Source organism: Pseudomonas sp. Y24-6 (genome assembly GCF_020295325.1).
In the GTDB taxonomy this organism is placed as follows: domain Bacteria; phylum Pseudomonadota; class Gammaproteobacteria; order Pseudomonadales; family Pseudomonadaceae; genus Aquipseudomonas; species Aquipseudomonas gregormendelii.
Map to the genome: position 1 here is coordinate 454161 of NZ_JACBXG010000002.1, position 56554 is coordinate 510714.

The window sequence follows — 56554 nt, forward strand, 5'->3', positions numbered from 1 at the left end:
ACCATGCTCAAGTTGCTTACGGGTCGCTTCGTCCAGGTCAGAAGCGAACTGGGCGAATGCCGCCAGTTCACGGTACTGAGCCAGAGCGGTACGGATACCACCGGAGAGCTTCTTGATGATCTTGGTCTGAGCGGCACCACCCACACGGGATACCGAAACACCGGCGTTCACAGCAGGACGGATCCCGGAGTTGAACATGGCCGATTCCAGGAAGATCTGACCGTCGGTGATGGAAATCACGTTGGTCGGAACGAACGCGGAAACGTCGCCAGCCTGGGTTTCGATGATCGGCAGTGCGGTCAGGGAACCGGTTTTGCCGGTCACTGCGCCGTTGGTGAACTTCTCTACGTATTCTTCCGAAACGCGGGATGCGCGCTCCAGCAGACGGGAGTGGAGATAGAACACGTCGCCTGGGTAAGCTTCACGGCCTGGTGGACGGCGCAGCAGCAGGGAAATCTGGCGGTAAGCCACTGCTTGCTTGGAAAGATCGTCATAAACGATCAGCGCGTCTTCACCGCGGTCGCGGAAGAATTCACCCATGGTGCAACCGGAGTACGGAGCCAGGAACTGCAGTGCTGCAGATTCCGAAGCGCTCGCGGCAACGACGATGGTGTTAGCCAGTGCGCCGTTTTCTTCCAGCTTGCGAACCACGTTGGCGATGGTCGATTGCTTCTGACCGATCGCTACGTAGACGCAGAAAATGCCGCTGTTTTTCTGGTTGATGATCGCGTCGATGGCCAGAGCGGTTTTACCGATCTGACGGTCACCGATGATCAGCTCACGCTGGCCACGGCCGACAGGGATCATGGCATCGACAGCCTTGTAGCCAGTCTGTACAGGCTGGTCTACCGACTTACGCCAGATCACGCCTGGAGCAACTTTCTCGACCGCGTCGGTCTCGGTGTTGCCCAGTGGACCTTTGCCGTCAACAGGGTTACCCAGTGCGTCGACTACGCGACCCAGCAGTTCCTTACCAACCGGAACTTCGAGGATGCGGCCAGTGCACTTGGCGCTCATGCCTTCAGCCAGAGACTGGTAGGAGCCCAAAACTACGGCACCTACGGAGTCCTGCTCCAGGTTGAGAGCCATACCGAAGACGCCGCCCGGAAACTCGATCATCTCGCCGTACATTACGTCGGCCAGACCGTGAATCCGCACGATACCGTCAGATACGCTGACGACAGTGCCTTCGTTACGGGCTTGGGAGGTCACATCGAGCTTGTCGATGCGGCCCTTGATAATTTCACTTATTTCGGAAGGATTGAGTTGCTGCATTGCTCTGCTGCCCCTTCAAACTCAAGATTTCAATGCTTCGGCTAGGCTCGCGAGTTTGCCGCGAACCGAGCCATCGATAACCAGGTCGCCGGCGCGGATGACAATGCCCCCAATAAGGGATTTGTCTTCCTCGACTTGCAGGCGCACTTCCCGGTTGAGTCGTGCACTGAGAACCTTGGCGAGTTTGTCTTGCTGTTCTTGGTTCAATGCAAAAGCACTGGTCACTTCAACGTCTACCGACTTCTCTTGTTCAGCCTTGTACAGGTCGAACAGAGCGGATATCTCCGGCAAAAGCGGGAGACGGTCGTTTTCGGCAACGACGTTGATGAAGTTCTGTGCCTTGGCATCAAACTTGTCGCCGCACACGTCAATAAACGTGGCGGCCTTGTCTGCGCTCGTCAGTCGCGGGGCCTTGAGCACGCGCTGCATGGTGTCGTCTTGCGACACTGCTGCAGCCAGGCCGAGCATGGCTGACCAAGAGGCCAGTTGCTGGTGGGCCTGGGCGTGCTCGAAGGCTGCCTTAGCGTAAGGTCGGGCCAACGTGGTCAATTCTGCCATGATCGCCCTCGCTTAAATTTCAGCAGCCAGTTTGTTTACCAGCTCCGCGTGCGCGTTTTGATCGATTGTGGCACCCAGGATCTTCTCGGCGCCGCCGACAGCCAGAGCACCCAGTTGGGCACGCAGAGCGTCTTTGACACTGTTCAGTTCCTGTTCGATCTCGGCCTGAGCCTGAACCTTCACACGGTCAGCGTCGATACGGGCCTTTTCAACGGCCTCTTCAACAATCTGGTTACCGCGTTTCTTGGCTTGCTCAATGATTTCGGCTGCCTGAGCTTTTGCTTCGCGCAGTTGCTGACCCGCTTTATCTTGGGCCAGCTCCAGGTCGCGAGCTGCTCGGGCGGCAGCGTCCAGTCCATCCGCGATCTTCTTCTGACGTTCGTGCAAAGCCGCGATGACCGGAGGCCACACGAACTTCATGCAAAACAGTACAAAAATGAAGAACGCAACGGACTGGCCAATCAGGGTTGCATTAATGTTCACGCCAACACCTCGCTCGTTCGTTGCACATCACACCAATTACTCGAAGGCGAGTAATTAGCCAGCGAGTTGACCAACGAATGGGTTCGCGAAAGTGAAGAACAGAGCGATACCAACACCGATCATGGTTACGGCGTCGAGCAGACCGGCAACGATGAACATTTTAACTTGCAGCATTGGAACCATCTCTGGCTGACGCGCTGCGCCTTCCAGGAACTTGCCACCCAACAGGCCGAAACCAATTGCGGTACCCAGTGCGCCCAGGCCGATCAACAGTGCAACAGCGATAGCGGTTAGACCAACTACAGTTTCCATCTTTCCTCCCGACTTTTACGTCGTATGGTTTAGGTTTTTTAGATTTTAAAGCGGTAAAACAAATCGTTTCATAGCCCTGTTAGGGCACCCACCCGTTTGACCGGGTGGGACATCAGACCAGTCGAGACTGGTCTTAATGGTTCTCTTCGTGCGCCATCGACAGGTAGACGATGGTCAGCATCATGAAGATAAACGCCTGCAGGGTGATGATCAGGATGTGGAACACAGCCCACGCCCACTGCAGAACTACGCCCAGGCCGCTAAGCCAGAGCAGACCGCTGCCGAACATCACAGCAATCAGAATGAAGACCAGCTCGCCGGCGTACATGTTGCCGAACAGACGCAGTGCCAGGGAGATAGGCTTGGCGATCAGCGTCACGAACTCCAGCAGGAAGTTCACCGGAATCAGCAGGGCTTGAACGAAGATGTTCTTGCTGCCGAAAGGGTGCAGGGTCAGTTCGCCGATGAAGCCGCCGATGCCCTTGACCTTGATGCTGTAGAAAATGATCAACGCGAACACCGACAGGGCCATGCCCAAGGTAGCGTTCGGGTCAGTGGTGGATACGGCACGGAAAGGAATGTGCGCATCACCCGTGATCAGGATGGCCAGCTGAGGAATCCAGTCAACCGGGATCAGGTCGACGGCGTTCATCAGGAAGACCCAGACGAAGATGGTCAGTGCCAGCGGTGCGATCACCGGGCTACGGCCATGGAAGCTGTCTTTCACGCTGCCATCGACGAATTCGACCAATACTTCAACGAAGTTCTGCAAAGCACCAGGCTGACCGGATGTCGCTTTCTTTGCCGCCATGCGGAAAAGAAGAACGAAAATCAGACCCAAAGCGACCGACCAGCCGAGAGTATCGACGTGGAAAGCCCAGAAGCCCATTTCTTTGGCCTCTGCTGCGGTGTGGGCAAAACCCCACCCGCCTGTTGGGTGCTGACCGAAGGTCAGGTTCTGCAAGTGGTGCTGGATATAGCCCGAAGCGGTTGTCTCTGCCATGGTTGCCTCAAACGCCCTAAGGTCTCGAAAGTCTTGTTCTCATCAGCAGGGGCGCGAACCAGCTGACCAGTTGGGTCAACACGAAGACGCCAAATACAGCTAGCGGCGCCAATGGCTTCACACCTGCAAACGTCAATGCAAAGAGCACTGCCGTCAAAATCAGTTTGCCCGCCTCACCGGCATAAAAAGACCGGACGATGGCTTGGGCTGCTCGGGCGCCGGAAAACCGAAATGCCCTGTGAGCGAAATAAACATTGGGCAGCAAGGCTATCAGGCCTCCGCAAAGTCCCGAGTACCCGGCAACGACTCCGTGCCATTGCCAGAGCGCCAAAGCGGCGATCAGCAAAACGACAAATTGAGCCATTAACACCGGAAAAACTGCCAGGCGATGGAACGGCAAGCGGTTTGGCGTGCGGCTTTCCATCACTTTTGCTCTCCAATGGTCGGCTGCCAGAATTCAATAACTTGGCATAATTTGTGCCGACAAAATGCGCGCAGAGTATAGGGGCGGTTCAGCCCCTATTCAACTGTCAGGTAGTGATTTCCGACTGCTCGCTACATGAGGAAATGTTTCAGCGAATGTGTGCAAGGACACCCTGGAGCTCATCCAGAGAGTTGTAGCCAATCACCAACTGGCCCTTGCCCTTCTTTCCGTGCCTGATCTGCACCGCAGAGCCCAGGCGCTCGGCCAGGCGCTGCTCGAGCCTGGCGATATCCGGGTCTGGTTTAGCCGGTTCAACAGGCTCCGGTTTGCCGTTCAACCACTGCCGAACCAGTGCCTCGGTTTGGCGCACGGTCAGCCCCCGTGCGACAACATGTCGCGCCCCTTCAACCTGCTGATTCTCCGGTAAACCGAGCAACGCACGAGCGTGGCCCATTTCCAGATCCCCATGGGACAGCATGGTCTTGATTACTTCGGGCAACGCGATCAAGCGTAGCAGGTTGGCTACGGTCACGCGGGATTTACCCACCGCTTCTGCCACCTGCTGCTGGGTCAGCTGGAATTCATGCTGCAAACGCTGCAGGGCCACCGCCTCCTCGACAGGATTCAGGTCTTCGCGCTGGATGTTCTCGATCAGCGCCATGGCGATCGCAGTCTCGTCCGGCACGTCACGCACCATTGCGGGGATCGTTTCCTGGCCAGCCTGCTGGCTCGCACGCCAACGACGCTCGCCGGCAATGATTTCAAAACGCCCGCCGCCGATTGGACGAACCACAATCGGTTGCATCACGCCCTGGGCCTTGATGGACTGCGCCAGCTCCTCCAGCGCCTGGGGATCCATGTCCCGGCGCGGCTGATACTTGCCCCGCTGGATCAGGTCCAGCGGCAGGTGCTGCAGTTCGCGCTGATCAGCCTGGACCGCCTGCTCTTCCAGCGAACTGACGGTAGGACCGCTCAGCAGTGCATCCAGTCCACGTCCGAGACCTCGTTTCTTGACGGCCATGGGGATTCCTTAAGTTGCCTGAGCAGCGGCTGTACGTGAATTTTTGCGTTGGCGACGAACCATCTCGCCCGCCAAAGCCAGGTAGGCAATGGCGCCCCGCGATGATTTGTCGTACGCCAGCGCCGGCATGCCGTAACTCGGCGCTTCAGCCAAGCGGATGTTGCGCGGAATGACGGTGTCGTAGAGCTGATCGCCAAAATGCTCCTTGAGCTGCGCCGACACGTCGTTCATCAGGCTCAGTCGCGGGTCGTACATGGTCCGCAGCAGGCCTTCGACCTTCAGGTTCGGATTAAGCAGCTCGGCGATGCGCTTGATGTTATCCACAAGGTCGCTCAGGCCTTCGAGTGCGAAATATTCACACTGCATGGGGATAATTACCCCGTCAGCGGCAACCAGGGCGTTGAGCGTGAGCATCGACAGCGAAGGTGGGCAGTCGATCAAAATGTAATCGTAGTTCTCGCGGATAGGCGCCAGCGCGCTGCGCAGACGACTCTCCTTCATCTGCATTTCCAGCAGAACCACTTCGGCCGCAGTCAGGTCACGGTTGGCCGGCAGCAGTTGGTAACCACCGTGCTCGGAGTAGTGCATGGCCTGAGCCAGGTCACACTCACCGATCAACAGGTCGTAGACCGAATTTTCCAGGCCGTGCTTGTCCACACCGCTACCCATGGTGGCGTTGCCCTGTGGATCTAGATCGATCAACAGCACCCGACGCTTGGTAGCGACCAGGGATGCTGCGAGGTTGATGCAGGTGGTGGTTTTACCCACACCACCTTTCTGGTTCGCAATCGCGAATACCTTAGCCATTCTTGCTTTTGTTCCCAATCATGCCGTGCGGCGCAGTATCAGCAGATGGCGTTGGCCTTGGCAACCAGGTACGGCCAGGGCGTGTTCGCTATCGAGGTGGAAGTCTGCCGGCAATGCTACCAGCTCATCGGCCGGATGAACGCCCTTCATTGCCAGCCAACGTGTGTTGCTGTTGCCGAGGTGGCGAGTCCAGTTGCTGAAGTTTTCCATGCTGCTGAAAGCCCGGGAGATGATCCCGTTGAATGGCTCGGCAGGCTGGAAGGCTTCGACGCGACTGTGGATAACTTGCAGGTTGTCCAGTTTCAGCTCGAGTTTGACCTGGGTCAGGAACCGGGTTTTCTTGCCGTTGCTGTCGAGGCAGGTCACTTGCGACTGCGGAAACAGGATGGCCAACGGGATGCCGGGCATCCCGCCGCCGCTGCCGACGTCGAGCCAGCGACCGTCTTGGACGAAAGACATCACGCTCAAACTGTCGAGCAGGTGGCGGGAAACCATTTCATCCGGATCTCGGACGGCGGTCAGGTTGTAGGCCTTGTTCCATTTGATCAACAGGGCGAGATAACCCAGCAGCTGTGCGTGCTGGGTCTCGGTCAGTGTGACACCGAGCTGGCGCGCACCTGTGGATAACTCTTCGGCATGTTGCGAGGTGACCAACGAACTCAAGCGCTTTGCTCCAACTGACGGCCCGCGCCGCGTTTTTTCAAATGAATCATCAACAGCGAAATGGCTGCCGGGGTAACGCCGGGAATACGTGAAGCCTGGCCAAGTGTCTCAGGACGGGTCGCACCGAGTTTGCTCTGGATCTCCTTGGAGAGACCGGAGATATTCGTGTAATCGATATCCACAGGCAATTTGGTGTCTTCGCTGGCCCGCAGACGAGCAATTTCGTCCTGCTGCCGGTCGATGTAGCCGGCGTACTTGGTCTTGATCTCGACCTGCTCGGCAACCTGCGGATCTTCTGCACCCCCACCGGTCACGGCGATCAGGCCAGCGTAGTCGATTTCCGGACGGCTCAGCAGGTTGAGCAAATTGTATTCGTGAGTCAGCGGGGTGCCGAATTTCTCGGAAATGGCATCGCCCTGCTCGGTACCCGGGCGCACCCAGGTACTTTTCAAACGTTGTTCTTCCAGCGCAATGCTTTCGCGTTTGGTGCAGAACGCCGCCCAGCGGGCGTCGTCCACCAGTCCCAGCTCGCGACCTTTTTCGGTCAGGCGCAGGTCGGCGTTGTCTTCGCGCAGGATCAGGCGGTACTCCGCACGGGAGGTAAACATCCGGTACGGTTCCTGAGTACCCAGGGTAATCAGGTCGTCGACCAGTACTCCAATGTACGCCTCGTCGCGGCGCGGGCACCAGGCATCTTTGCCTTGTGCACGCAGTGCAGCGTTGGCTCCGGCCAGCAAACCCTGGGCGCCGGCTTCTTCGTAACCGGTGGTGCCGTTGATTTGCCCGGCAAAAAACAGGCCGGCGATTACTTTGGTTTCCAGGCTGTACTTCAGGTCGCGGGGATCGAAATAGTCGTATTCGATCGCATAACCCGGGCGAACAATGTGCGCGTTTTCCATGCCGCGGATCGACTGCACGATTTGTAATTGCACGTCGAACGGCAACGAAGTGGAAATCCCGTTGGGATACAGCTCGTTGGTGGTCAAACCTTCAGGTTCGATGAATACCTGATGGCTTTCCTTGTCGGCAAAGCGATGGATCTTGTCTTCGATCGATGGGCAATAACGCGGCCCGATGCCCTCGATCATCCCGGCAGCCGAGTACATCGGCGACCGATCAAGGTTGGCGGCAATGATTTCGTGGGTGCGGGCGTTGGTATGGGTAATCCAGCAGCTCACCTGCCGCGGGTGCTGCTCCTTGGAGCCCATGAACGACATCACCGGAATCGGGGTATCGCCGGCTTGCTCGGTCATCTTCGAAAAATCGACTGAGCGGCTGTCGATGCGCGGCGGCGTTCCGGTTTTCAGGCGTCCCACCCGCAGCGGCAACTCACGCAGACGTTGAGCCAGGGCGATTGAGGGCGGATCACCGGCACGACCGCCGGAAAAATTCTGCATGCCGATGTGGATAAGTCCACCCAGGAAGGTGCCGGTGGTCAGTACCACCGAATCTGCCAGAAAGCGCAGGCCCATTTGGGTAACGACACCACGCACCTGATCCTGCTCGACGATGACGTCATCGGCCGCTTGTTGAAATATCCACAGGTTCGGCTGGTTTTCCAGGATTTCGCGGACAGCTGCCTTGTACAGAACCCGATCGGCTTGAGCGCGAGTTGCACGCACGGCCGGGCCTTTGCGGCTGTTCAACACGCGAAACTGAATGCCGCCTTTGTCAGTAGCCATGGCCATCGCGCCGCCCAGGGCGTCAATTTCCTTGACCAGGTGACTTTTGCCAATGCCGCCAATAGCGGGATTGCAGCTCATGGCACCGAGGGTTTCCACGTTATGCGTCAGCAACAGGGTTTTTGCCCCCATACGTGCTGAGGCCAGTGCTGCCTCGGTACCGGCATGACCGCCGCCGATGACGATCACTTCAAAACGGGAAGGGAAATCCACCACGCACCTCGTGCCTGCTTTCAGTTGGGTAATCAGGAATAGTTTGAGCTCAGGTTTCTGGACCTGGTCGACAAGTATAGGGACTTCGCCGTTCCTAAAGAACCCTTTGCACAAAATTTAACCAGCTGTGGAGAAGTCAGGGTTATAGAAATTAAAAAGAGAGAAATTTATTAAATCTTTGTTTTTATGTTTATTTCTACTGAGGCACCTTTCTGTGGACAGATCTCTACAGGCCTTTATATTCAATATGTACAGAGATTCAAAACCCTGTGTTCATGTGCCAATGAGTCCTTGGGATAACCGCTTTAAGCCTGTGGATTAAAGTGGTTGTTATCCACAGGGGCGGTTATGTTCAGTTTTCGAGCCCTGTTATCAACTGCCCTTAGTGGCAGTTATTCACAGGGCTTAATCCACAGTTTTTCCGGATTTACAAAAAAAGCAGGCGCAGAAATTCCTCCCGCGAAACTTTTGGTCTAGCGCAGGAATGGAGATCAGCAAATCCTAGGGGAAGAGTTTAGCTTCGCAGGCTTCAAGGATCTGGCTGGACGCTCTGACTCCTGGCCCAAGTCGTCGGCAGATGCTCAAGCTCTCGCTGTGAGTCGCCGCAATAGTCGCTTCGGCTTCAGTCCGGCTGGCAAGGGAGTAGCGGCTAGTCTGGACTGGTTGCAACTGAACCTGCCTCGCAGGAAGCCGGAGGATGATGCGCCGCAGGAGATCGTGGCCAAGGCTGGGCAGAGGCACATCACCCGCGAAGATGGCTCCCTCGACATGGGCGCCTATGTATCCTGCACGCTCGATGCCGTGGCCGAACTGATGCCGCGTGTCGATCTGCCGGAAATTTTATTGGAAATCGCTGCCCGTACAGGATTCTCCGTAGCCTTCACTCACGTGTCCGAACGCAATGCACGAGGTGATAACTTGGTGACAAGCCTGTGTGCGGTGCTTTTTGGGGGGGCCTGCAACATCGGCCTGGAGCCATTGATCCGCAACAACAACCAAGCGCTGCGCCGTGACCGGCTGTCCTGGGTGAGCCAGAACTATCTCCGTGACGACACCCTGTCAGCAGCCAATGCCATTTTGGTGGCTGCGCAGAGCCAACTGGTTTACTTTCGTGAAAACCAGCGTCTTGGATTGTCTTTAGTCGGGAGACAAAACGTTTGAAGCAGGGCACTTATAAAAGCGATCCATCGAATTATATAATCACTTCCAAAAACATCTTTGGATGGTAGATATAAAAAAATATAACCATAGCGAGCTACGCTGAGTTGATTTGCCCCCCAAAGTATAAGCAATGTAAAAAAAAACCAAAACCTCCCATGCGTAAGGCTGTCCCCTGAAATTCTTCTTGAGATCGAGTAGAAAGCCAAGAAGGCTGCCAGAGATGTAAGTGAATATAATGCCGCTATAAGTAATGGGTTAATTGTCACGGCTTTTGGCCTCCAGATACATGGAGCTTACTGTTGCAGTATCGGAAACAACTTCAAGTGTTAATGCAGCCTTGGTTGAATTTTCATATCCGCGAACATAATCAGTGCGCACATATCTAAATAAACGCCACGCATCTGGTTTTAATATCAGTCTGCCAACACCGTATGCGGAAAGCCCCAAGTCAACGGATCCATAAGCCATATCCCCTTCAAAGGCTCCTCCGCCCATCATTTTTGCAGCCTCTTGGTAACCCTTCCTAACAGGCCCCTGTATATCTGAGCGACCTTCCCACAAGTTTCGCCCGTTTTCATACGCATTGTTGGCCCCATGAGCCATCAGAGGGGCCCCAGCGAAAAGGCACAGCGTACCGGCTGATCCGTAGCATATCCCAGCACCTGCTGCGAATTGAAGGGCTCCGGCGATTGCTCCCACGCCTTTTTGAGCCACCTCTAGTGACTGGCTCAGCAGGCTGTTCTGTTCGTTCCTGAGGTCGTTTAGACCCTGCTCAGGACTTTTTTTACCCTGCTCGACATCATTAACAATGCTTCTCGCGTAATAAGCAACTTCGCGGTTGAATTGCAAGCGCAGCGTGCCGTCTCTGATGTGTCTAGCCCCTAATGTGCTGGCTTGACTTCCGAGTTTTCTAGCGGCGTCACTGACCATCCAGTAGTCACAGCTACCAGGCATGCAACTTTCGCTTGTTGGTTTCATTCGTTATTTCCCCACGTACTATATCCGCTGGTGCCAGCAGAGTGGTGGGTCCAAGTGATATCTCGGTAACGGATGGCGACATGTTCTTGCGGTTCGGCGTCGTGCTGCAAAATAGCGTGAGGCATCTCGAGTGTCAGGTCAGCAATAATTCCACCATTGATCGAGATAGAATAGAATTTCTCCTGCATGCCAAAGGAAGACACGCGGTAAAAACTGATGGTGCAGTTTATTTCTTCTCTACTTGAGAGCGCTTGAGCCAGGAGCGGCGAGGATTTATCAACGTTTTTGGTTATGATAACTGGATGATGTGTTGGTTTATTAATATTTCCGACATTGGCCATATTGTGGCTGTAAGACAGCACCATGATTTCGTCGGTACGCGCTGTCTGACACTTGTTTCCAATAGAGTCTTGGGTTGAACAACCCGCTGAAATCAGTCCTTGAGCCTTGCCGGTGATCGTCATGTAACCGTGGTTAGCCATACGTGACACTCCTTTTAGTCAGCCGGACATCGTATTAGAAGGGTTTCAGGCAGGATGTAGGGCATTTCTGAAAAGACATACGAAATATGTCGCGATTAGGTCCGGCGACTCGATAAAAGACCTGGACAGGTAAGCATGCGGGCAGGTAGCGAAACCAGAATATCCGAGCTTAAGTGCTCCTTTCTGTTCCGCTGCTCCCCCATTAATCGATCCCGCCCCATTTGGCCCCAACGCGATCGATATGGGGCAAAGCCTCTAAGTATTGCCTGGATTTCGCAGTGGCGGCCCTAGCTTCGCGATGCGAAATTGTACCGCGGCAATATATTAGAGCGCTCGAATCAGCGGCGATAAACGAGCCAGATCTCAGTCTAGCACTGGGTAGCCGTGCGGTTTTAACCGTTCCACGGCTGCCGCTATGTAGAGAGTGTTCCACAGCATAATGTTGTTCGCCATCAAGCATATGGCATCGGCTTGATACTCCTGGCGTTCGCTGTCCCATTCGCGATGGGAGGAAGGCTTTAAACGAATCTCATGGAGCTGTGTCCGCACGAAGCGATCCAAATTCGAACCGGTAAATAATTTTTTCAAAAAAGTGGCTGTGGATAAGTTATCCGCAGCCCTTTTTTTATTTGCCGATACAAAAACTCGAAAATATCCGCCCCAGTAAATCATCGGAGCTGAACGCACCGGTGATTTCTCCCAGGGAATGCTGCGCCTGTCGCAGATCCTCGGCCAGCAACTCCCCGGCACCTGCCAGTGTCAGTTGCGCGCGGCCGTGCTCGAGGGATGCGCTGGCATGGCGTAACGCCTCAAGGTGGCGTCGACGGGCACTGAAGCTGCTTTCAGAAGTTTGCTCGTAGCCCATGCACGCCTTGAGGTGATCTCGCAGCAGTTCCAGGCCGGCGCCGGCGGACTTTGCACTCAGGCTGATAGTGACATGGCCATCCTCGCTGACTTCCAGTGCAATGGCTTCGCCTGTCAGGTCAGCCTTGTTGCGGATCAATGTGACCTTGGCCGGGTCCGGGCGCACTTCGAGGAATTCGGGCCATAAGGCAAACGGATCAAGCGCTTCCGGTGCGGTGGCATCGACTACCAGCAGCACCCGATCCGCTTCGCTAATGGCCTTCAACGCCCTTTCCACTCCGATTTTCTCCACATGATCATCGGTATCCCGCAGACCGGCCGTATCGACTACATGAAGCGGCATGCCATCGATGTGGATATGTTCGCGAAGAATGTCCCGGGTAGTACCGGCAATCTCGGTGACAATCGCAGCCTCGCGACCCGCCAGGGCATTCAGCAGGCTGGATTTACCGGCATTCGGTCGACCGGCAATGACTACGGTCATGCCGTCGCGCAGCAAGGCACCCTGCCCGGCCTCACGCAGTACTGTGGATAACTCGTCTCGCACTTTGTCGAGCATGCTCAGGACATGGCCATCGGCGAGGAAGTCGATTTCCTCCTCCGGGAAGTCGATGGCCGCTTCAACGTAGATCCGCAGGCCAATCAACTGCTCGGTTAGGTTATGCACCCGCTGGGAAAAAGCTCCCTGCAGGGAACGCAGCGCATTTCGCGCTGCCTGTGCGGAACTGGCTTCGATCAGGTCAGCGATAGCTTCGGCCTGGGCCAGATCGAGTTTGTCGTTGAGGAATGCCCGTTCGCTGAACTCGCCCGGGCGAGCCAGACGACACCCCAGTTCCAGGCAGCGCTTGAGCAACATGTCCAGGACGACCGGGCCGCCGTGGCCCTGAAGTTCCAGCACATCCTCGCCGGTGAACGAATTCGGGCCCGGGAAATACAGGGCCAGTCCCTGGTCCAGCACCTCTTCGTTGCCGTCGAGGAAAGGTCCGTAGTGGGCATATCGGGGTTTCAGTTCGCGGCCGCTGAAGGCTTTGGCAGCAACATTGGCCAGTGGCCCCGAAATGCGCACGATGCCCACGCCACCGCGACCTTGTGCAGTTGCGACAGCGGCGATGGTTTCACGAGGAACGCTCATAAACCGATATCCAGACAAAAATGACAGATAGCAAAACGCCCCACTAGGGGGCGTTCTGAGTGGTTATCCACAGTGTAAATCAGGCAGCTGCTTTAGTAGCCGCTTCGACTTTACGCGTGATGTACCACTGTTGGGCGATGGACAGGCAGTTGTTGACTACCCAATACAGCACCAGACCAGCCGGGAACCACAGGAAGAAGAAGGTGAAGATGATTGGCATCAGCTTCATCACCTTGGCCTGCATCGGATCCGGTGGAGTCGGGTTCAACTGCTGCTGGATGAACATGGTTGCGCCCATGATGATCGGCAGAATGAAGAACGGATCCTTGATGGACAGGTCAGTAATCCACAGCATGAACGGCGCCTGGCGCATTTCCACGCTTTCCAGCAGAACCCAGTACAGGGAAAGGAAAACCGGCATCTGCACGAGGATTGGCAAGCAACCACCCAGCGGATTGATCTTCTCTTTCTTGTACAGCTCCATCATGGCTTGCGACATTTTCTGCCGGTCGTCGCCATGTTGCTCTTTCAGCGCGGCCAGTTTCGGTGCCACTGCACGCATACGTGCCATGGATTTGTAGCTGGCAGCCGAAAGTGGAAAGAAGATCCCCTTGATCAGCATGGTCAGGAAGATAATCGACCAACCCCAGTTACCGACCAACGCGTGGATATGTTGCAACAGCCAGAAAATTGGCTGGGCAATGAACCACAGGATGCCGTAGTCGACGGTCAGTTCCAGGCCTGGGGACAACTCTTTCAGCACAGCCTGGCTTTTCGGACCTGCGTAGAGAACCGCACTGGTTTCAGCTTTGGCACCTGGCGCAACAGTAATTGCCGGACCGGTGAAGCCGATGATGTAGTTGCCTTTGCTGTCTTTACGGGTCTGAACGACGTTGTTTTCGCCTTTCGCCGGAATCCAAGCTGTTACGAAGTAATGCTGCAACCAGGCAACCCAACCACCACTGACTGTTTCCTTCAGCTGGGCCTTGTCCATGTCTTTCATGGACACTTTCTTGTACGGCTCGTTACTTGTCCACAGGGCAGCGCCCAGATAAGTGGCAGTACCGGTGGCCGTAGTCGAGGATGGGTCACCGCTGGCGTCACGCTTGAGTTGGGCAAACATCGCGCCAGACCAGGGTTGAGCGCTCTCGTTGTCGATCAGATACGAAACGGTTACGTCATACAGGCCACGTTTCACGGTGAAACGCTTGATGTAATTGACGCCGTCCTTGCTGAACTTCAGGTCCACGACCATTTGGTCCTGGCCATCAGCCAGCTGGTAAACCTTCTTCTCCGAGGAGTAAACCGGACGACCGGCCGGGTTCGCGTCCGGACCGTTGGTGCCGATCAAACCACTTTGAGCCAGATAAGTGCGCTCATTGCCGTTGTCGAACAACTGGAACGGAATTTCCGGATGGTCCTGGCGACGTGGATACAGCGGCAGTGTCAGTTGGGCAACGTCACCACCCTGTGGATCGACTGCCAGGTCGAGCACATCCGTTTTGATGCGGATGAGGTCTTTGCTTGCCGCTACCGGAGTTTCAGCAGGAGCAGTTGCACTGGTATCGCTTGGGGCGCGCGGAATGTCGTCACTGACAGAAGCATTATTGCCAGTCGCCGTATCCGGTAGGCCCGGTGCGGTAGTACTGGAAGCAACATTCTGAGTCGGCAGGGCAGTTTGACCGTAGTCCTGGTTCCATTTAAGGACCATAACGTAGGCCACGATTGCCAGGGCGACGATCAGGATCGTGCGTTTGATATCCATGATTACTCGGCCATCGAAGAAGAACGGGAGGTAGGGATAGATGGAACCGGGTCATAACCACCGGGATTCCACGGATGACAGCGACCTAAACGACGAAAGGTCAGCCAGCCACCGCGCAGAAGGCCATGATTTTCTATGGCTTCATACGCGTAGCAGGAACAACTGGGGTAGAAGCGACAGTGACTGGCCATCAGAGGACTAATGGCATAGCGATAAAACTGGATCGGAACGAGTGCCAGTTTACGCATCGGGACTGTCTACCCCTACAGTTTCGGTTTTGACTGCTGGTACTGGCGTGCTGCGTGCCAGACGCTTCCAGAGTTTGCCGAAATGCTGAATCAATTCGGGGTTTTCTACGTCACCCAAACCTTTGCGCGCGACGATAACAATGTCCCAACCGACCAGTGATTCCTGGTGCAGACGGAACGATTCGCGCATCAGACGTTTGAGGCGATTGCGCTCGACGGAGAGCTTTACGCTCTTTTTCCCGATAACCAGCCCGAGACGGGGGTGATCAAGATCGTTATTGCGCGCAAGGAGCAGGAGATTTTTCCCCGGAACCTTGCCGGTAGGGGAGTCAAAGACTGCCTTGAAATGCCGGGGGGTAAGCAAACGCTTCTCCCGACTGAAGTCCTGACTCACCTCCAGTGCCGGATTATCAAACTGCCAGACGCGCACGACCTTTGGCGCGACGACGCGACAGGACGGCGCGACCGTTTTTGGTAGCCATGCGAGCACGGAAACCGTGGGTACGAGCGCGTTTGATAGTGCTTGGTTGGAAAGTACGTTTCATTGTCGTGTTACCTGGTTCGTCCACAACGGGCCGGAATGGCCCCCGTTTTAAGAGACCGGGGATTCTAGAGAAAGCAAGCCTCTAGGTCAATTTCCAACCAGCGTTTCCTTATAAATAGATCTGCTGGCGATTCCCGGTGCCTGACCAACCTGTAGATATAGAAATAAAGAAGGAAAGTATTTAAAGCTTTTTTGTAAAGCTTATAAAAGCTAGGCAGGCACTTTTCTGTGGATAACTGCCTTGGGGCCAGGTAAAACGCGGTGTACAGAGAATGACAACTACCGTGGTAAACGGTGGTCAGCCTGTGCTGCGCTGTCGGATAAGCTGTGGGTGAAAGGCATGTTTATCCACAGGTAGGTTATCCACCGAGTTTCCCCCCTACTTGTGCAATGACCTTAACCCCGGTTATCCACAGAGCTTATGCACAGACCATTGGTCGCCTTTTTTCCCTATAAAGCGTTGATTCTTCTTGGTGGATGAACAACCTTCGTGTGGATAAGTCGGCGCCTGATCGTTACAATGGCCGCTTGTTTTTGCCTCACCGGCTTTCAACTTAGGGGATATCCGTGTCAGTGGAACTTTGGCAGCAGTGCGTGGAGCTTTTGCGCGATGAGCTGCCTGCCCAACAATTCAACACTTGGATCCGTCCACTACAGGTCGAAGCCGAAGGCGACGAGCTGCGTGTCTACGCGCCGAATCGTTTTGTTCTCGACTGGGTCAACGAAAAGTATCTGAGTCGTGTTCTTGAGCTGCTGGATGAGCATGGCAATGGCTCGATGCCGGCGCTGTCCTTATTAATAGGCAGCAAACGCAGTTCGGCGCCGCGGGCGGCACCCAATGCTCCGCTGGCCGCCGCCGCTTCCCAGGCTCAGGCCGCACAGGCTCCGGTGAGTGCACCAGCGCCAGCTGCCCCGCAGCAGACCAAACGCTCGACGCAAAAAATTGCCGATGTCAGCGAAGAACCGTCCCGGGACAGTTTCGACCCGATGGCCGGTGCCAGTTCGCAACAGGCCCCGATTCGCGCTGAACAGCGCACGGTGCAGGTCGAAGGTGCGCTCAAGCACACCAGCTACCTGAACCGCACGTTTACCTTCGAGAACTTCGTCGAGGGCAAGTCCAACCAACTCGCTCGCGCTGCGGCCTGGCAGGTTGCGGACAACCCCAAGCATGGCTACAACCCGCTCTTCCTTTATGGTGGCGTTGGCTTGGGTAAGACCCACTTGATGCACGCTGTGGGTAACCACCTGTTAAAGAAGAATCCGAATGCGAAGGTCGTGTACCTGCATTCCGAGCGTTTCGTGGCCGACATGGTCAAGGCGTTGCAGCTGAATGCGATCAACGAATTCAAGCGCTTTTACCGTTCGGTGGATGCGCTGTTGATCGATGACATTCAATTCTTCGCCCGCAAGGAACGTTCTCAGGAAGAGTTTTTCCACACCTTCAACGCTTTGCTCGAAGGTGGCCAGCAGGTCATTCTCACCAGTGACCGCTATCCGAAAGAAATCGAAGGCCTTGAAGAACGCCTGAAATCCCGTTTCGGCTGGGGCCTGACGGTTGCAGTCGAACCGCCGGAACTGGAAACCCGTGTCGCGATCCTGATGAAGAAGGCCGATCAGGCCAAGGTTGATCTGCCACACGACGCGGCGTTCTTCATTGCCCAGCGCATTCGCTCCAACGTGCGAGAACTGGAAGGCGCGCTTAAACGCGTGATCGCCCACTCGCACTTCATGGGGCGCGATATCACCATTGAGTTGATCCGCGAATCCCTGAAGGATCTGTTGGCGCTACAAGACAAACTGGTCTCTGTGGATAACATTCAGCGCACGGTCGCCGAGTACTACAAGATCAAGATCTCCGACCTGCTGTCCAAGCGTCGTTCTCGCTCGGTGGCACGTCCGCGTCAGGTGGCCATGGCATTGTCCAAGGAGCTGACCAACCACAGCCTGCCGGAAATCGGCGATGTGTTTGGCGGCCGTGACCATACGACGGTTTTGCACGCCTGCCGCAAGATCAACGAACTTAAGGAATCCGACGCGGACATCCGCGAGGACTACAAGAACCTGCTGCGTACACTGACCACTTGATGACACCAGCGCAGCTTATTAAGGCAAGGGACTAGACCATGCATTTCACCATTCAACGCGAAGCCCTGTTGAAACCCCTGCAACTGGTCGCAGGCGTCGTCGAACGCCGACAGACCTTGCCGGTGCTTTCCAACGTGCTGCTGGTTGTCGAAGGCCAGCAACTGTCGCTGACCGGTACCGACCTGGAAGTCGAGCTGGTCGGTCGTGTACAGCTCGAAGAGCCAGCAGACCCGGGTTCCATCACTGTGCCTGCGCGCAAGTTGATGGACATCTGCAAGAGCCTGCCGAATGACGCGCTGATTGATATCAAGGTCGACGAGCAAAAGCTCGTGGTGAAGGCCGGTCGTAGCCGCTTTACCCTCTCGACGCTGCCAGCCAATGATTTCCCGACTGTTGAGGAAGGCCCAGGTTCGCTGACGTGCAGCCTGGAGCAAAGCAAGTTGCGTCGTCTGATCGAGCGCACCAGCTTCGCCATGGCCCAGCAAGATGTGCGCTATTACCTCAATGGCATGCTTCTGGAAGTGTCGGCCGGAATCATCCGCGCTGTGGCCACCGACGGCCACCGTCTGGCGATGTGCTCGATGCAGGCGGATATCGGTCAACCGGATCGTCACCAGGTGATCGTGCCACGCAAGGGCATCCTTGAACTGGCGCGTCTTCTCACCGAGCCGGATGGCATCGTCAGCATCGTGTTGGGCCAGCACCACATTCGTGCTACCACAGGTGAGTTCACCTTCACCTCCAAACTGGTAGACGGCAAATTCCCCGATTACGAGCGTGTCCTGCCTAAAGGGGGTGACAAGCTGGTTCTCGGCGATCGTCAGGCACTGCGTGAAGCTTTCAGCCGCACTGCGATTTTGTCCAACGAAAAGTATCGTGGCATCCGCCTGCAGCTGGCCAATGGTCAGCTGAAGATTCAGGCCAACAACCCTGAGCAGGAAGAGGCAGAGGAAGAAGTGGGCGTTGAGTACAACGGGGGCTCGCTGGAAATCGGCTTCAACGTCAGCTATTTGCTCGACGTGCTGGGCGTGATGACCACTGAGCAGGTTCGCCTCATTCTGTCCGACTCCAACAGCAGCGCGCTGGTGCAGGAGTCCGACAACGACGACTCGGCCTACGTTGTCATGCCGATGCGTCTGTAATCATGCTCAGCAGAAGCTAGATGTCATTAAGTCGCGTCTCGGTCACCGCGGTGCGCAATCTGCACCCGGTGACCATCTCCCCCTCCCCTCGAATCAATATTCTCTACGGCGCCAACGGCAGCGGTAAGACCAGCGTGTTGGAAGCCATCCATCTGCTGGGCCTGGCCCGTTCGTTTCGGAGCACCCGGCTGCTCCCCGTTATTCAGTACGAGCAGCTGGCGTGCACCGTATTCGGTCAAGTCGAGCTAGCCGAGGGCGGCCATAGCGCGCTGGGGGTCTCGCGCGACCGTCAGGGTGAGTTCCAGATCCGCATTGATGGACAAAACGCTCGTAGCGCCGCCCAGCTGGCCGAGATCCTCCCTTTGCAGCTGATCAACCCTGACAGCTTCCGCCTGCTCGAAGGCGCGCCGAAGATTCGTCGGCAGTTCCTCGACTGGGGTGTGTTCCACGTGGAACCACGATTCATGTCCACCTGGCAACGGTTGCAGAAGGCCCTGCGCCAGAGAAACTCTTGGCTGCGGCATGGTACACTTGACGCCGTTTCGCAAGCGGTTTGGGACAGGGAACTGTGCCAGGCCAGCGCGGAAATCGATGAATACCGTCGCGCCTATATCAAAGCCCTGAAACCAGTCTTTGAACAAACCCTGAGTGAGTTGGTTGAGCTTGAAGGTTTGACGCTCAGCTATTACAGAGGCTGGGACAAAGACCGCGAACTGAGTGCAGTGCTCGCCGGTTCCGTGCAACGGGATCAGCAAATGGGCCATACCCAGGCCGGACCACAACGCGCTGATTTGCGTCTCAGATTGGGCGCACATAACGCCGCGGACATCTTGTCCCGCGGTCAGCAGAAGCTGGTGGTTTGTGCATTGCGCATTGCCCAGGGGCACTTGGTCAGCCAAGCCCGTCGCGGCCAGTGTATTTATCTGGTGGATGACCTGCCGTCCGAATTGGATGAGCACCACCGCCGCGCGCTTTGCCGCTTGTTGGAAGACTTACGCTGCCAGGTATTTATCACCTGTGTAGATCATGAATTATTGAGGGAAGGCTGGCAGACGGAAACGCCAGTCGCTTTGTTCCACGTGGAACAGGGCCGTATCACCCAGACCCACGACCATCGGGAGTGAAGGCATTGAGCGAAGAAAATACGTACGACTCAACGAGCATTAAAGTGCTGAAAGGCCTGGATGCCGTACGCAAACGTCCCGGTATGTACATTGGTGACACCGACGATGGCAGCGGTCTGCACCACATGGTGTTCGAGGTGGTCGATAACTCGATCGACGAAGCTCTAGCCGGCCACTGCGACGACATCAGCATTATTATTCACCCGGATGAATCCATCACCGTTCGCGACAACGGCCGTGGCATCCCGGTTGACGTGCACAAGGAAGAAGGCGTTTCTGCAGCCGAGGTCATCATGACCGTGCTGCACGCCGGCGGTAAGTTCGACGATAACTCCTACAAGGTATCCGGCGGTCTGCACGGTGTAGGTGTGTCGGTGGTGAACGCTCTGTCCGAAGAGCTTATCCTGACAGTACGACGCAGTGGCAAGATCTGGGAACAGACCTATATCCACGGCGTTCCGAAAGAGCCGATGAAAATCGTTGGCGAGAGTGAAACTACTGGCACCCAGATCCACTTCAAGCCTTCCGACCTGACTTTCAAGAATATCCACTTCAGCTGGGACATCCTGGCCAAGCGGATTCGTGAACTGTCGTTCCTGAACTCCGGTGTTGGCATCGTCCTAAAGGATGAGCGTAGCGGCAAGGAAGAGCTGTTCAAATATGAAGGCGGCCTGCGCGCGTTCGTTGAATACCTGAACACCAACAAGACTGCGGTCAACCAGGTGTTCCACTTCAACATCCAACGTGAAGATGGCATTGGTGTAGAAATCGCCCTGCAGTGGAACGACAGCTTCAACGAGAACCTGTTGTGCTTCACCAACAACATTCCACAGCGCGACGGCGGTACTCACCTGGTGGGTTTCCGTTCGGCGTTGACGCGTAACCTGAACACTTACATCGAAGCCGAGGGCTTGGCGAAGAAGCACAAAGTTGCCACTACAGGTGACGATGCGCGCGAAGGCCTGACCGCGATCATTTCGGTGAAAGTCCCGGATCCGAAATTCAGCTCCCAGACCAAGGACAAGCTGGTTTCTTCCGAAGTGAAGACCGCTGTCGAACAGGAAATGGGCAAGTACTTCTCCGACTTCCTGCTGGAAAACCCGAACGAAGCCAAGCTGGTCGTCGGCAAGATGATCGACGCCGCCCGTGCTCGTGAAGCAGCACGTAAAGCCCGTGAGATGACCCGTCGCAAGGGCGCGCTGGATATCGCCGGCCTGCCGGGCAAACTGGCTGACTGCCAGGAAAAAGACCCTGCCCTTTCCGAACTGTATCTCGTGGAAGGTGACTCTGCTGGCGGCTCCGCCAAGCAGGGACGTAATCGTCGTACCCAGGCCATCCTGCCGTTGAAGGGCAAGATTCTCAACGTTGAGAAAGCCCGCTTTGACAAGATGATCTCTTCGCAGGAAGTAGGCACCTTGATCACGGCGCTCGGCTGCGGCATCGGTCGTGACGAGTACAACATTGAGAAACTGCGTTATCACAACATCATCATCATGACCGATGCTGACGTCGACGGTTCGCACATCCGTACCTTGCTGCTGACCTTCTTCTTCCGTCAGTTGCCCGAGCTGATCGAGCGTGGCTACATCTACATCGCCCAGCCGCCGCTGTACAAGGTCAAGAAAGGCAAGCAAGAGCAGTACATCAAAGACGATGACGCCATGGAAGAATACATGACGCAATCGGCCCTGGAAGATGCCAGCCTGCACCTGAATGAAGAGGCACCGGGTATCTCTGGTGAAGCCCTTGAGCGCCTGGTGAATGATTTCCGCCTGGTGATGAAGACCCTCAAGCGTCTGTCGCGCCTGTATCCTCAGGAGCTGACCGAGCACTTCATCTACCTGCCTGCAGTCAGCATGGAGCAACTGTCCGATCATGCAGCCATGCAGGAGTGGTTGGCCAAGTTCGAAGTTCGCCTGCGTACCGTTGAGAAGTCGGGTCTGGTCTATAAGGCCAGCCTGCGTGAAGACCGTGAACGTAACGTTTGGCTGCCTGAGGTCGAGCTGATCTCCCACGGTTTGTCGAACTACGTGACGTTCAACCGCGACTTCTTCGGCAGCAACGATTACAAGACCGTGGTCTCCCTGGGCGCTCAGTTGAGCACTCTGCTGGACGAAGGCGCGTATATCCAGCGTGGCGAACGCAAGAAGGCCGTCACCGAGTTCAAGGAAGCGCTTGAATGGCTGATGGCCGAAAGCACCAAGCGGCACACCATTCAGCGATACAAAGGTCTGGGCGAGATGAACCCGGATCAGCTGTGGGAAACCACCATGGACCCTGCGCAGCGCCGTATGCTGAAGGTGACCATCGAAGACGCCATTGGCGCGGACCAGATCTTCAACACCCTGATGGGTGATGCGGTCGAGCCTCGCCGTGACTTCATCGAGAGCAATGCCTTGGCGGTTTCGAATCTGGACTTCTGATCCAGTGTAGATAACCCAGCCAGACAAAAAGGCCAACGCTTGCGTTGGCCTTTTTGTTTCGCAAGGTGCTCAGAACCGACGAATTTCGCTCATAAAAAAACCGGCTATATCAGCCGGTTTTTTTACATCCAAAAAAAACTTATGCACCTTTTTACGGATATTCAGCCATTAATAAATATATATATAAATCAGTAAGTTACGATCGTATTCAGGACGTTTTCCGGGAAACGGTACACAGCTTATCCACAGAATCTCAGACAACCAGTTGATCGCTTGCCGCGGGTGCCTGGGGTGCGGGTGGCAACGAACCCATTTGCCGCTGCATCTGCTCGTTCCAGGCCTGGACCCGGTCGTTCAATTCAGCAATGGCGCGAGGCCCGGTTCCTGCTGCATACATCGGCTCGCCGATGATGACAGTGATGACGCCCTGCTTCTTGGCCCAGCCGGATTTCGGCCAAAATTTACCGGCATTGTGCGCAATAGGCAGTACCGGCAGGGCAGCATTTACAGCCAATGCGGTGCCACCTCGGGAAAACTTGCCGATGGTGCCGTAAGGCACACGAGTGCCTTCAGGGAAAATCAGCACCCAGACGCCGTCCTTGAGCAATTCATCGCCTTTCTTGGCCACATGCTTGAGGGCGGCTTTCGGGTTGTCACGATCAATCGCAATAGGCCGCAGCATGGCCATCGCCCAGCCGAAAAACGGCACAAACAGCAGCGAGCGTTTGAGCACCTGGCTCAAGGGTTCGAAATACGCCGAGAGAAAAAATGTTTCCCAGGTGCTCTGGTGGTTCGACTGAACCACGCAAGGCTGGTCAGGTACGTTCTGCGCGCCTTTGACTTCATAACTGATGCCCAGGAACACTTTGCTCAGCCACAGCGCGCAGCGGCACCAGTACACGTTAATGAAACGATAGCGCGCCTTGAACGGCAGAAAAGGCGCGATAAAAAAGCTCAGGCTGCACCAAAGCAGAGAGCTGGTGCCCAGCAACAGATAAAAAAGGAAGGTTCTGATGGCCTGCAGTATCGACATGGCGACGTTTACCGTGCGGGCTGTGCCCGTCTATACAAAGCGCACTCCCGATCAATCCTGGTTCAGGAATATCGAAAACGCTCTAGTTGTGGATAAGTTCTGCGGCAATCGCCGCCAGATCGTCAAAAATCAAGGTCCCCACCGGCAGAGTCTTGCCCAGCGTTTTTTCGCCCTTCCCGGTCTTTACCAAAACGGGCTGAGAATCGACGGCTTTGGCGGCTTCCAGGTCACCAAGACTATCGCCGACGAACCATAGATTTGTCAGCGACACGTTGTAATGAGCGGCGATGCTTTGCAACATCCCGGGTTTTGGCTTGCGGCAGTTGCAACCGTCGTCCGGCCCGTGCGGACAATAGACGATCAGCCCGACTTCACCGCCCTGCTGCGCCACCAGCGAGCGCAAGCGCTCGTGCATGGCGTCCAGGGTGGCGATGTCGTAATAGCCGCGAGCAATGCCCGACTGGTTGGTGGCGACTGCTACCGTCCAGCCGGCCTTGCTCAACTGCGCGATGGCCTCGATCGAACCGGGGAGTGGAATCCACTCCTCCACCGACTTGATGTAAGCGTCGCAGTCATGGTTGATCACCCCGTCCCGATCAAGAATCAGCAGTTTCAACAGCAGTCCCTCAGCCCAGCAACGAAATATCGGCAACGCCGAGGAACAATCCACGCAGACGCGCCAGCAACGCATAACGGTTGGCGCGCACATTGGCGTCATCGGCGTTGACCATTACGGCTTCGAAGAATGCATCCACCGGCTCGCGCAAGGCGGCCAGACGAGCCAGGGACTCGCTGTACTGACGCGCCGCAGCCATCGGCTGGACAGCCTGATCCGCCTGCTGAATCGCCGAATACAGGGAGAACTCGTTGGCATTATCGAAGTACTTGGCTTCGACGACGGTCGGGACCGAGCCTTCGACCTTGCTCAGCAGGTTCGACACGCGCTTGTTCACCGCGGCCAGTGCTGCAGCTTCCGGCAACTGACGGAACGCCTGGACGGCTTGCACGCGCTGATCGAAGTCCAGTGCAGAACCTGGTTTCAGGGCGCGCACCGACAGGTAGGTCGCGACATCCACGCCTTCGTCCTCGTAACGGGCACGCAGACGATCGAAGATGAACTCCAGCACCGAGTCATTCAGGCCGGCAACCTTGACCTTGGTGCCAAATGCATTCACGGCGAAAGCCACGGCGTCATTCAGGTCGAGGTCGAGCTTCTTGTCGATCAGGATGCGCAACACACCCAGTGCTGCACGACGCAGGGCATAGGGGTCTTTGCTGCCGGTCGGCAGCATGCCGATCCCGAAGATGCCTACCAGGGTGTCGAGCTTGTCGGCGATGGCAACGGCCGCACCGGTCATCGTGGTCGGCAGTTCGGCACCGGCACCGCGCGGCATGTACTGCTCGTTCAGCGCCAGGGCGACTTCTTCCGGCTCGCCGTCGTTGAGGGCGTAGTAGTACCCGGCGACACCTTGCATCTCGGGGAACTCACCGACCATTTCGGTCGACAGGTCGCACTTGGACAGCAGGCCTGCGCGGGCCGCCCATGCAGCGTTGCCGCCGATGCGTTGAGCGATGAACGCAGCCAGTTTGGAAACGCGCTCGGCCTTGTCGTAGACGCTGCCCAGCTTCTCCTGGAACACCACGTTCTGCAGGCGCAGGTTGAAATCTTCGAGTTTCTGCTTCTTGTCCTGCTTGAAGAAGAACTCGGCGTCGGTCAGGCGTGGACGAACCACTTTCTCGTTACCGGCGATGATCTGCTGCGGGTCTTTGCTTTCGATGTTGGCCACGGTGATGAAACGGGGCAGCAACTTGCCGTCGGCATCCAGCAGGCAGAAGTACTTCTGGTTGTCCTGCATGGTGGTGATCAGGGCTTCCTGTGGCACTTCGAGGAAGCGTTCCTCGAACGAGCACACCAGCGGCACCGGCCATTCAACCAGCGCGGTCACCTCGTCGAGCAGGGCTGGCGGTACGATCGCAGTACCTTCCTGCAGGGTCGCCAGTTCTTCGGTGCGCTTGCTGATCAGGGCGCGACGCTCATGGGCATCGGCCAGCACGTAGGCTGCACGCAGGTCGGCCAGGTAATTGGCTGGCGAGGTGATGCGCACGCTTTGCGGGTGATGGAAGCGGTGACCACGGGAATCGCGGCCGGACTTCTGGGCAAGGATGGTGCAGTCGATGACCTGGTCACCGAGCAGCATTACCAGCCACTGGGTCGGACGCACGAATTCTTCCTTGCGAGCGCCCCAGCGCATGCGCTTGGGAATCGGCAGGTCGTTCAGCGAGTCTTCGACGATGGTCGGCAGCAGGCTCGCGGTCGGTTTGCCGGCGATGCTCTGGCTGTAGCGCAGTTTCGGGCCGCTTTGATCGATTTCGCTCAAGTCGACGCCGCACTTCTTGGCGAAGCCCAGGGCGGCCTGAGTCGGGTTACCTTCGGCATCAAAAGCGGCCTGGCGTGGCGGGCCATCGAGGTTGATGCTGCGATCAGGCTGCTGGGTAGCCAGCGAAGTGATCAGTACCGCCAGGCGACGTGGCGCGGCGTAGACAGTTTTGGTCTCGTAATTCAGGCCGGCAGCTTGCAGACCCTTGTCGATACCGGCAAGAAAGGCATCCGCCAAAGCGTTCAGCGCTTTGGGTGGCAGTTCTTCGGTGCCCAGTTCAACCAGAAAATCCAGAGCACTCATTGTGCAGCCTCCAGCTTGGCCAGTACTTCGTCACGCAAATCCGGGGTCGCCATCGGGAAGCCCAGCTTGGCGCGAGCCAGCAGGTAGGCTTGCGCAACGGAACGCGCCAGGGTGCGTACACGCAGAATGTATTGCTGACGCGCAGTCACGGAGATTGCCCGGCGCGCATCCAGCAGGTTGAAAGTGTGGGACGCCTTCAACACCATTTCGTAGCTAGGCAACGGCAACGGCTGGTCGAGTTCGATCAGACGCTTGGCTTCGCTTTCGTAGAAGTCGAACAGCTCGAACAGCTTCTCGACGTTGGCGTGTTCGAAGTTGTAGGTCGACTGCTCGACTTCGTTCTGGTGGAACACGTCGCCGTAGGTGACTTTGCCCATCGGGCCGTCTGCCCAGACCAGGTCGTAGACCGAGTCCACGCCTTGCAGGTACATGGCCAGGCGCTCGAGACCGTAAGTGATCTCGCCGGTCACCGGGTAGCACTCGATGCCGCCCGCCTGCTGGAAGTAAGTGAACTGCGTCACTTCCATGCCGTTGAGCCACACTTCCCAGCCCAGGCCCCAGGCGCCCAGCGTTGGCGACTCCCAGTTGTCTTCGACGAAGCGAATGTCATGGACCAGTGGGTCCAGGCCAACGTGCTTGAGGGAGCCCAGGTACAGTTCCTGGAAGTTGTCCGGGTTCGGCTTCAGCACTACCTGGAACTGGTAGTAGTGCTGCAGGCGGTTCGGGTTTTCGCCGTAGCGGCCGTCAGTCGGGCGACGACTGGGCTGCACATAAGCGGCGTTCCAGGTTTCCGGGCCAATGGCGCGCAGGAATGTGGCAGTGTGGAAAGTGCCGGCGCCTACTTCCATATCGTAGGGCTGAAGTACCACACAACCTTGCTCGGCCCAGTATTGCTGGAGGGCGAGGATCAAGTCTTGGAAGGTACGCACGGCTGGCGTAGGCTGGCTCACGAAATTCACCTGTTTCTTGGGCTGCGATTTAAAGAGCGGGAGTATACCCGATTCGGTCCTGCGCACGCCCCCTGGAGCCTTATGCCACGCTGCTTTTGGTGTTCCGAAGATCCGCTGTACATGGCTTATCACGATCAGGAGTGGGGCGCGCCGCTTCGCGATGCGCAGGGACTCTTCGAGTTGCTTTTGCTCGAAGGGTTCCAGGCCGGTCTTTCCTGGATCACCGTGTTGCGCAAACGCGAGCGTTATCGCGAAGTGCTGTTTGGCTTCGATGTGCAGCGTGTGGCGCAAATGAGCGACGCGGAAATCGATGAATTGATGCTCGATCCCGGCATAATCCGCAATCGACTGAAACTCAACGCGGCCCGCCGTAATGCCCAGGCCTGGCTGGCGCTGGAGGATCCGGTTGCGTTCCTCTGGTCGTTTGTCGGCGGAACGCCGGTGATCAATCATTTCAAGGACCGCAGCGAAGTGCCAGCCGTGACGCCCGTGGCGGTAGAAATGAGCAAGGGCCTGAAAAAAGCCGGGTTCACCTTCGTCGGGCCCACCATCTGTTACGCGCTGATGCAGGCGTCGGGCATGGTCATGGACCACACCCGCGATTGCGATCGTTACGCGACCTTGGCGAACGGCGGTTAGAATGGCCGCCTCGCACACAGCACAAGATCAGGAGTGACCTGTGGATAAGTTTAAAGGCGCCTTGCTGGTAGGCGCTCTGCGGTTGTTTGCCCTGCTTCCGTGGCGCGCCGTGCAGGCTGTCGGCTCGGCCATCGGCTGGGTGATGTGGAAAACCCCCAACCGCTCGCGCGATGTGGTGCGGATCAACCTGGCCAAGTGTTTCCCCGAGATGGACCCGGCCGAGCGTGAACAGCTGGTGGGTCGCAGCCTGCGGGACATCGGCAAATCGCTGACCGAGAGTGCCTGCGCGTGGATCTGGCCGGCGCAGCGTTCGATCGACCTGGTGCGTGAAGTCGAAGGTCTGGACGTGCTGAAGGACGCCCTGGCTTCGGGCAAGGGCGTTGTGGGCATTACCAGTCACTTGGGCAACTGGGAAGTGCTGAACCATTTCTATTGCAGCCAGTGCAAGCCGATCATTTTCTACCGACCACCGAAGTTGAAGGCGGTGGATGATTTACTGCGCAAACAGCGAGTACAACTGGGCAACCGAGTCGCGGCTTCCACCAAGGAAGGCATTCTCAGCGTGATCAAGGAGGTACGCAAAGGTGGCGCAGTGGGTATTCCTGCGGACCCTGAGCCGGCAGAGTCTGCCGGGATTTTCGTGCCGTTTTTCGCCACCCAGGCCCTGACCAGCAAGTTTGTGCCAAACATGCTGGCCGGCGGCAAAGCCGTCGGCGTCTTCCTGCATGCACTGCGGCTGCCGGACGGTTCGGGTTACAAAGTGATACTCGAAGCAGCGCCTGATGCGATGTACAGCACCGACACCGAGACGTCCTGCGCGGCGATGAGCAAGGTGGTGGAGCGTTATGTCGGTGCGTATCCAAGCCAATACATGTGGAGCATGAAACGCTTCAAGAAGCGTCCGCCGGGCGAAGAGCGCTGGTACTGAGGTTCTATACCCCCGCAGAAGTTGGCACAGCCTGCGATTTTTTGATTTGAAAAGGTCAAAAGATCGCAGGCTGCGCCAGCTCCTACGGGTGGCGGTCTAGTTTCTTCAGGAATACGGTCATTTCTTTTTCCGCCTGCTTGTCGCCATGGGCCCGGGCAGCCTCCAGGCCCATGTCCCAGGCATGGCGGGCGGCTGCGAAGTCAGCCTGCGCCAGATACGCCTTGCCCAATAGCTTCCAGGCCGCCGAATACTTCGGATCAAACGCTACACAGCGCTGGAAATGCTCGGCCGCCTTTGCGTTTTCCCCAAGATCCAGGTAACCCTTACCCAGGCCGAAGCGCAGCAATGCGTTATCCACACCCTTGACGAGCATTTTTTCCAGGGATTCGAGCATGGATTACCCTCTGATTGATTTGTGATCATGAGATTGCCTGCGGGAGCAAGGCTTACCCGCGATGAGGCCAATGAACTCGCCACCAAACTGGCTTAGAAGAAGCTCAACCCCACATGGAACAGCTTCTCCACATCCCGGATATGCTTTTTATCCACAAGGAACAGGATCACATGGTCCCCCGCCTCGATCACTGTGTCGTCATGGGCAATGATCACTTCTTCATCGCGGATGATCGCACCAATGGTCGTGCCCGGTGGCAGGCCAATGTTCTCGATGGCCTTGCCGATCACCTTGCTTGATTTCTCATCGCCGTGGGCAATCGCTTCGATCGCTTCGGCCGCACCCCGGCGCAATGAGTGCACGCTGACGATGTCGCCGCGGCGCACGTGGGCGAGCAAGGTGCCGATGGTTGCGAGCTGCGGACTGATGGCGATATCGATGTCGCCGCCCTGGATCAGATCGACATAGGCCGGATTGTTGATGATCGTCATCACCTTCTTCGCGCCCAGGCGTTTAGCCAGCAGCGAAGACATGATGTTGGCTTCATCGTCGTTGGTCAGAGCCAGGAACAGGTCGGCGTCGGCTATGTTTTCTTCCAGCAGCAGATCACGGTCCGAAGCGCTGCCCTGCAGCACCACGGTACTGTCCAGGGTATCCGACAGGTGCCGGCAGCGTATCGGGTTCATCTCGATGATCTTGACCTGGTAGCGGCTTTCGATCGCCTCGGCCAGGCGCTCGCCGATCTGCCCGCCCCCGGCAATCACAATGCGTTTGTAGGTTTCATCCAGGCGGCGCATTTCGCTCATCACCGCGCGGATATTCGCTTTGGCGGCGATGAAAAACACTTCGTCGTCCGCTTCGATCACGGTGTCGCCCTGGGGCAGGATCGGGCGGTCCCGGCGAAAGATCGCCGCGACGCGGGTTTCGACATTTGGCATGTGTTCGCGCAACTGGCGAAGTTGCTGTCCCACCAGCGGCCCGCCGTAATAGGCCTTCACCGCCACCAATTGCGCTTTGCCTTCGGCGAAGTCGATGACCTGTAGCGCGCCCGGGTGTTGAATCAGGCGCTTGATGTAGTTGGTCACCACTTGTTCCGGGCTGATCAGCACGTCGACCGGGATCGCTTCATTGTCAAACAACTCGGAGCGGGTGAGGTATGCCGCTTCACGTACCCGGGCGATCTTGGTCGGGGTGTGGAACAGGGTGTGGGCCACCTGGCACGCGACCATGTTGGTTTCGTCGCTGTTGGTCACCGCCACCAGCATGTCGGCGTCGTCCGCGCCCGCTTGCCGCAGCACCGTGGGCAATGAGCCGCGGCCTTGCACGGTGCGGATGTCCAGGCGGTCACCGAGGTCACGCAGACGTTCGCTGTCGGTGTCGACCACAGTGATGTCATTGGCTTCGCTGGCCAGGTGCTCGGCCAGCGAACCACCTACCTGCCCCGCGCCGAGGATGATGATTTTCATCCAGTCACTCCCTTGAAGTCCGGTTAACCGCGCGCGGCGGCGATCTTGATCAGCTTGGCGTAGTAAAACCCGTCATGTCCGCCTTGCTGGGCGAGCAACTGACGGCCGTGGGGCTGCTTGATGCCAGCGGCCGTCGCGAGATCGAGCTCGCGGGCGCCCGGGGTGCGGGCGAGGAAGGCTTCAATGACTTCAGTGTTTTCGGTCGGCAATGTGGAGCAGGTGGCGTAAAGGAGGATGCCGCCGACTTCCAGGGTTATCCACATGGCGTCGAGCAATTCGCCCTGAAGAACCGCCAGTGCGGCGATGTCGTCAGGTTGGCGAGTCAGCTTGATGTCCGGATGACGCCGGATGACGCCGGTCGCCGAGCACGGGGCATCTAGCAGGATGCGCTGGAAGGGTTTGCCGTCCCACCAGGTGGCGGTATCGCGGCCATCGGCAGCAATCAGCTCGGCGCTCAGGCCCAGGCGGGCGAGGTTTTCCCGCACGCGCACCAGGCGCTTGGCCTCCAGGTCGACGGCGACGACGCCCGCCAGCCGGGGCTCGGCTTCGAGGATGTGGCAGGTCTTTCCGCCCGGTGCGCAGCACGCGTCCAGTACCCGTTGGCCCGGTGCCAGGTCGAGCAGATCGGCGGCCAGTTGCGCCGCCTCGTCCTGCACGCTGATCCAGCCTTCGGCGAACCCAGGCAGGCTGCGCACATCGGCAGCCGTGTCGAGGATGATGCCATCCTGGCTGTAGACGCATGGGCTGGCGGCAATACCCGCTTCACTCAGCAGTCCGACGTAGGCGTCGCGGCTGTGATGACGGCGATTGACCCGCAGAATCATCGGTGGGTGCGCGTTATTCGCGGCACAAATGGCTTCCCACTGCTCGGGCCAGAATGCCTTGAGCGATTTTTGCAACCAGCGTGGATGGGCTGTGCGCACCACCGGATCGTGTTCCAGCTCAGCCAGCAGCGCTTCGCTTTCACGTTGGGCACGGCGCAGCACGGCGTTGAGCAGCGCCTTGGCCCATGGTTTTTTCAGCTTGTCGGCGCAACCGACGGTTTCACCAATGGCGGCGTGGGCGGGAACCCGGGTGTAGAGCAGTTGGTACAGGCCAACCAGCAACAGCGCCTCGACATCGGCGTCTGCCGCCTTGAAGGGTTTTTGCAGCAGCTTTGCCGCGAGCGCCGACAAGCGTGGCTGCCAGCGCGCAGTACCGAACGCCAGGTCCTGGGTGAAGCCGCGATCGCGGTCTTCAACCTTGTCCATTTGCGTGGGCAGTGAACTGTTGAGCGAGGCTTTGCCGTTAAGCACAGCGGCGAGCGCCTTGGCGGCGGCGAGACGCGGGTTCATTGCACCTCCACCGCTTGGCCGAGGACGGTGCCGAGGGCGAATTTCTCGCGACGGCTGTTAAACAGGTCGCTGAAGTTCAGCGCCTTGCCGCCGGGTAATTGCAGGCGCGTCAGGCACAGCGCCTGCTCGCCGCAAGCCACGACCAGTCCATCCTTGCTGGCGCCAAGGATTTCACCCGGGGCACCCTGCCCTTCGGCGAGGTTCGCGGCCAGGACTTTCAGCGCTTCGCCATTGAGAGAGCTGTGGGTGACTGGCCAGGGGTTGAAGGCGCGCACCAGACGTTCCAGCTCTAGCGCCGGGCGACTCCAGTCGATGCGCGCTTCGTCCTTGTTCAACTTATGTGCGTAGGTGGCGAGGCTGTCGTCCTGCACCTCGCCTTCCAGCGTTCCGGCAGCCAGCCCGGCGATAGCCTGCACCACTGCCGGCGGACCCATTTCAGCCAGCCGGTCATGGAGACTGCCACCGGTGTCTTCACCAGTGATCGGCGTGGTGACCTTAAGCAGCATCGGCCCGGTATCGAGGCCCAGCTCCATGCGCATCACGGTGACGCCACTTTCGCTGTCACCGGCTTCGACGGCACGCTGGATTGGCGCCGCTCCGCGCCAGCGCGGGAGCAAAGAGGCATGACTGTTGATGCAGCCCAGGCGTGGAATATCCAGCACCACTTGCGGCAGGATCAGGCCGTAGGCGACCACCACCAGCAGGTCCGGGTTCAGTGCGGCCAATTCGGCTTGGGCGTCTTCATTGCGCAGGGTCGGCGGCTGCAACACCGGAATATGATGTTCCAGCGCGAGCTGCTTGACTGGGCTTGGCATCAGCTTTTGCCCACGGCCCGCCGGGCGGTCCGGCTGGGTGTAGACCGCGACAATCTCGTACGGGCTGGCGAGCAGCGCCTTGAGGTGTTCGGCGGCGAATTCCGGGGTGCCGGCAAAGACGATGCGCAATGGCTCAGTCATGGGAGCGATCTCTGAAAAAGAAAAGGCTTGCCGCAGCAAGCCTTTGAAAGGAGGGCATCAAGCGTTCTGGCGATGGAGCTTTTCCAGTTTCTTCTTGATTCGGTCACGTTTCAGGTTGGACAGGTAGTCGACGAACAATTTGCCGTTGAGGTGGTCGCATTCGTGCTGGATGCACACGGCGAGCAGGCCTTCGGCGATCAGTTCGTAGGGCTGGCCGTCGCGGTCCAGGGCCTTGACCTTGACCTTTTGCGGGCGATCGACATTTTCATAGAAGCCCGGCACCGAGAGGCACCCTTCCTGATATTGTTCCATCTCGTCGGTCAGTGATTCGAACTCGGGGTTGATGAAAACCCGCGGCTCGCTGCGGTCTTCGGAGAGGTCCATCACGACGATACGTTTGTGCACGTTGACCTGGGTCGCGGCGAGGCCGATGCCTGGCGCTTCATACATTGTTTCAAACATGTCGTCGACCAACTGACGCACTTCGTCGTCCACTACAGCCACAGGTTTGGCGATAGTGCGCAGGCGCGAGTCGGGAAATTCGAGGATGTCTAAAATGGCCATAAGCTTATTTGCTGCACGTGTGAGGTAAAGTCGGGTCGATGGCCTGGCGGGTCCGAAGATGCAGGCTACCGTTGTGAAGCGTAGCTCCCTTTTCTCTGCAAAGAGTCGGGAGCGAGCCACGAGGGCTCTGGCGTTTCACGCGAACGCACATAATAAAGGGATTCACCGCATGAGGAAATCACTACTCGCCCTGCTGCTTCTGGCTTCAGCCGGTTTAGCGCATGGGCAAGTGCAACTCAGGGAAGGTTTTCCACAGCAATACACGGTGGTTACCGGCGACACACTCTGGGACATCTCTGGAAAATTCTTGCGCGAGCCATGGAAGTGGCCGGAGTTATGGCAAGCCAATCCCCAGATCGAAAACCCCAATCTCATCTATCCGGGCGACTCGCTGACGCTGGTCTACATCAACGGCCAGCCGCGCCTGACCCTCAATCGCGGGGCTTCCAGGGGCACTATCAAGTTGTCGCCGCGCATTCGCAGTTCACCGGTGGCGGATGCGATTCCGAGCATTCCGCTGCAATTGATTAACAGCTTCCTGTTGAGCAACCGTATCGTCGACAAGGTCGAGGACTTCGACAAGGCGCCCTATATCGTTGCCGGCGATGCCGAGCGCGTGCTCAGCGGCACCGGAGACCGCATCTTCGCTCGCGGGCAATTTGATCCGAACCAGCCAGTGTATGGAATCTTCCGCCAGGGCAAGGTTTACACCGACCCCGAGAGCAAGGAGTTCCTCGGGATCAACGCGGACGATATCGGCGGTGGCGAGATCGTGGCCGCCGAGGGCGATGTCGCCACCCTGGCGCTGCAGCGCACTACCCAGGAGGTGCGCCTGGGGGATCGGCTGTTCAGTGGCGAGGAGCGTTCGATCAATTCCACCTTCATGCCCAGTGCGCCAAAGACCGACATCAAGGGCTTGATCATTGATGTGCCGCGCGGGGTGACCCAGATCGGCGCGATGGATGTCGTCACGTTGAACAAGGGGCAGCGCGACGGATTGGCCGAAGGCAATGTGCTGGTGGTGATGAAAACCGGTGAAACCGTGCGGGACCGCATCACCGGTCAGCCGTTGAAGATTCCCGATGAGCGCGCCGGGTTGCTAATGGTTTTCCGCACCTACGACAAACTCAGTTACGGCCTGGTCCTCAATGCTTCGCGGTCTTTAGCGGTGATGGACAAAGTACGAAATCCGTAAGCCTGCTTCACAAGTTACCAACAGACTTATCCACAGCTTATGCCCGTTTGAACGGGCTTCATAACGATCAAGGATGATCCATGACATTCTCTGCTGCTGCAGCTGTTTCGCCTGCCGAACTGGAGGCGCGTCTGCGTCTGCATCGCTTACCCGAACTGGGGCCGGCACGGTTTAAAAAGCTACTGGATGCCTTCGGCTCGGCCTCAAAAGCGCTGAGCGCGCCGGCCAACGCCTGGAAGTCTCTGGGCCTTCCATTCGCTTGCGCCGAGGGGCGTCGCGATCCCGATGTGCGCGATGGCGCCCACCATGCATTGGCCTGGCTGGAGCGTCCGCGCCAGCATTTACTGATGTGGGACCAACCTGACTACCCGGCGCTGCTGGCGGAAATCAGCGACCCGCCGCCCTTGTTATTTGTCGCGGGCGATCCCGATATCCTGGACAAACCACAGTTGGCGATGGTCGGCAGTCGTCGCGCATCTCGTCCGGGGATGGACACGGCCGCAGCGTTCTCCCGCAGCCTGGCCGGTGCCGGTTTTGTGATTACCAGTGGTCTGGCCCTTGGCATCGACGCTGCAGCGCACCAGGCGGCTCTGGACGTGGGCGGGCGAACGGTCGGGGTACTTGGCACGGGACTTGAAAAGTTTTATCCACAGCGCAATCGCAGGCTGGCAGAAGCCATGATTGCCTCTGGCAGCGCAGTGGTTTCGGAGTTTCCGCTGGACGCGGCCCCCACCGCCAGCAACTTCCCGCGGCGCAACAGAATCATCAGTGGTTTGTCCCTCGGCGTACTGGTGGTCGAAGCGAGCGTCGCCAGTGGTTCGTTAATTACCGCCAGGCTGGCGGCGGAGCAAGGGCGGGAGGTTTATGCGATTCCGGGATCGATTCATCATCCCGGCGCCAAGGGCTGTCATCAGCTGATTCGCGATGGTGCCATGCTGGTGGAAACCATCGAGCACATTCTTGAAGCCTTGCGCGGTTGGCAACAGTTGTCATTTTCCACACCTATGCCGGCGGTGACCCACCCCCTGCTCGCGTTGCTTCACGCGGCGCCGCATACCAGTGAATCGTTGGCCATCAGCAGCGGCTGGGCATTGCCCAAGGTGCTGGCCGCGCTGACCGAACTGGAAATGGACGGTCGGGCGGTGTGTGAAAGCGGTCGCTGGTTTGCGCGGGTGAGCTAGGTTTTATGAGGAAGATCGGTAAACTGCGCAGAGCCTTATTCCGGAGAGTTTTTCATGGTCAACAGTTGGCGTGTGCAACAAGCCGCGCAAGCCGTTCGCTCAGGCGCGGTGATTGCCTATCCAACCGAAGCGGTCTGGGGTCTGGGTTGCGACCCATGGGACCAGAGCGCAGTGGAACGTTTGCTGATGATCAAGGGACGGTCCATGGAGAAGGGACTGATTCTGGTCGCCGATAATATTCGCCAGTTCGACTTCCTGTTCGAGGATTTTCCCGAGTTGTGGATGGACCGCATGGCCAGCACCTGGCCGGGACCGAACACCTGGCTGGTGCCGCACCAGAATCAGTTGCCACTGTGGATTACTGGCAAGCATGAGACCGTGGCGTTGCGCGTCAGCGATCATCCTCAGGTACGGGACTTGTGTTCATTGGTAGGGCCGTTGGTGTCCACTTCGGCCAACCCGCAAGGTCGGCCGGCAGCGCGCACACGGATTCGCGTGGAGCAGTATTTCCGTGGGCAGGTGGATTACATCCTGGGCGGTAATTTGGGTGGGCGCAGGAATCCGAGTGTGATTCGGGACCTGGCGACGGGGCAGGTCATTCGCCCGGATTGAGCCCGAGTCATCGTTCATCGCGGGCAAGGCTTGCCCGCGATGGCGTCCTCAAGGCAACAAAATAGTCGAGCCTGTAGTACGCCGTGCCGACAGCTCGGTCTGAGCCTTCGCCGCTTCGGCCAGCGGATATTGCTGGCTGATATCCACCTTCAACTTCCCGCTGCTGATCATCTCGAACAACTCATCCGCCATGCGCTGCAGGTTTTCGGCGTTGTTGGCGTAGGTCGCAAGTGTTGGCCGGGTCACATACAGCGAACCCTTCGCCGATAGAATCCCCAGGTTCACCCCGTCCACCGCGCCCGACGCATTGCCGAAACTCACCACCAGGCCGCGTGGCGCAGCGCTGTCGAGGGATGTCAGCCAGGTGTCCTTGCCGACCCCGTCGTAAACCACAGGCACTTTCTTGCCGTCGGTCAATTCCAGGACGCGCTGCGCCACGTTTTCATGGCTGTAGTCGATCGTCGCCCAGGCTCCGTTGGCTGTGGCCAATGCGGCTTTCTCTGCAGAGCTGACAGTGCCGATCAACTTCACACCCAGGGCTTTGGCCCATTGGCACGCCAGCGAACCTACCCCACCCGCAGCCGCATGAAACAGGATGGTTTGGCCGCCTTTGAGTTCATAGGTCTGGCGCAGCAGGTACTGCACGGTCAGGCCCTTGAGCATCACGCCGGCCGCCTGCTCGAAGCTGATCGCATCCGGCAGCTGCACCAGGTTGGCTTCGGGCAACACGTGAGTGTCGCTGTAGGCGCCCAATGGGCCGCTGCCGTAGGCCACCCGATCACCCACTTTGAATCGAGTGACTGCGCTGCCCACCGCTTCGACCACGCCGGCGCCCTCTGAACCCAGGCCCGATGGCAAGGCCGGTGGCGCATACAGTCCGCTGCGGTAATAGGTGTCGATGAAGTTCAGGCCGATGGCCTTATTGCTCACGCGTACCTGCTGCGGGCCAGGCTCGGCAGGTTGGTAGTCGACATACTCGAGCACTTCGGGGCCGCCATGGGCACTGAACTGGATACGCTTTGCCATCAGAACTCTCCTGGTGATCGTTTGGGTAAGCCCCCTATCGGACTCCTAAGCATGATCTTCGTCAACTGTGGTGCAACAGGGTGCGGTGTTATCCTGTGCAGCAATTTGCCGCCGGCCGTTGACGCGCCGCGCCGTTTGTCCCGATTCAAGGTGATGCCATGACGACCCGTACCGAGGCCGTAAAAGCCTATCTGCTCGACCTGCAAGACCGCATTTGCGCTGCCCTTGAAGCCGAAGACGGCGGTACGCGCTTCGTCGAGGATGCCTGGACCAGACCCGCGGGTGGGGGCGGTCGCACTCGCGTGATCGAGAACGGTGCTGTCATCGAGAAAGGCGGCGTCAACTTTTCCCACGTGTTTGGCAGCGGCCTCCCACCCTCGGCCAGTGCCCATCGACCAGAGCTTGCCGGACGCGGCTTCGAAGCGCTCGGCGTGTCCCTGGTCATCCACCCGCACAACCCGATGGTGCCGACTTCGCACGCCAATGTGCGGTTTTTCATCGCGGAGAAAGAAGGCGAAGAACCCGTCTGGTGGTTTGGCGGCGGTTTCGACCTGACGCCCTACTACGGCAATGAAGAAGATTGTGTGCATTGGCATCGGGTTGCCGAGCAGGCTTGCGCGCCGTTTGGTCCCGACGTCTATTCGCGCTACAAGGCATGGTGCGACAGCTACTTTCATATCAAGCATCGCCACGAGCCGCGTGGCATTGGCGGCCTGTTTTTCGATGACCTCAATGAATGGGATTTCGACACCAGCTTTGCTTTCATGCGGGCCATCGGCGACGCGTTCATTGAGGCCTACCTGCCGATCGTCCAGCGCCGCAAGAACGATGCATTCACTGCCAGGCAACGCGAATTCCAGGAGTTCCGTCGCGGCCGCTATGTCGAATTCAACCTGGTCTACGACCGTGGCACGCTGTTCGGCCTGCAGTCGGGCGGGCGCACTGAATCAATCCTCATGTCGCTGCCGCCGCAAGTGCGTTGGGGGTACGACTGGAAGGCCGAGCCGGGCAGCGAAGAAGCGCGGCTGACCGAATATTTCCTGCAAGACCGCGATTGGTTGGCCAAGGCCTGAACGAGGAAAACTGATGGATCGTTACGTCGTATTCGGCAACCCGATTGGCCACAGCAAGTCGCCACTTATCCATCGACTGTTTGCCGAGCAGACGGGTCAGCAACTGGACTACAGCACTTCCCTGGCTCCGCTCGATGATTTTTCCCACTTCGCCCGAGCGTTTTTCCTGGAGGGGCGCGGAGCCAACGTCACGGTGCCTTTCAAGGAGCAGGCCTATCGCCTGGCCGACAGCCTGACGGAGCGTGCCCAGCGCGCTGGCGCGGTGAATACCTTGAGCAAACTGGCTGACGGCTCGTTGCTGGGTGACAACACCGACGGCGCCGGGCTGGTGCGGGACCTGACGGTTAATGCCGCTTTCAGTCTCAAGGGGAAGCGCATATTGCTACTGGGCGCCGGCGGTGCGGTGCGGGGTGCGCTTGAGCCGTTGCTGGCCGAGCAGCCGGCGTCGGTGATCATCGCCAACCGCACGGTGGAAAAAGCGGAATTGCTGGCCGAGTTGTTCGATGATCTGGGCCCGGTCTCTGCCAGTGGCTTTGACTGGCTGGAGGAATCCGTGGACCTGATCATCAACGCCACCTCCGCGAGCCTGTCCGGTGAGGTTCCACCGATTGCCAGCAGTCTGATCGAACCGGGCAAGACGGTTTGCTACGACATGATGTACGGCAAGGAACCGACATCATTCTGCCGCTGGGCCAGCGAGCACGGTGCAGCGGTGGCAATGGATGGATTGGGGATGCTCGCTGAACAGGCGGCGGAAGCGTTCTTCCTGTGGCGGGGTGTGCGTCCGGACACGGCGCCGGTGCTGGCCGAACTGCGCCGACAACTCGCAGAGTGAAACTGTTGGAGTGAAACACGATTCAGTCTTCAAACCGGATCGGGCATTTCTCCGCGCCTTCCAGCTTTCTGAGCTCCTCCACCACCTGCGGCCGCGCTTGCCGCAGGGTCAGGCTGCGATTCTGCTTGAGCAGGCGCCGCGCCTCCTGATGCAGCATCTCCACCCCTGAGTAATCGATGAAATTGATCTGCTGTGCCTCAATCACTACCCGGGCAGCGTGCATGCGCTGCAGGCGTACCTGGAGGTAGTGGCTGGCGCCGAAAAAGATCGAGCCGCCAACGCGCAACACATCCTCATCGCCGTCGCGCCAATGCTGCACACGCGGTTGCGAGGTGCGCTTGAGATAGAAGAACAGCGAAGCCAGTACCCCGGCGTAAATCGCGGTCTGCAATTCCAGCAGCAGCGTGGCGACACAGGTCAGCGCCATGACCAGGAACTCGGCGCGACTGACCCTCAGCAATGCGCGAATGCCGCGATGATCCACCAGGCCCCAGGCGATCAGCAGAATACTGCCGGCCATCGCCGGAATCGGGATGTGGGCGATCAATGCCGCGCCAAACACTGCAAACAGCGCGACCCACAGCGCCGAGAACACCCCGGCCAGCGGGGAGCAGGCCCCTGCCTCGTAGCTCAGGCCCGAACGAGTGAAGGAGCCGGCGGACAACGAACCGGAAAAAAATGCCCCGACCATGTTGGATAAACCCTGGGCGCGCACTTCCTGATTGGCGTCGAGCAACTGCTGTGAGCGTGCCGACAGCGAGCGAGCAATCGACAGACTGGTCACCAGCCCCAACATGCCCACCGCGACCGCGCTGGGTAACAAGCGCAGGATCAAGTCCAGGTCCAGCGGCACAGCGCTCAAAGGTGGCAGTCGACCGACAAAGGCGCTGACCAGGCTGACGTGGCCAAACATCCCGGGCCAGAGCCACACCAGCAGCCCTGCCGTTACCAGCGTGATCAACAGTGTCGGCCAGCGCGGCAGCAGCCATTTCAGGGTGGCTCCCAATGCCACGGTCGCCAGCCCGAGAATGAGCGATGGCTTGTCCACCTGATGCAGGTGTTGAAACACCGACATGAAGCTGTCGAGTGCCGTGGCCTGGCTGGGCAGGTCCAGCCCCAGCAAGTTGGGCAGTTGGCCGACGGCAATCACCACCGCCGCACCGAGGGTGAACCCCAATACCACCGAATGGGAGACAAAATTCACCAGCGCGCCGAATCGCAGCAAGCCCAACAGCCACTGGAAGGTCCCGGCCAGCAGCGTCAGCAACAGAATAAGTGCCACGTAGTCCTGCGACGCGGGCACTGCCAAGGGGCTGACGCTGGCATACAAGACAATGGAAATTGCCGCTGTAGGACCACAGATGAGGTGCCAGGATGATCCCCACAGGCACGCGATCAGAACGGGAACAATAGCCGCGTACAACCCGTATTCAGGTGGGAGCCCGGCAATCAGGGCGTAGGCAATCGACTGTGGCAGCGCGAGAATCGCACCGCTCAGGCCGACGATTAGGTCGCGCCCGACAGTGGCACGGGTTTGCCGAGGCAACCAGCTCAGGAAGGGGAAGAGCGAATGGCGGCTGGGAAAGGCCATGGGTCCTCTCAGGTGGGGGAATGCGCAAAGGGTAACAGGGTGAACCAGTGATGGCGGCGCGAGCGTGCCAGCCCCCACCTGCAGGAGCGAGCTCGCTCGCGAAAAACGTACCGGCACCTCGGGGCATCAGGCGACCGGCGAAATCGTGTACGTCCATCGCGAGCAGGCTCCTCCTATGAATCAGAGCTTGGCTTTCACCGCAGGCAACGCCTCCTTGCCATCGGCGGTTTTCACGCCATCCAGCCATTTATCCAGAACCGCAGGATTAGCCTTGATCCACGCCTTGGCAGCCTCGGCATTGCTGATCTTCTTGTTCACGACCTCGGCCATGATGCTGTTCTCCATTTCCTGGGTGAAGCTCAGGTTGGTGAGCAACTTGCCGACGTTCGGACAGGCCTGTGCATAACCCTTGCGAGTCAATGTATAAACCGCACCGGTATCACCGAAGTACTTCTCGCCACCCTTGAGGTAGTGCATCTTCAGCTGCACGTTCATCGGGTGCGGCGTCCAGCCGAGGAAGGTCACGAACTTCTGCTTCTTAACTGCCCGGGACACTTCCGCCAGCATGGCCTGCTCGCTGGATTCCACCAGCTTCCATTGGCCCAGGTCGAAGTCGTTTTTCTTGATGATGTCCTGCAGCGAGATGTTCGCCGGAGCCCCGGAGCCAATGCCGTAGATTTTTTTCTCGAACTTTTCGGCGAACTTGTTCAGGTCGGCGAAGTTATGCACACCTGCGTCCCACACATAATCCGGAACAGCCAGGGTGAACTCGGTGCCATCGAGGTTTTTCGCCAGTTGGGTTACATCCCCGGTGGCCACGAACTTGTCGTAGAAACCTTGCTGCGCCGGCATCCAGTTACCCAGGAACACGTCGACCTGACCGTCCTTCAAGCCACCGAAGGTGATAGGCACCGCCAAGGTGTCAACCTTGGCCTTGTAGCCCATGCCGTCCAGCAAGAACCCGGTAATGGCGTTGGTCGCCGCAATGTCGCTCCAGCCCGGATCGGCCATTTTTACCGTGTCGCAGCTCTGATCGGCATACGCCGATGCGCTGCCCAGAGCCAGAAGCCCGACCGTCAGAACTGTGGATAACCTTTGCATGGACTTCCCCTTAACATTATTGGTTTTGGCAGGGTTGTGGATAACGTGCTTTGCGCTCCAGATCATCCAGGTCGATGTGGTTGCGCATGTACTGCTGACTGGCGTCTACCAGTGGCTGGTGATCCCAGCTCTTGAGCTTGCCGATGGTCAGGGCCTCGGCCACGAATCGCCGGCGGCGCTGACTGGCGAGCACCTGTTGGTGAATCGCAGGTATGTTCCACTTGGCCCGTGCTTCAGCGAGGAACTCGGCAAACAGTGCGCTGTGTTGCGGCGACTGGCTGAGCTCTTCCTGTTCACGCGGGTCATTGTGCACATCGAAGAGTAGGCAAGGGTCGTCTTCGCTGTAGATGAATTTGTAGGCAGCGCGGCGAATCATCATCAGCGGGCTGATGGTGCCTTCGGCCATGTACTCGCCAAACGCTTCGTCGTGACCGCCCTGCCCCTTCAGGTGCGACACCAGCGAGCGGCCATCGAGCGGCAAGCCAGGCTCCAGCGAGCCGCCGGCCAATTCGACAAAGGTCGGCAGAAGGTCGGCAGTCGAGACGGCAGCGCTCACGCGGCCGGCACCAAATTGCCCCGGCGCGCTGATTAACAAGGGGACCCGGGCGGCCATCTCGAACCAGTGCATTTTGTACCAGAGGCCGCGCTCGCCGAGCATGTCGCCATGATCTCCGGAGAAAACAATAATTGTATTGTCGATCAACCCTGTATCTTCGAGTGTTTGCAGGAGTTTGCCGACGTTGTCGTCACTATAGCTGCAGGCCCCAAAATAGGCACGTCGCGCGTCACGGATCTTATCCACAGGCAGCGGCTTGTCCCACAAGTCGTACACCTTGAGCAGTCGCTGGGAGTGCGGGTCCAGCTCGGACTGCGCTGGCGTCTGCGGAAGCGGGATGTCACTGTCCTGGTACATATCCCAGTATTTTTTCGGGATGGTGTACGGGTCGTGGGGATGGGTCATGGAAACGGTCAGGCAGAACGGCTGGTCGCCGTCCTCGCGGATGTGGTCAAACAGGTACTGCTGCGCCTTGAAGACTACTTCTTCGTCAAAATCCAGCTGGTTGGTGCGCACGCAGGGGCCAGCCTGCAGCACCGATGACATATTGTGGAACCAGGTGGGCCGAACGTCGGGCTCGTCCCAGTTCACCGACCAGCCGTAATCGGCGGGATAAATGTCACTGGTCAGGCGTTCTTCATAGCCGTGCAGTTGATCCGGACCACAGAAGTGCATCTTTCCGGACAAGGCGGTGCGGTAGCCCAGGCGGCGCAGGTAATGGGCATAGGTGGGTACGTCGGCGGGGAAGTCAGCCGCATTGTCATAGGCGCCGATCTTGCTCGGCAGCTGGCCGCTGACCAGGGTAAAACGCGACGGTGCGCACAGTGGACTGTTGCAATAAGCGGAGTCGAACACTACGCCTTCGGCAGCAAGTCGGCTGAGATTGGGTAATTTGATTGGCGAAGGGCCGTAGAACGGCAACATTGGCGCGGCCATCTGATCGGCCATGATGAAAAGAATATTCTTGCGCTTCATGTGATCGCGGCATTCCATAGTGAATATTTATGCGAGAGTGCTGCGACCGAGCATGGGTGCCATGCCTTTTGCGGTAAAGCCCACACCCGGCAATGACTAGGATAAGCACAGCTTATGTATGACGCCCTTGGTGATCTGTCGCTCGATCTGCTCCGAGCCTTTGAAGCGGCGGCCCGCCATCGCAGCTTCACTGCGGCTGCCGTAGAGCTGGGAACCACCCAGCCAGCGGTGAGCCAGCAGATCAAACGGCTGGAAGAGCAACTGGCTGCTCGACTGTTTGATCGCATCTACCGCGGGATCGAACTGACCGAGGCCGGTTCAGTACTTTTTCAGCAAGTTCAGCTCGGTCTGCAGAATATCGACGCAGGATTAAGCGCGATCAGCGCCCAGCATCAGCATGAAGTGCTGCAAGTGGCTACGGACTTCGCCTTCGCCGCGTACTGGCTGATGCCAAGGTTGCATCGCTTCCATGCGGCCAATCCCAATGTTGACGTAAGCCTGGTCACCAGTGAACGCAGTCACAACATGCTGCGCAGCGATATCGACGTGGCCGTACTGTTTGGCGAGGGCCGCTTCAAGCAGGGTGAGAGCCATTGGCTATTCAGCGAGGAAGTGTTCCCGGTGTGCAGTCCGCTGCTATTGCAGGGACGGGTCGTGCCCTTGCCCGCACAGGCATTGCTGGAGTTTCCGTTACTGCACCTGCGCGGCGAGAACGGCAGCAACTGGTTTGACTGGAGCGGTGTATTTCGCGAACTGGGGATTAATTCGGTACCGGCTCCCGGGCAATTGCGTTTCGACAATTACACGTTGCTGATTCAGGCGGCGATTGGCGGCCAGGGTGTGGCTATCGGCTGGCGCCATCTTGTGGATAACTTGCTGGCGCAGGGACTGTTGTGTCGGCCGATTGCCGAAACGGTGATTTCCCGACTCGGTTATTACGTCGTGTTGCCCCAGCGCAAGCGGCGCGGAGTGTTGATTCAGCAATTCGTCGACTGGCTGATGGCGGAGCAGGCCAGTAGCGCGCAGTCCTTGAACGGGTTGCCGTTGCCGTCCATTGCGGTGTGATCCAGCTTCAGGACGCTGAAACCGCAACAAAACTCACGTGCTCCCCCACATGCAGATTCAACTGCAGCTCATCAGCAATCCCTACCGCCACCCGCTGCAATCGTTCGAGCGGCTCCGCCAGTCCCGGCTCGAGGCTAGTGCTGACCTGGCTGAAATGCTCGATGGTCAGCCCGGGAACACCCCGAGGGGCGTTAACCATTGTCCATTGCAAATCGCTGCTTTGCAGGGCCTCGCGAATTTCTTCAGCCGCATGGCGTTGCAGGCGATCCTCTATTTCCGGATCGTCCAATACCTCGAAATCACCCACCAGGAACAGTCGCGCAATATGGGATGCCTGCATGCCTTCGATCAGCGCATCCACAGCCAACACTTGTTCCACGGGCCCCGGCATAATGGTTTTTTCCACGTATTCGCTGTCGAAAGGCAGCCCTGGCGCGTCTAACAGGCAGACCACGGCCGTGCTGCCGGCCACGCTCTGCTTTACCCGCTCGGCGTCAAACAGGTCGCCGCTCTTGGTGCGCAGCCCCGGACGCGGTGAGAGCGCTGTGAGGTCGTCCAGAATCGCGATCACTTCATGCTGACGTCGCAGCATTTCAGCCATCAGCGCACTGCCCAGGCTACTCATGGCACCATAAAGCACCACTTTCACAACGCGGGTTTCGGCATTTTTCATGGCTGGGGTCCCTTGATCGCAACGTATATGGCGTGTGACCCGCGGCAATCGTTCAGGGTTCGACCGGGTTTGGAGGGTTTCAGATGCAAGGGATAAAGGGCTATCACGCCCACGTGTACTTCGACGCGAGCAACATCGATCAGGCGCGGGCACTGTGCGAGCAGGCGGCGCAGCGGTTTCCCTTAAGGATGGGGCGCGTGCACGAACGTCCGGTAGGTCCGCACCCGGACTGGAGTTGCCAGTTGGCCTTCGAGCCACAATACCTGGGCGAGGTGCTGCCGTGGCTGGCGCTCAACCGCAAGGGGTTGGTGGTGTTCCTGCATCCCGATACCGGAAACGATTTGTTGGATCACACCGAGCACGCGATCTGGATGGGGGCGATTCGCCCACTGGATCTGAGTGTTTTTTAACCAGCGAAATATCATCCTGCGCAAACCGTGCTGTCCGACGACCGGTTAAACATCCGGTCATTGCTTTCACTGGCGAAAGCTGGCTGAAAGCTTCCCCGATTAGGATCGCCTCACTCCCGGCAACAGACCGGTTGGCCCACGCGAGTGTTTTGCTGCTCGCACGGCCCATTTAACAACAACAATGGTGATCCTGATGTCCTTCTCAATCCGCCCCTGCGCTTTAACTCCGCCCGCTCGACTCGTGCTTCCCGTTCTGCGCTGACCTCACCCGGTTCGCTCATTTCCCCTAGCCGCGCCACGCCTGGAGTATTCCCATGCTGACTTTCCTTGGCTTTGCCATGGTCATCACGTTCATGTTCCTGATCATGACCAAGCGCCTGTCCGCGCTGATTGCCCTGATCATCATCCCGATTGTTTTCGCCCTGTTCGGTGGCTTTGCGCCGAAGATCGGTCCGATGATGCTCGAAGGCATCACCAAGCTCGCGCCGACCGGTGTGATGCTGATGTTCGCGATTCTGTACTTCGCCCTGATGATCGACTCCGGCCTGTTCGACCCGGCTGTGCGCAAGATCCTCAAACTGGTAAAGGGCGACCCGCTGAAAGTTTCGGTCGGCACCGCCGTACTGGCGCTCGTCGTCTCCCTTGATGGTGACGGCGCGACCACTTACATGATCTGCGTGGCGGCCATGCTGCCGCTCTACAGCCGCATCGGCATGAGCCCGCGCATCATGGCCGGCCTGATCATCCTCGCCGGTGGCGTGATGAACATGACCCCGTGGGGTGGCCCGACCGCCCGTGCCGCGAGCGCGCTGCACGTGGACCCGTCCGACATCTTCGTGCCGATGATTCCGGCGATGCTGGCGGGTGTGGTGGCGATCCTGGCGATTGCCTACTTCTACGGCAAACGCGAACGCGCTCGTCTGGGTGAACTGCACCTGGCTGGCGATGAAATTGACCACAGTGAGATCAGCGTTTCGCAATTCCCGGATGCCCGCCGTCCGAAGCTTATCTGGTTCAACGGCGCGTTGACGCTGGTGCTGATGTGCACCCTGATTGGCGGCTTGTTGCCACTGCCGGTGTTATTCATGGTGGCGTTCAGTATCGCGATGATCGTCAACTACCCTTGCCTGCAAATGCAGAAAGATCGCGTTGCGGCCCATGCCGGCAGCGTGCTGGCAGTGGTCGGTTTGATCTTCGCGGCCGGTATTTTCACCGGTATTCTGTCGGGCACCGGCATGGTCGATGCGATGTCGAAAAGCCTGCTGGCGGTGATTCCGGATTTTCTCGGCCCGTACCTGGCAGTGATTACCGCACTGGTGAGCATGCCGTTCACATTTTTCATGTCGAACGATGCATTTTATTACGGCGTGTTACCGGTACTTGCCGAAGCAGCGAGTCATTACGGTATAACCGCAGTTGAAATGGCACGTGCCTCGATCGTCGGTCAGCCCGTCCACTTGTTGAGCCCGCTGGTACCATCGACTTATCTGTTGGTGGCCCTGGCCGGTATCGACTTCGGTGACCACCAGCGCTTTACCCTGAAGTGGGCAGTTCTGGTGTGCATGTGCATACTTGTTGCAGCATTGCTGATGGGGATTTTTCCGCTGTTCAGCACTCTATAAGCCCAAGACTCACCGTGACGGGTCCTGGCTTTTTTATCGAAGCCCGGACCCTTCGTGGTTCAACACATCCTCAAAGGAATACACATGGAATGGCTGACCAACCCTGAGATCTGGGTTGCCTTCTTTACCCTGACCGCCCTGGAAATCGTCCTGGGTATCGATAACATCATCATGATTTCGATCCTGGTCAGCCGCATGCCCAAACACATGCAGGCGCGTACCCGGATCTTCGGCCTGGCGCTGGCCATGGTTACGCGAATCCTGTTGTTGCTGTCGATTACCTGGGTCATGCAGCTGACCGCAGACCTGTTCGAGGTCTTCGGCCAAGGCATATCCGGGCGTGACCTGATCCTGTTCTTCGGCGGCCTGTTCCTGCTGTGGAAAAGCTCGCAAGAGATGTATCACGCGCTGGAAGGCGAAGACGAGACCGGTGAGGAACCGACCGGCAAGGGTGGCAACTTCCTGTACACCATCATCCAGATCGCGATCATCGACATCGTGTTCTCCCTGGATTCGGTGATCACGGCAGTGGGCATGGTCTCCCATGTACCGGTCATGGTCGCGGCCATTGTTGTCGCCGTACTGGTGATGATGTTGGCGGCCGGTACCATCAGCTCGTTCATCGACAAGCATCCGTCGTTGAAAATGCTGGCGCTGTCGTTCCTGCTGGTAGTCGGCACCGTGTTGATCGCCGAGTCGTTCGAAGTCCACGTACCCAAAGGCTACGTCTACTTCGCCATGGCGTTCTCGCTGGCGGTGGAAGCGTTCAACATCAAGATGCGCACTGCCATGGCAAGAAAGCGCAAGCAGCAGGACCCGGTGAAACTGCGCAAGGATATTCCTGGCCAGTAATATCGCTAACCTGCATGAAACCTGTGGGAGCGAGCCTGCTTGCGATGGTCGTCAACGATAACGCGTACTGACTGAGTCAACTCGTTGTCCTCGATATCATCGCGAGCAGGCTCGCTCCCACAGGGCATGAATGGGGACCTCAGGGTCCCTGTTTTGTTTTTCCATCCAGCTGTTTTTATGACACTTTTGTTTCAATCATCTCTTTAGCTATGCGATGCTGGCGCGCAGACCGTTAGCCAACTACAGCTTAAGTACAGAACGTAGAAAAACGCGCGGCACGTCAACTTGCTCCTTTGGGGCGCTACCACCACAGGGGGCCTTTATGCTCACCCTGCTCAATTTGTTATCTGCCGTGGCCCTGCTGATCTGGGGCACGCACATCGTCCGAACCGGCATCCTGCGGGTCTACGGGTCCAATCTGCGCCATGTGATTGGCCAGAACATGTCCAGGCGCTGGCTGGCGTTTATTTCCGGCATCGTCGTGACGGCTATGGTCCAGAGCAGTAACGCCACGGCCATGCTGGTCACTTCGTTTGTTGGCCAGGGCCTGATGGCACTGACCCCGGCGCTGGCGACCATGCTTGGCGCAGACGTCGGCACGGCGTTGATGGCCCGGGTACTGACTTTCGATCTGTCCTGGTTGTCGCCGCTGCTGATTTTCGTCGGAGTGATTTTCTTCCTGTCCCGCAAGCAGACGCGACTTGGGCAGATGGGACGGGTCAGCATTGGTCTGGGCCTGATCATTCTGGCGCTGCAGCTGATCGTTGAATCCGCCGCGCCGATCACCCAGGCCCAAGGCGTAAAGGTGATTTTCGCCTCGCTGACCGGCGATATCCTGCTCGACGCCCTGGTCGGCGCGCTGTTCGCGATGATCTCCTACTCCAGTCTCGCCGCCGTCCTGCTCACCGCCACCCTGGCCGGCGCGGGAGTGATCAGCCTGCCGGTGGCTATCGGCCTGGTGATTGGCGCGAACATCGGCAGCGGCGTGCTGGCCTTCCTCAGTACCAGCATGCAAAACGCCGCAGGCCGCCAGGTGGCGCTCGGCAGCCTGTTGTACAAACTGATAGGACTATTGCTGATCATTCCGGTGCTGGATCCTATGGTGCACTGGATCGACAGCCTCGACTTCAGCCCGCAGGAAATGGTCATCGGCTTCCATTTGCTCTACAACACCGTGCGCTGCCTGATCCTGCTGCCCAGCGTGGGGCCGATGGCCAGGTTGTGTGCCTGGTTGCTACCGGAACGCCCGGAGATCAATGGCACGGCCAAGCCTCGCCACCTGGACCCCACTGCGCTGGTCACACCCAGCCTGGCGCTGGCCAATGCGGCACGGGAAACCCTGCGCATCGGCGACCTGATCGATAATATGCTCGAAGCCATGCTCGATGTGCTGCACGGCAAGCAGACGGCCGTGACTCAGGAAATGCGCCGCCTGACGGATGATGTTGAATCGCTCTACAGCGCGATCAAGCTGTACCTGGCGCAAATGCCCCGTGAAGACTTGAGCGAGCAGGACAGTCGACGCTGGGCGGAGACCATCGAGCTGGCGATCAATCTAAAGCTTGCCAGCGACCTGATCGAACGCATGCTGCGCAAGGTCCAGCAACAGAAGACTTCGCAGCGTCGGTCATTTTCCGAAGTGGGCCTGGAGGAATTGGCGGGGCTGCACAGCCAGCTGATCTCCAACCTGCGCCTGGGGTTGTCGGTGTACCTCAGTTCCGACAAGGAAAGCGCCCGCCAGTTGTTGCGTGAGAAACGTCGCTTTCGCGCGCAGGAACGGCGCCTGGCGCATGCGCATGTGAGCCGTTTGCAGCGCAAGATTGTGCAGAGTATCGAGACCAGTTCCTTGCATCTGGAGCTGATTGCCGACATGAAGCGCCTCAATTCACTGTTTTGCAGCAGTGCCTATGCAGTGCTGGAAACGTCCGACACAGGTGCGCTGGCGGTGGACGATTTGGTGGACATCACACATTCGCCTTGAACGTCTGCCAAGGTGGTGAGTCAGTAACATTGGTTCAGCCGCAAGACCGCTTTCGCGAGCAGGCCCGCTCCCACAGGGGTTTGTGAGCCCCAAAAATCTACTGGGGGAGCGGGCTTGCCCGCGAAAGCGGCCTGACTGACGACATGGATCTCCGATTAGGTTGCCTGGAAGCCCGTTATGCGTTGCCTGTTGTTCGCCTGTCTACTGCTTGGCTCATTACCCTCATTCGCCCTGGATCGCTTCCAGGTCGAGGGCTATACGCTGCCCAACGGTTTGCAATTGCTGCTCAAGCCCGGCATGGACCGTGGTCATGTGGCGATTCGCCTGGTGGTGGGCGTCGGTCTGGATGACTTCGGTTGCGCCGACAAGGAGCTGCCGCACCTGCTCGAACATCTGTTGTTCAGCGGCATCGACGCCACCGGCGAAGGTGGGCTGGAAGAGCGCATGCAGGCCCTGGGCGGCGAGTGGAATGCCTACACCAGCAACGCCGACACCACATTCGTCATCGAAGCGCCGGCGAAAAACCAGCGCAAAGTGCTGGATCTGTTGCTGGCCCTGTTGACCCAGACCCGTTTTGACGACAATGCAATCAATGCGGCCAAGCAGGTGGTGGAGCGTGAGGACGGTGGCCACTACTCTCACCTGCAGCGCTGGCTCGATCGCCAGGATCTGGGCCACACCGCGAGTAACCAGCTGGCGGTGGAGCTGGGCCTTAAATGCCCTGAGCGTGCGCAAGTCGATCACCTGACTCGCGAACAGCTCGAGGAGGTGCGCAACGCCTGGTACGCCCCCAACAACATGACGTTGATCGTGGTCGGCGACCTTGATCGCCTGCTGCCAGCCTATCTGGAGCGGGCCTATGGCGCGCTGGAAGCGGTCGACCCGACCGATCACCCGCCCCTGCCGGAAATCAAGGCAACGGCAGCCCACGAGCGTACGTTGAGCCACGGCCTGGTGGGCAACGGCGCCAAGTTGCACTGGCTGGTGCCCGAGCCGGTACTGGAGGACCAGCACGACGAGACCTTTGATTTGCTCAAGGACTACCTGGACTGGGCGCTCTACCGCCAGATGCGCCTGGCACATAGCCTGTCCTACGGGCCCTCGGCCGAGCGCGAGGTGTTTGGCGGGGTGGGTTTCATGAGCCTCAATGCAGACTTGGAGCGCGATGATTTGCCCGCAGCCAGGCTGGTCCTGGAAGAACTCAAGGCAGGCCTGCTCAAGGACGGTCTAAACGTCGACACTTTCAACCGCCTCAAACAGGCCGCCATCGCCCGGCAAGCCTGGGCCGTGCAGGGCAACAGCGCGCTGGCCGATTATTACTGGGGCGCGCTGGGTGACTTCCAGAACGGGCGCTTTGCTGATCCGGCCAGGGATCTGCAAGGTGTCACCCTGGAAGAAGCCAACCGCGCCATGCGCTCGTTGTTGCTGCAGCCGGGGTATCTGCGGATTGAAAAGCCGTTGATCAGTGATGATGAGTTGATCTGGCTGGTGGCCGGAATGTTGGGCCTGCTGGTACTGGGATTGTTGGCGTGGCGTCTGCGCCGAAAGACTTCATGACTATGGGAGCGAGCCTGCTCGCCACACCACCCTCTCGGGCGGTAATCTGTCGAGGATTTTTCCTACGACCAATGCGAATCGCCGAATGCCAACCCTGACCCTGTACGTGCAGCGCATACTGGAATTGATGAAGCGCTACCCTGGGGTCATTGCGCTCGGTGGGTTTATCTCCGGGGTCGGCAGTTTCATTCTGGTCGATCGCCAGCAAGGGCTGGCCACCTGGATCACCATCATCATGGTCCTTAGCTGGATCTGGCTGATGCTGGAAAACAGCCTGACCAGGCTGTTCGCCAAAATATTCAAGCGCGAGATACCCCAGCCCTTGCTGCGCTATGCCACGCAGATGATCCACCAGGAAAGCCTGTTCTTCGTCCTGCCGTTCTTTTTCATCACCACCACTTGGAACAGCGGGCAGTTATTCTTTACCGGGCTGCTGTGTATCGCCGCGCTGATATCAATCATCGACCCGCTCTACTACAAGTGGCTGGCCCCCCGCCGCTGGGCGTTCCTGGCCCTGCATACGCTGACCTTGTTTGCCGCGCTGCTGACCGCTCTGCCCGTCATCCTGCACCTGACCACGGCCCAGAGCTTCAAGCTGGCCCTGGGCACAGCGGTGGTCCTGTCGTTCCCCAGCCTGGCGTCGATCTTTCCCATTCGCACCCTGCGCAACGCGTTGGCGATCCTGAGTATCACCGTGGGGATCGGTGGCGTCGGCTGGGTGCTGCGTTCCTGGGTGCCGCCGGCGACACTGTGGATGACCGATGTCGCCATCAGCACGCAACTGCAGGACCGCACCCCAGGCGACAGCCTGGATGAAGTCACGGCCGAGCAGATCCGTGGTGGCGGGCTGTATGCCTACACCGCGATCAACGCGCCGCGCGGGCTGGACGAGCGGATTTACCACGTGTGGAAGTTCAACGGCAAAGAAGTGGATCGCATCCCGCTGGATATCCATGGCGGGCGTAAGGAAGGCTACCGCGCATGGACGCACAAGCAGAATTTCCCGGGCAATCCGGCTGGTAACTGGCAGGTGCGGGTGCTCACCGAGGATGGCCAGGTCATTGGCGTGTTGCGTTTCAAGATCACAGACAGCACACCGATCAAAGAAAAGTAATACGCTGCGTGATATTACGTACCACAGTCATTCAGTCGAACAAGCATGGAGCTTATGACCAGCAGTACAACGGCCGGCAACGCCCAACTGGACGCCTCTCACTCTCCTGCACAATTGCGGGTCACGGGTGACTGGACGCTTGCCCATTACGCCAACCTCAAGGGCCTTTGCGAAACCATTCGCGGCCAATACGACGACAGCACCCACATCGACCTCAATGGCCTGGGCGCCCTCGACACGGCCGGCGCGTCGTTGTTGGTGGAGTTGTTGGGATCCGAGCGGCTTGGCAAGTCCGCCGAACATCCGGACTGCACCTTGTCCGGCGCCGATCGCGCACTGCTGCACACCGTCTATTGCTCCATGACTGATTTCTGCGTGCCGATCAAGGAGCCCGAAGTCAGCGTCGGCATCCAACTGCTGACGCGCATCGGGCGCGCGGTGGACGCGGTCTGGCAAGACACGCTGCAGTTGCTCGGGTTTGTCGGCCTGATCCTGGAAACCATCGCTCGCGGCCTGTTTCGTCCCAAACGCTGGCGCATCACGCCAATGGTGGCGCACATCGAGCAAACCGGTCTGGACGCTGCGCCGATTGTTGCCCTGCTGACCTTCCTGGTCGGTGCCGTGGTGGCATTTCTGGGGGCGACGGTGCTGGCGAGTTTTGGTGCGAGTATCTTTACCGTGGACCTGGTGGCGTTCTCGTTTCTGCGCGAGTTCGGCGTGTTGCTCACCGCGATCCTGATGGCCGGCCGCACCGCCAGCGCGTTCACCGCCCAGATAGGGTCGATGAAGGCCAACGAAGAAATCGACGCCATTCGCACATTGGGCCTGGACCCCATGGAGCTGCTGGTCGTGCCGCGAGTTCTTGCGCTGCTGGTTGCGCTGCCGATGCTGACGTTTCTGGCGATGCTCTCCGGGATTATCGGCGGCGGCGTGGTGTGCGCGGTTTCGCTGGATATCTCCCCGGCGATGTTCCTCTCGCTGTTGCAATCGGATATTGGCGTTCAGCACTTCCTGGTGGGCATCGTCAAAGCGCCGATCTTCGCCTTCCTGATTGCTGCCATCGGTTGTCTGGAGGGCTTCAAGGTCAGCGGCAGCGCCGAGTCCGTTGGCGCACACACCACGTCGAGCGTGGTCCAGTCGATTTTTGTGGTGATTGTGCTCGATGCCGTGGCCGCGCTGTTTTTCATGGAGATGGGCTGGTGAGTCGTCAACCCCGAGCGTCCTCCGAGGCGGTGATCGAAGTCCGCGGCTTGTGCAATCGTTTCGGCAGCCAGAGCGTGCACGAGAATCTCGACCTGGACTTGTACAAAGGCGAGATCCTCGCCGTGGTCGGTGGTTCCGGCAGCGGCAAATCGGTGCTGTTGCGCAGCATCGTCGGCTTGCGCCAGCCCAGCGAGGGCATGGTGAAGGTCTTCGGGAAAAACCTGCCGGCCCTTCCCGAGCACGAGCGCTCGCTGGTGGAGCGCCGTTTTGGCGTGCTGTTCCAGAAAGGCGCCCTGTTCTCCTCGCTGACCGTGACCGAGAACGTCGCCCTGCCCCTAATCGAACACGCGGGGTTGAGCCGCAATGACGCCGAGCACCTGGCGGCGGTAAAGCTGGCCTTGGCGGGCTTGCCGCTGTCTGCTGCGGACAAGTACCCCGCTTCGCTGTCCGGCGGGATGATCAAGCGCGCCGCACTGGCCCGCGCGCTGGCGCTGGATCCGGACATCCTGTTTCTCGACGAGCCCACCGCCGGCCTGGATCCCATCGGCGCTGCCGCTTTCGACCAATTGATCCTGACCCTGCGTGATGCGCTGGGCTTGAGTGTGTTTCTGGTCACCCACGACCTGGACACCCTCTACACCATCACCGATCGAGTGGCGGTGCTGGCGCAGAAAAAAGTGCTGGTGGCGGATGCCATCGACAAGGTTTCGGAAACCGACGATGCGTGGATTCACGAATATTTCCACGGCCCTCGCGGCCGCGCGGCGCTGACTGCCGCTCAACAGCTCAACGAGGTCTGACATGGAAACCCGAGCCCATCACGTACTGATCGGCCTGTTCACGGTAATTGTGGTGGCAGCCGCTCTGCTCTTCGGGCTCTGGCTGGCCAAGTCCAGTGTGGATACCGAGTTCAAGGACTACGAAATCGTGTTCAACGAGGCGGTCAGCGGCCTGTCCAAAGGCAGCGCCGTGCAATACAGCGGGATCAAGGTCGGCGATGTGGTGACCCTGCGCCTGGACCCGAACGATCCGCGTCGGGTACTGGCGCGGATTCGCCTGGGCGGCGAGACGCCGATCAAGGAAGACACCCAGGCGAAGCTGGCGCTGACCGGGATTACCGGCACGTCGATCATCCAGCTGAGCGGCGGCACGCCCCAGAGCCCGACGCTCAAGGGCAAGGACGGCAAACTGCCGGTGATCGTGGCGTCGCCCTCGCCCATCGCTCGCCTGCTGAACGACAGCAACGACCTGATGGCGGGCGTCAACACGCTGATGCACAACGCCAACCTGATGTTCTCCACGGAAAACGTCGAGCGCATCAGCAAGACCCTGGAGCACCTGGAGCAGACGACTGGCACCATCGCGGACCAGCGCGGCGACATCCGCCAGGCCATGCAACAGCTGGCATCAGTGGGCAAGCAGGCCGGCGCCATGCTGGAACAGACCTCTGCGCTGATGCGCAATGCCAACGGCCTGCTCAATGATCAGGGCAAGCAGATGTTCGCCAGCGCCGAGCAGGCCATGAAGTCGCTGGAACAAAGCAGCGCCACCATCAACCAGTTGCTGTCCAGCAACCAGGACTCGCTCAACAATGGCATGCAGGGTCTTAACGGGCTCGCACCCGCTGTGCGTGAACTGCGCGATACGCTGACCTCGTTGCGCGCCATCTCCCAGCGCCTGGAAGCCAATCCCAGCGGATATCTGCTGGGCAACGACAAGAACAAGGAATTCACCCCATGAAGCTGACCCGCGCCCTGCTCTTCACCGGTTTTGCGCTGATCAGTGCCTGCTCGATCCTGCCCAAGGCGGATCCGTCGGATGTGTACCGACTGCCATCGACTCAAGGCGCTGCTCCGGTCAGGCAAGACGCCGTACAGCCGTGGTCGTTGCGTTTGGCCAAACCCCAAGCAAGCCAGGCACTGAACAGCCCGAACATCGCCGTCATTCCCCAGGGCGACCTGATCAGCAGTTACAAAGCCTCGCGTTGGAGTGACCCTGCCCCCGTGTTGCTGCGCAATCGCCTGCTGGATGGCTTTCAGCGTGACGGCCGGGTACCGTTATTAAGCACTGACGACAGCAACTTCCAGGCGGACCTGGAGCTCGGTGGCAATTTGCAGGCGTTCCAGACCGAGTATCAGGGTACGGCAGCTACCGTGGTGGTGCGTCTGGATGCGTTGTTGGTGCGCGGGTATGACCAGCGGATTCTCGCCAGTCGCCGCTTTGAAGTGCGCCAGCCGCTGACCGACGTGCAGGTGCCGGCCGTGGTGGCCGGGTTTGGCCTGGCGAGCGACCAGTTGACGGCGCAGGTGGTGGATTGGGCGGTGGCGCAAGGCCAAAAAGCAGTCCCGCCGCGGCGCCCGTAAACCCGGCACATTTCCTCTATAGGAGCGAGCTCGCTTGCGAAGCGCTTGAGGGTGCTGCTGGGTGTCAGGTTACCTGCGTCATCGTTCACGACCCTCGCGAGCCAGCTCGCTCCTACAAGGGGCGGTTGTTAGCCGAAGAACCAGTAGCAAACGGCGATTGCGCCGACTACTCCGGCGAATTCCGCCAATAAAGCGCAGCCAACGGCATGCCGCGCACGCTGAATCCCCACCGCGC

General features: G+C 58.6%; 55 protein-coding genes and 1 pseudogene (2 of these 56 only partly in view). 23 read left to right on the forward strand and 33 right to left on the reverse strand.

What is annotated here, in order from left to right; all coding sequences use genetic code 11:
- The 10 genes from atpA to mnmG form a co-directional block, all read right to left on the reverse strand.
- A protein-coding gene (gene atpA / locus HYI44_RS05795) for a F0F1 ATP synthase subunit alpha (RefSeq protein WP_028620322.1) crosses the window boundary here: on the reverse strand, positions 1–1275 show its 5' portion. Its footprint begins 270 nt before the window's first position; 1275 of the gene's 1545 nt are visible here — the first part of the coding sequence; it begins with the start codon at positions 1273–1275; its stop codon lies off the left edge, out of view.
- Positions 1276–1296: 21 nt separating this feature from the next.
- Positions 1297–1833 (reverse strand): F0F1 ATP synthase subunit delta, encoded by a 537-nt coding sequence (locus HYI44_RS05800; protein ID WP_008027533.1) that lies wholly within the window; start codon positions 1831–1833, stop codon positions 1297–1299.
- 12 nt (positions 1834–1845) lie between these two features.
- On the reverse strand, positions 1846–2316 hold the full coding sequence (locus HYI44_RS05805; RefSeq protein WP_008027535.1) for a F0F1 ATP synthase subunit B: 471 nt from the start codon (positions 2314–2316) through the stop codon (positions 1846–1848).
- A gap of 54 nt (positions 2317–2370) precedes the next feature.
- Positions 2371–2628, reverse strand: coding sequence for a F0F1 ATP synthase subunit C (atpE, locus tag HYI44_RS05810; protein WP_002555987.1), 258 nt, complete (start codon positions 2626–2628; stop codon positions 2371–2373).
- A gap of 133 nt (positions 2629–2761) precedes the next feature.
- On the reverse strand, positions 2762–3631 hold the full coding sequence (atpB, locus tag HYI44_RS05815) for a F0F1 ATP synthase subunit A (protein ID WP_010465471.1): 870 nt from the start codon (positions 3629–3631) through the stop codon (positions 2762–2764).
- Positions 3632–3647: 16 nt separating this feature from the next.
- Positions 3648–4055: a F0F1 ATP synthase subunit I gene (locus HYI44_RS05820; RefSeq protein WP_010465473.1), complete on the reverse strand. Its 408-nt coding sequence runs from the start codon at positions 4053–4055 to the stop codon at positions 3648–3650.
- A 148-nt stretch (positions 4056–4203) separates the two neighbouring features.
- Complete coding sequence (locus tag HYI44_RS05825) at positions 4204–5076, reverse strand: ParB/RepB/Spo0J family partition protein (RefSeq protein ID WP_225568934.1); 873 nt, start codon at positions 5074–5076, stop codon at positions 4204–4206.
- A gap of 9 nt (positions 5077–5085) precedes the next feature.
- Entirely contained in the window at positions 5086–5883 is a 798-nt protein-coding gene (locus HYI44_RS05830; RefSeq protein ID WP_007934331.1) for a ParA family protein, read from the reverse strand.
- Positions 5884–5901: 18 nt separating this feature from the next.
- On the reverse strand, positions 5902–6546 hold the full coding sequence (rsmG, locus tag HYI44_RS05835) for a 16S rRNA (guanine(527)-N(7))-methyltransferase RsmG (protein WP_225568935.1): 645 nt from the start codon (positions 6544–6546) through the stop codon (positions 5902–5904).
- Positions 6543–8441 (reverse strand): tRNA uridine-5-carboxymethylaminomethyl(34) synthesis enzyme MnmG, encoded by a 1899-nt coding sequence (mnmG, locus tag HYI44_RS05840; RefSeq protein ID WP_225568936.1) that lies wholly within the window; start codon positions 8439–8441, stop codon positions 6543–6545. Before mnmG ends, rsmG begins: the two co-directional genes overlap by 4 nt.
- Positions 8442–9242: 801 nt before the next feature.
- On the opposite strand from mnmG, the pseudogene HYI44_RS05845 reads away from it, so the two are divergent.
- Positions 9243–9542, forward strand: a pseudogene (locus HYI44_RS05845) (Tn3 family transposase); the annotation flags it as partial.
- A 315-nt stretch (positions 9543–9857) separates the two neighbouring features.
- On the opposite strand, the gene HYI44_RS05850 reads toward HYI44_RS05845, so the two are convergent.
- The 8 genes from HYI44_RS05850 to rpmH form a co-directional block, all read right to left on the reverse strand.
- The gene (locus tag HYI44_RS05850; protein WP_225568937.1) at positions 9858–10580 is read right to left on the reverse strand and encodes a DUF4225 domain-containing protein; all 723 of its coding nucleotides are present in this window, start codon (positions 10578–10580) and stop codon (positions 9858–9860) included.
- Positions 10577–11062 carry an Hcp family type VI secretion system effector gene (locus HYI44_RS05855; protein WP_225568938.1) on the reverse strand — a complete coding sequence of 162 codons (486 nt, stop codon included), beginning with the start codon at positions 11060–11062 and terminating at the stop codon, positions 10577–10579. The genes HYI44_RS05850 and HYI44_RS05855 overlap by 4 nt, the downstream gene beginning before the upstream one ends.
- 363 nt (positions 11063–11425) lie before the next feature.
- A complete protein-coding gene (locus HYI44_RS29360) occupies positions 11426–11734 on the reverse strand; it encodes a transposase (protein WP_225568939.1) in 309 nt (102 codons plus the stop codon).
- Positions 11688–13058, reverse strand: a complete 1371-nt coding sequence (gene mnmE, locus HYI44_RS05865; RefSeq protein ID WP_225568940.1) for a tRNA uridine-5-carboxymethylaminomethyl(34) synthesis GTPase MnmE — start codon at positions 13056–13058, stop codon at positions 11688–11690. Before mnmE ends, HYI44_RS29360 begins: the two co-directional genes overlap by 47 nt.
- A gap of 79 nt (positions 13059–13137) precedes the next feature.
- Positions 13138–14823, reverse strand: coding sequence for a membrane protein insertase YidC (yidC, locus tag HYI44_RS05870; RefSeq protein ID WP_122840916.1), 1686 nt, complete (start codon positions 14821–14823; stop codon positions 13138–13140).
- 2 nt (positions 14824–14825) lie between these two features.
- Positions 14826–15071, reverse strand: a complete 246-nt coding sequence (gene yidD, locus HYI44_RS05875) for a membrane protein insertion efficiency factor YidD (protein WP_052966011.1) — start codon at positions 15069–15071, stop codon at positions 14826–14828.
- Positions 15064–15465, reverse strand: coding sequence for a ribonuclease P protein component (gene rnpA, locus HYI44_RS05880; RefSeq protein ID WP_045061255.1), 402 nt, complete (start codon positions 15463–15465; stop codon positions 15064–15066). The genes yidD and rnpA overlap by 8 nt, the downstream gene beginning before the upstream one ends.
- Positions 15466–15481: 16 nt before the next feature.
- Positions 15482–15616, reverse strand: coding sequence for a 50S ribosomal protein L34 (gene rpmH, locus HYI44_RS05885; RefSeq protein WP_003213577.1), 135 nt, complete (start codon positions 15614–15616; stop codon positions 15482–15484).
- A 566-nt stretch (positions 15617–16182) separates the two neighbouring features.
- Here rpmH and dnaA point away from each other — a divergent pair.
- Genes dnaA through gyrB form a run of 4 tightly spaced genes read left to right on the forward strand, consistent with a single transcriptional unit; the run spans position 16183 to position 22389 of the window.
- Positions 16183–17700, forward strand: coding sequence for a chromosomal replication initiator protein DnaA (gene dnaA, locus HYI44_RS05890; RefSeq protein WP_225568941.1), 1518 nt, complete (start codon positions 16183–16185; stop codon positions 17698–17700).
- A 38-nt stretch (positions 17701–17738) separates the two neighbouring features.
- Positions 17739–18842, forward strand: coding sequence for a DNA polymerase III subunit beta (dnaN, locus tag HYI44_RS05895; RefSeq protein ID WP_007948106.1), 1104 nt, complete (start codon positions 17739–17741; stop codon positions 18840–18842).
- A 20-nt stretch (positions 18843–18862) separates the two neighbouring features.
- Positions 18863–19966, forward strand: coding sequence for a DNA replication/repair protein RecF (gene recF / locus HYI44_RS05900; RefSeq protein ID WP_225568942.1), 1104 nt, complete (start codon positions 18863–18865; stop codon positions 19964–19966).
- Between the two features lie 5 nt (positions 19967–19971).
- Positions 19972–22389 (forward strand): DNA topoisomerase (ATP-hydrolyzing) subunit B, encoded by a 2418-nt coding sequence (gyrB, locus tag HYI44_RS05905; RefSeq protein WP_122841277.1) that lies wholly within the window; start codon positions 19972–19974, stop codon positions 22387–22389.
- 253 nt (positions 22390–22642) lie between these two features.
- Here gyrB and HYI44_RS05910 read toward each other — a convergent pair whose 3' ends face one another.
- The 4 genes from HYI44_RS05910 to glyQ form a co-directional block, all read right to left on the reverse strand.
- On the reverse strand, positions 22643–23422 hold the full coding sequence (locus HYI44_RS05910; protein ID WP_225568943.1) for a lysophospholipid acyltransferase family protein: 780 nt from the start codon (positions 23420–23422) through the stop codon (positions 22643–22645).
- Between the two features lie 82 nt (positions 23423–23504).
- Positions 23505–24044, reverse strand: a complete 540-nt coding sequence (gene gmhB / locus HYI44_RS05915) for a D-glycero-beta-D-manno-heptose 1,7-bisphosphate 7-phosphatase (RefSeq protein ID WP_225568991.1) — start codon at positions 24042–24044, stop codon at positions 23505–23507.
- A 4-nt stretch (positions 24045–24048) separates the two neighbouring features.
- Positions 24049–26103 carry a glycine--tRNA ligase subunit beta gene (gene glyS / locus HYI44_RS05920; RefSeq protein WP_122840911.1) on the reverse strand — a complete coding sequence of 685 codons (2055 nt, stop codon included), beginning with the start codon at positions 26101–26103 and terminating at the stop codon, positions 24049–24051.
- Positions 26100–27053, reverse strand: coding sequence for a glycine--tRNA ligase subunit alpha (glyQ, locus tag HYI44_RS05925; protein WP_008155694.1), 954 nt, complete (start codon positions 27051–27053; stop codon positions 26100–26102). Before glyQ ends, glyS begins: the two co-directional genes overlap by 4 nt.
- Before the next feature lie 81 nt (positions 27054–27134).
- Here glyQ and tag point away from each other — a divergent pair, with 81 nt between their 5' ends.
- Positions 27135–27692: a DNA-3-methyladenine glycosylase I gene (gene tag, locus HYI44_RS05930; RefSeq protein WP_045061230.1), complete on the forward strand. Its 558-nt coding sequence runs from the start codon at positions 27135–27137 to the stop codon at positions 27690–27692.
- Between the two features lie 40 nt (positions 27693–27732).
- Positions 27733–28620 (forward strand): lysophospholipid acyltransferase, encoded by an 888-nt coding sequence (locus HYI44_RS05935; protein ID WP_045061229.1) that lies wholly within the window; start codon positions 27733–27735, stop codon positions 28618–28620.
- 82 nt (positions 28621–28702) lie between these two features.
- On the opposite strand, the gene HYI44_RS05940 is transcribed toward HYI44_RS05935, so the two are convergent.
- From HYI44_RS05940 to def, 5 genes are all read right to left on the reverse strand, one after another.
- The gene (locus HYI44_RS05940) at positions 28703–29014 is read right to left on the reverse strand and encodes a tetratricopeptide repeat protein (RefSeq protein WP_225568944.1); all 312 of its coding nucleotides are present in this window, start codon (positions 29012–29014) and stop codon (positions 28703–28705) included.
- Between the two features lie 92 nt (positions 29015–29106).
- Positions 29107–30480 (reverse strand): Trk system potassium transporter TrkA, encoded by a 1374-nt coding sequence (gene trkA, locus HYI44_RS05945; protein WP_045061227.1) that lies wholly within the window; start codon positions 30478–30480, stop codon positions 29107–29109.
- Positions 30481–30503: 23 nt separating this feature from the next.
- The gene (gene rsmB, locus HYI44_RS05950) at positions 30504–31814 is read right to left on the reverse strand and encodes a 16S rRNA (cytosine(967)-C(5))-methyltransferase RsmB (RefSeq protein WP_225568945.1); all 1311 of its coding nucleotides are present in this window, start codon (positions 31812–31814) and stop codon (positions 30504–30506) included.
- Complete coding sequence (gene fmt / locus HYI44_RS05955) at positions 31811–32770, reverse strand: methionyl-tRNA formyltransferase (protein ID WP_225568946.1); 960 nt, start codon at positions 32768–32770, stop codon at positions 31811–31813. The genes rsmB and fmt overlap by 4 nt, the downstream gene beginning before the upstream one ends.
- A gap of 57 nt (positions 32771–32827) precedes the next feature.
- Entirely contained in the window at positions 32828–33334 is a 507-nt protein-coding gene (gene def, locus HYI44_RS05960) for a peptide deformylase (protein WP_017341723.1), read from the reverse strand.
- A gap of 169 nt (positions 33335–33503) precedes the next feature.
- On the opposite strand from def, the gene HYI44_RS05965 reads away from it, so the two are divergent.
- From HYI44_RS05965 to HYI44_RS05975, 3 genes are all read left to right on the forward strand, one after another.
- Positions 33504–34529, forward strand: a complete 1026-nt coding sequence (locus HYI44_RS05965; protein WP_122840907.1) for a LysM peptidoglycan-binding domain-containing protein — start codon at positions 33504–33506, stop codon at positions 34527–34529.
- An 80-nt stretch (positions 34530–34609) separates the two neighbouring features.
- Positions 34610–35710, forward strand: a complete 1101-nt coding sequence (dprA, locus tag HYI44_RS05970; protein ID WP_225568947.1) for a DNA-processing protein DprA — start codon at positions 34610–34612, stop codon at positions 35708–35710.
- Between the two features lie 54 nt (positions 35711–35764).
- Positions 35765–36322, forward strand: a complete 558-nt coding sequence (locus HYI44_RS05975; protein ID WP_122840905.1) for an L-threonylcarbamoyladenylate synthase — start codon at positions 35765–35767, stop codon at positions 36320–36322.
- Positions 36323–36370: 48 nt separating this feature from the next.
- Here HYI44_RS05975 and HYI44_RS05980 read toward each other — a convergent pair whose 3' ends face one another.
- Positions 36371–37348, reverse strand: coding sequence for an NADPH:quinone reductase (locus HYI44_RS05980; RefSeq protein WP_225568948.1), 978 nt, complete (start codon positions 37346–37348; stop codon positions 36371–36373).
- Between the two features lie 158 nt (positions 37349–37506).
- On the opposite strand from HYI44_RS05980, the gene hemF reads away from it, so the two are divergent.
- Positions 37507–38421: an oxygen-dependent coproporphyrinogen oxidase gene (gene hemF / locus HYI44_RS05985; RefSeq protein WP_122840903.1), complete on the forward strand. Its 915-nt coding sequence runs from the start codon at positions 37507–37509 to the stop codon at positions 38419–38421.
- Between the two features lie 13 nt (positions 38422–38434).
- Positions 38435–39256: a shikimate dehydrogenase gene (aroE, locus tag HYI44_RS05990; RefSeq protein ID WP_122840902.1), complete on the forward strand. Its 822-nt coding sequence runs from the start codon at positions 38435–38437 to the stop codon at positions 39254–39256.
- 22 nt (positions 39257–39278) lie between these two features.
- Here the strand turns inward: aroE and HYI44_RS05995 are convergent, their stop codons facing one another.
- The 3 genes from HYI44_RS05995 to betC all read right to left on the reverse strand — a co-directional run bounded on the left by HYI44_RS05995 (position 39279) and on the right by betC (position 43479).
- Positions 39279–40847 carry a SulP family inorganic anion transporter gene (locus HYI44_RS05995; RefSeq protein ID WP_225568949.1) on the reverse strand — a complete coding sequence of 523 codons (1569 nt, stop codon included), beginning with the start codon at positions 40845–40847 and terminating at the stop codon, positions 39279–39281.
- A gap of 180 nt (positions 40848–41027) precedes the next feature.
- On the reverse strand, positions 41028–41948 hold the full coding sequence (gene choX / locus HYI44_RS06000) for a choline ABC transporter substrate-binding protein (protein ID WP_225568950.1): 921 nt from the start codon (positions 41946–41948) through the stop codon (positions 41028–41030).
- A 16-nt stretch (positions 41949–41964) separates the two neighbouring features.
- On the reverse strand, positions 41965–43479 hold the full coding sequence (gene betC, locus HYI44_RS06005; protein WP_225568951.1) for a choline-sulfatase: 1515 nt from the start codon (positions 43477–43479) through the stop codon (positions 41965–41967).
- 114 nt (positions 43480–43593) lie between these two features.
- Here betC and HYI44_RS06010 point away from each other — a divergent pair, with 114 nt between their 5' ends.
- Positions 43594–44544 carry a choline sulfate utilization transcriptional regulator gene (locus HYI44_RS06010; protein ID WP_225568952.1) on the forward strand — a complete coding sequence of 317 codons (951 nt, stop codon included), beginning with the start codon at positions 43594–43596 and terminating at the stop codon, positions 44542–44544.
- Between the two features lie 7 nt (positions 44545–44551).
- On the opposite strand, the gene HYI44_RS06015 is transcribed toward HYI44_RS06010, so the two are convergent.
- The gene (locus tag HYI44_RS06015; protein WP_225568953.1) at positions 44552–45217 is read right to left on the reverse strand and encodes an NAD(P)-dependent oxidoreductase; all 666 of its coding nucleotides are present in this window, start codon (positions 45215–45217) and stop codon (positions 44552–44554) included.
- 83 nt (positions 45218–45300) lie between these two features.
- On the opposite strand from HYI44_RS06015, the gene HYI44_RS06020 reads away from it, so the two are divergent.
- The 10 genes from HYI44_RS06020 (at position 45301) to HYI44_RS06065 (ending at position 56319) form a co-directional block, all read left to right on the forward strand.
- On the forward strand, positions 45301–45627 hold the full coding sequence (locus HYI44_RS06020) for a DOPA 4,5-dioxygenase family protein (RefSeq protein WP_122840896.1): 327 nt from the start codon (positions 45301–45303) through the stop codon (positions 45625–45627).
- Between the two features lie 314 nt (positions 45628–45941).
- Positions 45942–47249: a CitMHS family transporter gene (locus HYI44_RS06025; RefSeq protein ID WP_045061648.1), complete on the forward strand. Its 1308-nt coding sequence runs from the start codon at positions 45942–45944 to the stop codon at positions 47247–47249.
- A gap of 84 nt (positions 47250–47333) precedes the next feature.
- Positions 47334–48101 carry a TerC family protein gene (locus HYI44_RS06030; RefSeq protein WP_045061647.1) on the forward strand — a complete coding sequence of 256 codons (768 nt, stop codon included), beginning with the start codon at positions 47334–47336 and terminating at the stop codon, positions 48099–48101.
- A 322-nt stretch (positions 48102–48423) separates the two neighbouring features.
- Positions 48424–50082 (forward strand): Na/Pi cotransporter family protein, encoded by a 1659-nt coding sequence (locus HYI44_RS06035; RefSeq protein WP_225568954.1) that lies wholly within the window; start codon positions 48424–48426, stop codon positions 50080–50082.
- A gap of 177 nt (positions 50083–50259) precedes the next feature.
- Positions 50260–51639 carry a M16 family metallopeptidase gene (locus HYI44_RS06040; RefSeq protein WP_225568955.1) on the forward strand — a complete coding sequence of 460 codons (1380 nt, stop codon included), beginning with the start codon at positions 50260–50262 and terminating at the stop codon, positions 51637–51639.
- Positions 51640–51724: 85 nt separating this feature from the next.
- Positions 51725–52753 (forward strand): DUF5924 family protein, encoded by a 1029-nt coding sequence (locus tag HYI44_RS06045; RefSeq protein ID WP_225568956.1) that lies wholly within the window; start codon positions 51725–51727, stop codon positions 52751–52753.
- Positions 52754–52807: 54 nt separating this feature from the next.
- Positions 52808–53956, forward strand: coding sequence for an MlaE family ABC transporter permease (locus HYI44_RS06050; RefSeq protein WP_122840891.1), 1149 nt, complete (start codon positions 52808–52810; stop codon positions 53954–53956).
- Entirely contained in the window at positions 53953–54756 is an 804-nt protein-coding gene (locus tag HYI44_RS06055) for an ABC transporter ATP-binding protein (RefSeq protein ID WP_045061642.1), read from the forward strand. The genes HYI44_RS06050 and HYI44_RS06055 overlap by 4 nt, the downstream gene beginning before the upstream one ends.
- A 1-nt stretch (position 54757) precedes the next feature.
- The gene (locus HYI44_RS06060; RefSeq protein WP_122840890.1) at positions 54758–55696 is read left to right on the forward strand and encodes an MlaD family protein; all 939 of its coding nucleotides are present in this window, start codon (positions 54758–54760) and stop codon (positions 55694–55696) included.
- Positions 55693–56319 carry an ABC-type transport auxiliary lipoprotein family protein gene (locus tag HYI44_RS06065; RefSeq protein ID WP_122840889.1) on the forward strand — a complete coding sequence of 209 codons (627 nt, stop codon included), beginning with the start codon at positions 55693–55695 and terminating at the stop codon, positions 56317–56319. The genes HYI44_RS06060 and HYI44_RS06065 overlap by 4 nt, the downstream gene beginning before the upstream one ends.
- 128 nt (positions 56320–56447) lie before the next feature.
- Here HYI44_RS06065 and HYI44_RS06070 read toward each other — a convergent pair whose 3' ends face one another.
- Positions 56448–56554: the 3' portion of a nucleoside recognition domain-containing protein gene (locus HYI44_RS06070; protein ID WP_122840888.1), read on the reverse strand. The gene runs 1123 nt beyond the window's last position; the window shows 107 of its 1230 coding nt (coding positions 1124–1230); its start codon lies beyond the right edge, outside the window — the gene reads right to left on this strand; it ends in the stop codon at positions 56448–56450.

What these genes read in the sequence shown, in the direction of transcription:
- HYI44_RS05975 (WP_122840905.1), top strand. Translation starts at nt 35,765, where the DNA reads ATGGTCAACAGTTGGCGTGTGCAACAAGCCGCGCAAGCCGTTCGCTCA.
- betC (WP_225568951.1), bottom strand. Translation starts at nt 43,479, where the DNA reads ATGAAGCGCAAGAATATTCTTTTCATCATGGCCGATCAGATGGCCGCG.
- dnaN (WP_007948106.1), top strand. Translation starts at nt 17,739, where the DNA reads ATGCATTTCACCATTCAACGCGAAGCCCTGTTGAAACCCCTGCAACTG.
- rsmB (WP_225568945.1), bottom strand. Translation starts at nt 31,814, where the DNA reads ATGAACCCGCGTCTCGCCGCCGCCAAGGCGCTCGCCGCTGTGCTTAAC.
- atpB (WP_010465471.1), bottom strand. Translation starts at nt 3,631, where the DNA reads ATGGCAGAGACAACCGCTTCGGGCTATATCCAGCACCACTTGCAGAAC.
- HYI44_RS05980 (WP_225568948.1), bottom strand. Translation starts at nt 37,348, where the DNA reads ATGGCAAAGCGTATCCAGTTCAGTGCCCATGGCGGCCCCGAAGTGCTC.
- HYI44_RS05965 (WP_122840907.1), top strand. Translation starts at nt 33,504, where the DNA reads ATGAGGAAATCACTACTCGCCCTGCTGCTTCTGGCTTCAGCCGGTTTA.
- HYI44_RS05850 (WP_225568937.1), bottom strand. Translation starts at nt 10,580, where the DNA reads ATGAAACCAACAAGCGAAAGTTGCATGCCTGGTAGCTGTGACTACTGG.
- HYI44_RS05940 (WP_225568944.1), bottom strand. Translation starts at nt 29,014, where the DNA reads ATGCTCGAATCCCTGGAAAAAATGCTCGTCAAGGGTGTGGATAACGCA.
- HYI44_RS06010 (WP_225568952.1), top strand. Translation starts at nt 43,594, where the DNA reads ATGTATGACGCCCTTGGTGATCTGTCGCTCGATCTGCTCCGAGCCTTT.
- HYI44_RS05910 (WP_225568943.1), bottom strand. Translation starts at nt 23,422, where the DNA reads ATGTCGATACTGCAGGCCATCAGAACCTTCCTTTTTTATCTGTTGCTG.
- HYI44_RS06040 (WP_225568955.1), top strand. Translation starts at nt 50,260, where the DNA reads ATGCGTTGCCTGTTGTTCGCCTGTCTACTGCTTGGCTCATTACCCTCA.
- HYI44_RS06035 (WP_225568954.1), top strand. Translation starts at nt 48,424, where the DNA reads ATGCTCACCCTGCTCAATTTGTTATCTGCCGTGGCCCTGCTGATCTGG.
- HYI44_RS06025 (WP_045061648.1), top strand. Translation starts at nt 45,942, where the DNA reads ATGCTGACTTTCCTTGGCTTTGCCATGGTCATCACGTTCATGTTCCTG.
- HYI44_RS06015 (WP_225568953.1), bottom strand. Translation starts at nt 45,217, where the DNA reads ATGAAAAATGCCGAAACCCGCGTTGTGAAAGTGGTGCTTTATGGTGCC.
- HYI44_RS05800 (WP_008027533.1), bottom strand. Translation starts at nt 1,833, where the DNA reads ATGGCAGAATTGACCACGTTGGCCCGACCTTACGCTAAGGCAGCCTTC.
- HYI44_RS05820 (WP_010465473.1), bottom strand. Translation starts at nt 4,055, where the DNA reads ATGGAAAGCCGCACGCCAAACCGCTTGCCGTTCCATCGCCTGGCAGTT.
- HYI44_RS05995 (WP_225568949.1), bottom strand. Translation starts at nt 40,847, where the DNA reads ATGGCCTTTCCCAGCCGCCATTCGCTCTTCCCCTTCCTGAGCTGGTTG.
- HYI44_RS05825 (WP_225568934.1), bottom strand. Translation starts at nt 5,076, where the DNA reads ATGGCCGTCAAGAAACGAGGTCTCGGACGTGGACTGGATGCACTGCTG.
- HYI44_RS06065 (WP_122840889.1), top strand. Translation starts at nt 55,693, where the DNA reads ATGAAGCTGACCCGCGCCCTGCTCTTCACCGGTTTTGCGCTGATCAGT.
- yidD (WP_052966011.1), bottom strand. Translation starts at nt 15,071, where the DNA reads ATGCGTAAACTGGCACTCGTTCCGATCCAGTTTTATCGCTATGCCATT.
- glyS (WP_122840911.1), bottom strand. Translation starts at nt 26,103, where the DNA reads ATGAGTGCTCTGGATTTTCTGGTTGAACTGGGCACCGAAGAACTGCCA.
- HYI44_RS06050 (WP_122840891.1), top strand. Translation starts at nt 52,808, where the DNA reads ATGACCAGCAGTACAACGGCCGGCAACGCCCAACTGGACGCCTCTCAC.
- HYI44_RS06045 (WP_225568956.1), top strand. Translation starts at nt 51,725, where the DNA reads ATGCCAACCCTGACCCTGTACGTGCAGCGCATACTGGAATTGATGAAG.
- atpE (WP_002555987.1), bottom strand. Translation starts at nt 2,628, where the DNA reads ATGGAAACTGTAGTTGGTCTAACCGCTATCGCTGTTGCACTGTTGATC.
- choX (WP_225568950.1), bottom strand. Translation starts at nt 41,948, where the DNA reads ATGCAAAGGTTATCCACAGTTCTGACGGTCGGGCTTCTGGCTCTGGGC.
- aroE (WP_122840902.1), top strand. Translation starts at nt 38,435, where the DNA reads ATGGATCGTTACGTCGTATTCGGCAACCCGATTGGCCACAGCAAGTCG.
- rpmH (WP_003213577.1), bottom strand. Translation starts at nt 15,616, where the DNA reads ATGAAACGTACTTTCCAACCAAGCACTATCAAACGCGCTCGTACCCAC.
- tag (WP_045061230.1), top strand. Translation starts at nt 27,135, where the DNA reads ATGCCACGCTGCTTTTGGTGTTCCGAAGATCCGCTGTACATGGCTTAT.
- dprA (WP_225568947.1), top strand. Translation starts at nt 34,610, where the DNA reads ATGACATTCTCTGCTGCTGCAGCTGTTTCGCCTGCCGAACTGGAGGCG.
- HYI44_RS06020 (WP_122840896.1), top strand. Translation starts at nt 45,301, where the DNA reads ATGCAAGGGATAAAGGGCTATCACGCCCACGTGTACTTCGACGCGAGC.
- fmt (WP_225568946.1), bottom strand. Translation starts at nt 32,770, where the DNA reads ATGACTGAGCCATTGCGCATCGTCTTTGCCGGCACCCCGGAATTCGCC.
- HYI44_RS05830 (WP_007934331.1), bottom strand. Translation starts at nt 5,883, where the DNA reads ATGGCTAAGGTATTCGCGATTGCGAACCAGAAAGGTGGTGTGGGTAAA.
- recF (WP_225568942.1), top strand. Translation starts at nt 18,863, where the DNA reads ATGTCATTAAGTCGCGTCTCGGTCACCGCGGTGCGCAATCTGCACCCG.
- HYI44_RS29360 (WP_225568939.1), bottom strand. Translation starts at nt 11,734, where the DNA reads ATGATTTACTGGGGCGGATATTTTCGAGTTTTTGTATCGGCAAATAAA.
- mnmE (WP_225568940.1), bottom strand. Translation starts at nt 13,058, where the DNA reads ATGAGCGTTCCTCGTGAAACCATCGCCGCTGTCGCAACTGCACAAGGT.
- HYI44_RS05855 (WP_225568938.1), bottom strand. Translation starts at nt 11,062, where the DNA reads ATGGCTAACCACGGTTACATGACGATCACCGGCAAGGCTCAAGGACTG.
- HYI44_RS06060 (WP_122840890.1), top strand. Translation starts at nt 54,758, where the DNA reads ATGGAAACCCGAGCCCATCACGTACTGATCGGCCTGTTCACGGTAATT.
- yidC (WP_122840916.1), bottom strand. Translation starts at nt 14,823, where the DNA reads ATGGATATCAAACGCACGATCCTGATCGTCGCCCTGGCAATCGTGGCC.
- trkA (WP_045061227.1), bottom strand. Translation starts at nt 30,480, where the DNA reads ATGAAAATCATCATCCTCGGCGCGGGGCAGGTAGGTGGTTCGCTGGCC.
- def (WP_017341723.1), bottom strand. Translation starts at nt 33,334, where the DNA reads ATGGCCATTTTAGACATCCTCGAATTTCCCGACTCGCGCCTGCGCACT.
- hemF (WP_122840903.1), top strand. Translation starts at nt 37,507, where the DNA reads ATGACGACCCGTACCGAGGCCGTAAAAGCCTATCTGCTCGACCTGCAA.
- HYI44_RS06030 (WP_045061647.1), top strand. Translation starts at nt 47,334, where the DNA reads ATGGAATGGCTGACCAACCCTGAGATCTGGGTTGCCTTCTTTACCCTG.